This is a genomic window from Ideonella sp., from assembly GCF_036277275.1.
GTDB lineage: Bacteria > Pseudomonadota > Gammaproteobacteria > Burkholderiales > Burkholderiaceae_C > Ideonella.
In genome coordinates, this window is sequence record NZ_DASUNH010000106.1 from 1 (window position 1) to 55,506 (window position 55,506).

57 protein-coding genes and 1 tRNA gene (1 of these 58 only partly in view) are annotated in these 55,506 nt (G+C 65.9%); 38 read left to right on the top strand and 20 right to left on the bottom strand.

Annotated features, from left to right (window positions below):
* Positions 1-98: 98 nt before the first annotated feature.
* From nth to VFY73_RS18120, 9 genes are all read right to left on the bottom strand, one after another.
* A complete protein-coding gene (nth, locus tag VFY73_RS18080; protein WP_329721307.1) occupies positions 99-737 on the bottom strand; it encodes an endonuclease III in 639 nt (212 codons plus the stop codon).
* Positions 734-1,546, bottom strand: a complete 813-nt coding sequence (locus VFY73_RS18085) for an RnfABCDGE type electron transport complex subunit B (protein ID WP_329721309.1) — start codon at positions 1,544-1,546, stop codon at positions 734-736. The genes nth and VFY73_RS18085 overlap by 4 nt, the downstream gene beginning before the upstream one ends.
* A gap of 331 nt (positions 1,547-1,877) precedes the next feature.
* Positions 1,878-2,636: a transporter substrate-binding domain-containing protein gene (locus VFY73_RS18090; RefSeq protein ID WP_329721311.1), complete on the bottom strand. Its 759-nt coding sequence runs from the start codon at positions 2,634-2,636 to the stop codon at positions 1,878-1,880.
* A gap of 26 nt (positions 2,637-2,662) precedes the next feature.
* Entirely contained in the window at positions 2,663-4,018 is a 1,356-nt protein-coding gene (locus tag VFY73_RS18095) for a diguanylate cyclase (protein ID WP_329721313.1), read from the bottom strand.
* A 21-nt stretch (positions 4,019-4,039) separates the two neighbouring features.
* Positions 4,040-4,813 (bottom strand): substrate-binding periplasmic protein, encoded by a 774-nt coding sequence (locus VFY73_RS18100; protein ID WP_329721315.1) that lies wholly within the window; start codon positions 4,811-4,813, stop codon positions 4,040-4,042.
* A 166-nt stretch (positions 4,814-4,979) separates the two neighbouring features.
* On the bottom strand, positions 4,980-6,344 hold the full coding sequence (locus VFY73_RS18105; protein WP_329721317.1) for a polyhydroxyalkanoate depolymerase: 1,365 nt from the start codon (positions 6,342-6,344) through the stop codon (positions 4,980-4,982).
* 237 nt (positions 6,345-6,581) lie between these two features.
* Entirely contained in the window at positions 6,582-7,205 is a 624-nt protein-coding gene (locus tag VFY73_RS18110) for a MarR family transcriptional regulator (RefSeq protein WP_329721319.1), read from the bottom strand.
* A gap of 8 nt (positions 7,206-7,213) precedes the next feature.
* Positions 7,214-8,461, bottom strand: a complete 1,248-nt coding sequence (locus VFY73_RS18115; protein WP_329721321.1) for an MFS transporter — start codon at positions 8,459-8,461, stop codon at positions 7,214-7,216.
* Positions 8,458-9,465, bottom strand: coding sequence for a questin oxidase family protein (locus VFY73_RS18120; RefSeq protein ID WP_329721323.1), 1,008 nt, complete (start codon positions 9,463-9,465; stop codon positions 8,458-8,460). Before VFY73_RS18120 ends, VFY73_RS18115 begins: the two co-directional genes overlap by 4 nt.
* Positions 9,466-9,756: 291 nt before the next feature.
* On the opposite strand from VFY73_RS18120, the gene VFY73_RS18125 reads away from it, so the two are divergent.
* Complete coding sequence (locus VFY73_RS18125) at positions 9,757-11,223, top strand: glycosyl hydrolase (RefSeq protein ID WP_329721325.1); 1,467 nt, start codon at positions 9,757-9,759, stop codon at positions 11,221-11,223.
* Positions 11,224-11,283: 60 nt separating this feature from the next.
* On the opposite strand, the gene VFY73_RS18130 is transcribed toward VFY73_RS18125, so the two are convergent.
* Positions 11,284-11,694 (bottom strand): VOC family protein, encoded by a 411-nt coding sequence (locus VFY73_RS18130; protein ID WP_329721327.1) that lies wholly within the window; start codon positions 11,692-11,694, stop codon positions 11,284-11,286.
* Positions 11,695-11,815: 121 nt separating this feature from the next.
* The gene (locus VFY73_RS18135; RefSeq protein ID WP_329721329.1) at positions 11,816-13,012 is read right to left on the bottom strand and encodes an amino acid aminotransferase; all 1,197 of its coding nucleotides are present in this window, start codon (positions 13,010-13,012) and stop codon (positions 11,816-11,818) included.
* 149 nt (positions 13,013-13,161) lie between these two features.
* Here VFY73_RS18135 and uvrB point away from each other — a divergent pair, with 149 nt between their 5' ends.
* Entirely contained in the window at positions 13,162-15,279 is a 2,118-nt protein-coding gene (gene uvrB, locus VFY73_RS18140) for an excinuclease ABC subunit UvrB (protein ID WP_329721331.1), read from the top strand.
* Between the two features lie 7 nt (positions 15,280-15,286).
* On the opposite strand, the gene VFY73_RS18145 is transcribed toward uvrB, so the two are convergent.
* Positions 15,287-16,063, bottom strand: a complete 777-nt coding sequence (locus tag VFY73_RS18145; RefSeq protein ID WP_329721333.1) for a substrate-binding periplasmic protein — start codon at positions 16,061-16,063, stop codon at positions 15,287-15,289.
* 148 nt (positions 16,064-16,211) lie between these two features.
* On the opposite strand from VFY73_RS18145, the gene VFY73_RS18150 reads away from it, so the two are divergent.
* From VFY73_RS18150 to fdx, 9 genes are all read left to right on the top strand, one after another.
* Positions 16,212-16,709: a low molecular weight protein-tyrosine-phosphatase gene (locus VFY73_RS18150; RefSeq protein WP_329721335.1), complete on the top strand. Its 498-nt coding sequence runs from the start codon at positions 16,212-16,214 to the stop codon at positions 16,707-16,709.
* Between the two features lie 240 nt (positions 16,710-16,949).
* Entirely contained in the window at positions 16,950-17,483 is a 534-nt protein-coding gene (gene iscR / locus VFY73_RS18155; protein ID WP_329721337.1) for a Fe-S cluster assembly transcriptional regulator IscR, read from the top strand.
* 28 nt (positions 17,484-17,511) lie between these two features.
* A complete protein-coding gene (locus tag VFY73_RS18160; protein WP_329721339.1) occupies positions 17,512-18,735 on the top strand; it encodes an IscS subfamily cysteine desulfurase in 1,224 nt (407 codons plus the stop codon).
* Between the two features lie 41 nt (positions 18,736-18,776).
* Positions 18,777-19,193: a Fe-S cluster assembly scaffold IscU gene (gene iscU / locus VFY73_RS18165; RefSeq protein WP_329721341.1), complete on the top strand. Its 417-nt coding sequence runs from the start codon at positions 18,777-18,779 to the stop codon at positions 19,191-19,193.
* 4 nt (positions 19,194-19,197) lie between these two features.
* Positions 19,198-19,521 (top strand): iron-sulfur cluster assembly protein IscA, encoded by a 324-nt coding sequence (iscA, locus tag VFY73_RS18170; RefSeq protein WP_329721343.1) that lies wholly within the window; start codon positions 19,198-19,200, stop codon positions 19,519-19,521.
* Positions 19,522-19,610: 89 nt separating this feature from the next.
* Positions 19,611-20,096: a GNAT family N-acetyltransferase gene (locus tag VFY73_RS18175; protein ID WP_329721345.1), complete on the top strand. Its 486-nt coding sequence runs from the start codon at positions 19,611-19,613 to the stop codon at positions 20,094-20,096.
* Between the two features lie 26 nt (positions 20,097-20,122).
* A complete protein-coding gene (gene hscB, locus VFY73_RS18180; protein WP_329721347.1) occupies positions 20,123-20,641 on the top strand; it encodes a Fe-S protein assembly co-chaperone HscB in 519 nt (172 codons plus the stop codon).
* 3 nt (positions 20,642-20,644) lie between these two features.
* Positions 20,645-22,501 (top strand): Fe-S protein assembly chaperone HscA, encoded by a 1,857-nt coding sequence (hscA, locus tag VFY73_RS18185; RefSeq protein WP_329721349.1) that lies wholly within the window; start codon positions 20,645-20,647, stop codon positions 22,499-22,501.
* Positions 22,502-22,504: 3 nt separating this feature from the next.
* The gene (gene fdx, locus VFY73_RS18190; RefSeq protein WP_329721351.1) at positions 22,505-22,843 is read left to right on the top strand and encodes an ISC system 2Fe-2S type ferredoxin; all 339 of its coding nucleotides are present in this window, start codon (positions 22,505-22,507) and stop codon (positions 22,841-22,843) included.
* Between the two features lie 83 nt (positions 22,844-22,926).
* Here the strand turns inward: fdx and VFY73_RS18195 are convergent, their stop codons facing one another.
* On the bottom strand, positions 22,927-23,241 hold the full coding sequence (locus VFY73_RS18195; protein ID WP_329721353.1) for a hypothetical protein: 315 nt from the start codon (positions 23,239-23,241) through the stop codon (positions 22,927-22,929).
* A gap of 108 nt (positions 23,242-23,349) precedes the next feature.
* Here VFY73_RS18195 and tsaD point away from each other — a divergent pair, with 108 nt between their 5' ends.
* Positions 23,350-24,390, top strand: a complete 1,041-nt coding sequence (gene tsaD / locus VFY73_RS18200; RefSeq protein WP_329721355.1) for a tRNA (adenosine(37)-N6)-threonylcarbamoyltransferase complex transferase subunit TsaD — start codon at positions 23,350-23,352, stop codon at positions 24,388-24,390.
* Positions 24,391-24,463: 73 nt separating this feature from the next.
* Here tsaD and VFY73_RS18205 read toward each other — a convergent pair whose 3' ends face one another.
* Positions 24,464-25,336: a zinc metalloprotease gene (locus tag VFY73_RS18205; protein ID WP_329721357.1), complete on the bottom strand. Its 873-nt coding sequence runs from the start codon at positions 25,334-25,336 to the stop codon at positions 24,464-24,466.
* Between the two features lie 409 nt (positions 25,337-25,745).
* Between VFY73_RS18205 and rpsO the strand changes: the two genes are divergently transcribed.
* The 23 genes from rpsO (at position 25,746) to VFY73_RS18320 (ending at position 47,676) form a co-directional block, all read left to right on the top strand.
* A complete protein-coding gene (gene rpsO, locus VFY73_RS18210) occupies positions 25,746-26,015 on the top strand; it encodes a 30S ribosomal protein S15 (RefSeq protein ID WP_324154658.1) in 270 nt (89 codons plus the stop codon).
* 295 nt (positions 26,016-26,310) lie between these two features.
* Positions 26,311-28,626, top strand: a complete 2,316-nt coding sequence (pnp, locus tag VFY73_RS18215) for a polyribonucleotide nucleotidyltransferase (RefSeq protein ID WP_329721359.1) — start codon at positions 26,311-26,313, stop codon at positions 28,624-28,626.
* 20 nt (positions 28,627-28,646) lie between these two features.
* Positions 28,647-29,642: an NAD(P)H-quinone oxidoreductase gene (locus tag VFY73_RS18220; protein WP_329721361.1), complete on the top strand. Its 996-nt coding sequence runs from the start codon at positions 28,647-28,649 to the stop codon at positions 29,640-29,642.
* 23 nt (positions 29,643-29,665) lie between these two features.
* The gene (gene tpiA / locus VFY73_RS18225) at positions 29,666-30,406 is read left to right on the top strand and encodes a triose-phosphate isomerase (RefSeq protein ID WP_329721363.1); all 741 of its coding nucleotides are present in this window, start codon (positions 29,666-29,668) and stop codon (positions 30,404-30,406) included.
* Between the two features lie 45 nt (positions 30,407-30,451).
* Entirely contained in the window at positions 30,452-30,826 is a 375-nt protein-coding gene (gene secG, locus VFY73_RS18230; protein ID WP_329721365.1) for a preprotein translocase subunit SecG, read from the top strand.
* 193 nt (positions 30,827-31,019) lie between these two features.
* A tRNA-Leu gene (locus tag VFY73_RS18235) sits at positions 31,020-31,104 on the top strand.
* 176 nt (positions 31,105-31,280) lie between these two features.
* Positions 31,281-31,640: an NADH-quinone oxidoreductase subunit A gene (locus VFY73_RS18240; RefSeq protein ID WP_329721367.1), complete on the top strand. Its 360-nt coding sequence runs from the start codon at positions 31,281-31,283 to the stop codon at positions 31,638-31,640.
* Between the two features lie 111 nt (positions 31,641-31,751).
* Positions 31,752-32,228 (top strand): NuoB/complex I 20 kDa subunit family protein, encoded by a 477-nt coding sequence (locus VFY73_RS18245; protein WP_328577948.1) that lies wholly within the window; start codon positions 31,752-31,754, stop codon positions 32,226-32,228.
* Between the two features lie 24 nt (positions 32,229-32,252).
* Entirely contained in the window at positions 32,253-32,852 is a 600-nt protein-coding gene (locus VFY73_RS18250) for an NADH-quinone oxidoreductase subunit C (RefSeq protein WP_329721368.1), read from the top strand.
* A gap of 138 nt (positions 32,853-32,990) precedes the next feature.
* Positions 32,991-34,244, top strand: a complete 1,254-nt coding sequence (locus tag VFY73_RS18255; protein WP_329721370.1) for an NADH-quinone oxidoreductase subunit D — start codon at positions 32,991-32,993, stop codon at positions 34,242-34,244.
* Positions 34,241-34,771, top strand: coding sequence for an NAD(P)H-dependent oxidoreductase subunit E (nuoE, locus tag VFY73_RS18260; protein WP_329721372.1), 531 nt, complete (start codon positions 34,241-34,243; stop codon positions 34,769-34,771). Before VFY73_RS18255 ends, nuoE begins: the two co-directional genes overlap by 4 nt.
* 4 nt (positions 34,772-34,775) lie before the next feature.
* Positions 34,776-36,158 carry an NADH-quinone oxidoreductase subunit NuoF gene (gene nuoF, locus VFY73_RS18265; RefSeq protein WP_329721374.1) on the top strand — a complete coding sequence of 461 codons (1,383 nt, stop codon included), beginning with the start codon at positions 34,776-34,778 and terminating at the stop codon, positions 36,156-36,158.
* A 12-nt stretch (positions 36,159-36,170) separates the two neighbouring features.
* Positions 36,171-38,483 carry an NADH-quinone oxidoreductase subunit NuoG gene (gene nuoG, locus VFY73_RS18270; RefSeq protein WP_329721376.1) on the top strand — a complete coding sequence of 771 codons (2,313 nt, stop codon included), beginning with the start codon at positions 36,171-36,173 and terminating at the stop codon, positions 38,481-38,483.
* 26 nt (positions 38,484-38,509) lie between these two features.
* The gene (gene nuoH / locus VFY73_RS18275; RefSeq protein ID WP_329721378.1) at positions 38,510-39,571 is read left to right on the top strand and encodes an NADH-quinone oxidoreductase subunit NuoH; all 1,062 of its coding nucleotides are present in this window, start codon (positions 38,510-38,512) and stop codon (positions 39,569-39,571) included.
* A gap of 18 nt (positions 39,572-39,589) precedes the next feature.
* Complete coding sequence (gene nuoI / locus VFY73_RS18280) at positions 39,590-40,087, top strand: NADH-quinone oxidoreductase subunit NuoI (protein WP_329721380.1); 498 nt, start codon at positions 39,590-39,592, stop codon at positions 40,085-40,087.
* Positions 40,088-40,111: 24 nt separating this feature from the next.
* Entirely contained in the window at positions 40,112-40,750 is a 639-nt protein-coding gene (locus tag VFY73_RS18285) for an NADH-quinone oxidoreductase subunit J (protein ID WP_329721382.1), read from the top strand.
* Between the two features lie 67 nt (positions 40,751-40,817).
* A complete protein-coding gene (nuoK, locus tag VFY73_RS18290) occupies positions 40,818-41,135 on the top strand; it encodes an NADH-quinone oxidoreductase subunit NuoK (protein ID WP_329721384.1) in 318 nt (105 codons plus the stop codon).
* A gap of 28 nt (positions 41,136-41,163) precedes the next feature.
* Positions 41,164-43,206 (top strand): NADH-quinone oxidoreductase subunit L, encoded by a 2,043-nt coding sequence (nuoL, locus tag VFY73_RS18295; RefSeq protein ID WP_329721386.1) that lies wholly within the window; start codon positions 41,164-41,166, stop codon positions 43,204-43,206.
* A 22-nt stretch (positions 43,207-43,228) separates the two neighbouring features.
* Entirely contained in the window at positions 43,229-44,713 is a 1,485-nt protein-coding gene (locus tag VFY73_RS18300; protein WP_329721388.1) for an NADH-quinone oxidoreductase subunit M, read from the top strand.
* 22 nt (positions 44,714-44,735) lie between these two features.
* A complete protein-coding gene (gene nuoN, locus VFY73_RS18305; RefSeq protein WP_329721390.1) occupies positions 44,736-46,241 on the top strand; it encodes an NADH-quinone oxidoreductase subunit NuoN in 1,506 nt (501 codons plus the stop codon).
* A gap of 29 nt (positions 46,242-46,270) precedes the next feature.
* Positions 46,271-46,591, top strand: coding sequence for a DUF2818 family protein (locus VFY73_RS18310; protein WP_329721392.1), 321 nt, complete (start codon positions 46,271-46,273; stop codon positions 46,589-46,591).
* Positions 46,584-47,210 carry an NUDIX hydrolase gene (locus VFY73_RS18315; protein ID WP_329721394.1) on the top strand — a complete coding sequence of 209 codons (627 nt, stop codon included), beginning with the start codon at positions 46,584-46,586 and terminating at the stop codon, positions 47,208-47,210. Before VFY73_RS18310 ends, VFY73_RS18315 begins: the two co-directional genes overlap by 8 nt.
* Before the next feature lie 7 nt (positions 47,211-47,217).
* On the top strand, positions 47,218-47,676 hold the full coding sequence (locus VFY73_RS18320) for a DUF1178 family protein (protein ID WP_329721396.1): 459 nt from the start codon (positions 47,218-47,220) through the stop codon (positions 47,674-47,676).
* Positions 47,677-47,700: 24 nt separating this feature from the next.
* Here the strand turns inward: VFY73_RS18320 and VFY73_RS18325 are convergent, their stop codons facing one another.
* Both VFY73_RS18325 and VFY73_RS18330 read right to left on the bottom strand, forming a co-directional pair.
* On the bottom strand, positions 47,701-49,107 hold the full coding sequence (locus tag VFY73_RS18325; RefSeq protein WP_329721398.1) for an FAD-binding oxidoreductase: 1,407 nt from the start codon (positions 49,105-49,107) through the stop codon (positions 47,701-47,703).
* Entirely contained in the window at positions 49,104-49,520 is a 417-nt protein-coding gene (locus tag VFY73_RS18330) for a DUF2069 domain-containing protein (protein ID WP_414654488.1), read from the bottom strand. Before VFY73_RS18330 ends, VFY73_RS18325 begins: the two co-directional genes overlap by 4 nt.
* Before the next feature lie 10 nt (positions 49,521-49,530).
* Here VFY73_RS18330 and VFY73_RS18335 point away from each other — a divergent pair, with 10 nt between their 5' ends.
* Positions 49,531-50,763, top strand: coding sequence for a YihY family inner membrane protein (locus VFY73_RS18335; RefSeq protein WP_329721402.1), 1,233 nt, complete (start codon positions 49,531-49,533; stop codon positions 50,761-50,763).
* 13 nt (positions 50,764-50,776) lie between these two features.
* On the opposite strand, the gene VFY73_RS18340 is transcribed toward VFY73_RS18335, so the two are convergent.
* Positions 50,777-51,352, bottom strand: a complete 576-nt coding sequence (locus tag VFY73_RS18340) for an XRE family transcriptional regulator (RefSeq protein ID WP_329721404.1) — start codon at positions 51,350-51,352, stop codon at positions 50,777-50,779.
* 138 nt (positions 51,353-51,490) lie between these two features.
* On the opposite strand from VFY73_RS18340, the gene kbl reads away from it, so the two are divergent.
* Both kbl and VFY73_RS18350 read left to right on the top strand, forming a co-directional pair.
* Positions 51,491-52,693: a glycine C-acetyltransferase gene (gene kbl, locus VFY73_RS18345; RefSeq protein WP_329721406.1), complete on the top strand. Its 1,203-nt coding sequence runs from the start codon at positions 51,491-51,493 to the stop codon at positions 52,691-52,693.
* On the top strand, positions 52,690-53,646 hold the full coding sequence (locus VFY73_RS18350) for an NAD-dependent epimerase/dehydratase family protein (protein ID WP_329721409.1): 957 nt from the start codon (positions 52,690-52,692) through the stop codon (positions 53,644-53,646). The genes kbl and VFY73_RS18350 overlap by 4 nt, the downstream gene beginning before the upstream one ends.
* 430 nt (positions 53,647-54,076) lie before the next feature.
* Here the strand turns inward: VFY73_RS18350 and VFY73_RS18355 are convergent, their stop codons facing one another.
* The 3 genes in view from VFY73_RS18355 to VFY73_RS18365 are tightly spaced (at most 27 nt apart) and all read right to left on the bottom strand, a layout consistent with a single transcriptional unit that may run on beyond the window.
* Positions 54,077-54,409 carry an Mpo1-like protein gene (locus VFY73_RS18355; protein ID WP_329721411.1) on the bottom strand — a complete coding sequence of 111 codons (333 nt, stop codon included), beginning with the start codon at positions 54,407-54,409 and terminating at the stop codon, positions 54,077-54,079.
* Positions 54,410-54,436: 27 nt separating this feature from the next.
* Positions 54,437-55,237 carry an alpha/beta hydrolase gene (locus VFY73_RS18360; protein WP_329721413.1) on the bottom strand — a complete coding sequence of 267 codons (801 nt, stop codon included), beginning with the start codon at positions 55,235-55,237 and terminating at the stop codon, positions 54,437-54,439.
* A protein-coding gene (locus tag VFY73_RS18365) for an O-acetylhomoserine aminocarboxypropyltransferase (RefSeq protein WP_329721415.1) crosses the window boundary here: on the bottom strand, positions 55,234-55,506 show its end. It continues 1,026 nt past the right edge of the window; 273 of the gene's 1,299 nt are visible here — the last part of the coding sequence; its start codon lies beyond the right edge, outside the window; it ends in the stop codon at positions 55,234-55,236. The genes VFY73_RS18360 and VFY73_RS18365 overlap by 4 nt, the downstream gene beginning before the upstream one ends.

Consider the following 55,506-nt stretch of genomic DNA (forward strand, 5'->3'; position numbering starts at 1 on the left):
GGGCAGGCTGATGGTGTGGCCGCTGTCGTCGACCACGCTGATCGGCTGCGCTTGGACGCCCGCAGCCAGCAGGAAGAGCAGGGCGGCGAACTGGCGCATCACACCGCGGCCGTCTTCGGCTCGAACTCGCAGTACGCCCGCACCTGGCAGGCGCCGCAGCGCGGCAGCCGTGCCTGGCAGACGTAGCGCCCGTGCAGGATCAGCCAGTGATGGGCATCGACGCGATAGGCCTCGGGCACACGCTTGAGCAACGCCTGTTCGACCGCCAGCGGGTTCTTGCCGGGTGCCAGCCCGGTGCGGTTGCTGACGCGGAAGATGTGCGTATCGACGGCCATCGTCGGCTCGCCGAATGCGACGTTCAGCACCACGTTGGCGGTCTTGCGGCCGACGCCGGGCAGCGCCTCCAGCGCTTCGCGATCGGGCGGCACCTTGCCGCCGTGCTGCTCGACCAGGATGCGGCAGGTCTCGATCAGATGGCGCGCCTTGGTGCGGTACAGGCCGATCGTCTTGATGTACGGCTCGACACCTTCTACGCCGAGCGCCAGCATCTTGGCCGGCGTGGGGGTCGCGGCGAACAGCGCCCGGCTGGCCTTGTTGACGCTGACATCCGTGGCCTGGGCCGACAGCAGCACGGCAGCCAGCAGCTCGAACACGTTGGTGAACTCCAGCTCGGTCTCGGGCTGCGGGTTGGCCGCCTTCAGTGTGGCGAAGAAGCGTTCGATCGTGGCCGGGTTCATTCTTGCGGTTCGTCGTCGCTGGGGGCGGGTGAGGGGGCCGGTGCCGCAGTACGCTGCGCACGCGCCCGCGCGAGTGCGGCCTCGATGACCGCGCGCTTGCGATCGATCACCTCGGGCTCGGTGTGCAGGGTCTGGTTCGGCAGGTCGGCCAGCTTGTGGGTGGCCTTGGCGGCCAGGCGTTCGTCGTTCTCGCGCCTGTCGCGCGCCACGCGCATCTGGCGGAAGGCGTACTGCTCGCGTGCTCGCGTCGCCTGCTCGACGCTCCACGCGGCCCAGCCGGTGAGGGCGCGAGTCGGCGAAGGGCCGCCCCCGAGTCGACTCACCTCCTCGGGGGGCGGGGCGGGCAATGCCCGGCCCTGGGGGTCCTGGTTCACGGGCTCCATCGAGATGCAGTCGACCGGGCAGGCAGGGATGCACAGCTCGCAGCCGGTGCAATCGGCCTCGACGATGGTGTGCATCTTCTTCGGCGCCCCGACGATGCAGTCGACCGGGCAGGCCTTGATGCACAAGGTGCAGCCGATGCACCAGTTCTCGTCGATCACCGCCACACCGCGTGGGCCTTCGTGGCCGTTGTCGGGGTTCAGCGCGATGAGGGGCTGACCGGTCAGCGCGGCCAGGCGGGCGATGCCTTCGGCGCCGCCTGGCGGACACTGGTTGATCGCCGCTTCGCCGACAGCGATGGCGGCGGCGTAGCCATGGCAGTCGGGATAGCTGCAGCGGGTGCACTGCGTCTGCGGCAGCGCGTCGTTGATGCGCTCGGCCAGGGCGGCCTGCGCTGGGGTCAGTTGGGTCGGCGCGGGGTGGATCACCGGCGGATTATCCCCAGCGGGTGAGCGCCGAGCGTCAGGGGGCGTTGCTGAAGGTCGCGCCATTCCACCTGCAAAGGGTTGAGCGTGGCGGGTAGCCCGGGGGTGCGTTCTCCGGCCCACGCTCGCGGGGTGACGTGCTCGGCGTGCAGCGGGCTCTCGGTCAGCACTGTTCTGCGCTTGCCGGTGTTGGGGCGACCGCGAATGGGGCCCGTGCCCGCACCCCCGAGCCACCCACCATGGAATCGTGGAGGCGTGCCTGCGCGTGGCACGCCGTCGCCCTGCCGCCACGACCATGGCATGAGAATGCCGATCAGGTCGTCGGCGCCTCAGCTCACGGCTTGGCGCGCATCAACCGCGCCACCGTACCCTCGGCCTTGATGAGGTCGAACGCGTTGCGGGTGCGGGAGACGGTGTCGTCCGGCGTGTGGCGGCTGTAGGCCATGTAGATGCCGGTGGTCATCTCGTTGAGCGTCAGCACCTTCTCCAGTGCCGCGGGATCGACATTCGCTTCCTTGCAGAAGCGGATCACGTCGTTGTCGGGCAGCGGCAGCAGATGCACCTTGCGGTCCAGCAGCATGCGCAGGCTGTCGGTGTTGCGGGCCGAGACGACGAGTTTGTCGAAGCCGCGTGATTGCAGGTACTGCTGCCGCACGTCGTCGCGCATGACGCCCACCGCGTAGGCCTTGGCGTCTTGCAGGTTGCGCACCACCACGTCGTTGCGGCCGCGCAGCTTGTACAGGTGGTACTCGATGCGCATGAACTCGCCCGCCCATTTGAACTGGGCTTCGCGAGCCTCGGTGCGGGCGATCAGGAAGATCAGCACGTTCGGTTCTTGCAGCGCCAGGTCGTAGGCGCGGGCCCAGGGGTAGAGCGCGATCTTGTAGTCGGTCAGGCCGGCGCGCTTCATCGTCGCCTCGACGATCTCGGTCGCCGGGCCGGCGACCTTCCCGTCATGCAGGTAGGTGTACGACGAGTCTTCGGTGACGATGCGGATGCCGTCGGCGCGAGCGCTGGTGCTGGCGCTCGCGCAGGTCAGGGCGATCAGCATGGCCAGCAGGAAGGTGAACGAGGCGGGGAGGCGGAACTGCATGGACACCTCAGGTGGTCGTCGGCGGGTCACTCGGAAATCTGGTCACGGCCCTGGCTCTTGGCACGGTAGAGCGCCTGGTCTGCCTGGTGCAGCAAAAGGTCGAAGTGGTCCATCGTCGCCGGGTCGAACTGCGCCAGGCCGATGCTCAGCGTGATGAAGCCGCTGACTGCCGAGTCGCGGTGCTCTATGGCCAGGGATTCGATGCGGCGGCGCAGGCGCTCGGCCGCGGTGCGGGCCTGCGCTGCGTCGATGCCAGGCAGCAGCACGGCGAATTCCTCGCCGCCGATGCGGGCCACGACCTCGCCGGCGCGGGCGAAGTTGTCTTTCAGCGCCCCGGCCACCAGCTGCAGGCAGCGATCACCCTGGGCGTGACCGTAGGCATCGTTGTAGCGCTTGAAGAAGTCGACGTCGCACATCAGCACGGTCAGCGGCTGGCTCAGGCGCTGGGCACGGCGGAATTCGATGTCCTTCAACTCGTCGAAGTGGCGGCGGTTGGCCAGGCCGGTCAGCGGGTCGGCGCGTGACTGCTCTTCGAGCCGCTTGTTGGCAGCGCGCAGTTCGGTGGTCTGTTCGTCGACCAGCTCGGCCAGTCGGTCGCGGTGGGCGGCCAGGTCACGCTCGTCCTGCTTCTGCCGTTCGAGGTAGGTGGAGAGCTTGTGCTGCAGGTCGTTGACGCCGGTTTCGAGCAGGGTGAGCTCGTCGCCACGCCGCGATTGGCGGTCCAGTCGCAGCGCGCGGCCGAGCGTCGCCGGCGTCAATTCTTCGAGATGGCGCGCGATGTAGCGCACATGCACCGTGACCGAGCTGTTGAACAGCCACATGATCAGACCGGCCAGCAACAGGGACTGCACCAGCTGGGTCAACACGATGTCCAGCACCTCGCCGCGCAGGCGATCCCGCAGCACACGTTCATCCCCGACGAGCGTCAGCTGGCCCACCACTTCGCTGGCGCCCGCGTAGGGCTCGTAGGTCAGCTCGCGGGTGATGATCGGCGTCATCGACGACACCGATTGACCCGGCCGGCGTGATTCGATCACCTCGGGGGCACGGCCGGATTGCTGGACGCGCAGCTCGACCCGACCGACCGAGGCGACTTGCGCCGCGCTGTCGAGTTGGGTGCGCAGTGCGTCACGATCCATCTCCCAGATGGCCTTGGACAATGTGCGCTGGAAGACCTGGTCGATCAACGTCAGCTCGGCGGTCATCGACGCGAGGTTGGCCTGCCAGGCCTGCCAGGTTCGCAAGGCTGCGGCCGCCATCGTGAACACGATGCCGAAGGCCAGCGTCGCGATCACCAGCCGACGGCCCAGCGAGCCGGCGCGTGGTGTCGGCGAGGTCAGGGTCGGCGGGCTGCTGAGGCCGGCTTCGAGCGGGGTGGACACGAGCTCAGGGGGCGTGAGGCTTCACAGCCACTTTTTCTTGATGGCGTCGTAGGTGCCGTTGCGGCGGATGGTTTCCAGCCCTTTTCGGAAGCGCTCGACGGTGGCGTCGGGGGTCTTCGAGCTGAAGGCCATGTTCAGGCCGTCGTCGTTGGCCAGATCGGGCAGCGACAGCACCCGCACCAGGTGGGTTTCGGGGTTGTCACCGGCCTGGCGGGTCAGGTACAGCGCGTTCAGCTCGTTCGAAATCCACAGGTCGACGCGGCCGAGCTTGAGCTTTTCGTAGTTGAACTCGTACTTGTTGCTGGACTGCAGGTTCTTGCCCAGCACGAAGCCCTTGCTGACCAGGTACTGCTCGCCGGCGTCTTCGTTGACGGTGGCGATCTGGAACTTGCGGGCGTCGTCGAGCTGCCTGATGACCAGGTTGCGGCCGGGGCGCGAATACAGGGCCCAATGCGTCGGCGCGATCACGCCGACCCATTTGAAGAGCTTTTCGCGCTGGGGCGTGCGGGTGATCGAATAGATCAGCACGTTCTCTTCGTTCAGCGCAATGTCGTAGGCCCGGGCCCAGGGCATGCTCTTGATCGGCGCCTGCACGCCGACTTCCTTCAGCACCGCCTGGACCACCTCGGTGCTCAGGCCGGTGATCTGGCCACCCTGCGTCATGTTGTAGGGCGGCAGCTCTTCGGTGACGATGCGCAGGTCGGCATTGCCGGCGTGGGCGGCCAGCGTGCACAAGGCCAGCACCGCCAGGCCAAGCTGGCGGAGGTGTCGGGCGGCGATCGAGAACGGGCGCATGCGGAGGTGACCTGATGAAGGCGCCGCTCCGTGACAGGAGAAAGCGCCACACCGGCTCGGGTGAGCCGGGCATACGTCAGGTATCGACCGCTGCGACGGGGACTTGAGTGGTCAGTCCGCGTATCGATGCAGCATCAGCGTGCACCGGTTGGCAGGAAGCCGCCGATCATCCGTTCTTGCGGGCCCGCCTGGACGTGGTCTTGGCCGCCGCCTTGCCGGCGGGCTTGCCGGCCGCCTTGGCCGCGCGGGGCTTGCGGGCCGTCGTCCCGGGCGTGGCAATGATCTCGCCAGGCTCGTTGAAACGCTGGATGAAGGCGCGCACCTCGGGGTAGACCTTCTCGCGCCAACGGCGGCCCGAGAAGATGCCGTAGTGGCCGGCACCCGCCACGTCGTAGTGGAACTGGCGCGTCTTCGGGATGCCGGTGCACAACTCGTGCGCGGCACGCGTCTGGCCGGCGCCGGAGATGTCGTCCAGCTCGCCCTCGACCGTCAGCAGCGCGCTGGTGGTGATGTCTTGCGGGCGTACGAAGGCGTCGCCGACCTGCCAGGTGCCGTTGACCAGCGCGAAGTCCTGGAACACCGTCTTGATGGTGTCCAGGTAGTACTCGGCCGGCATGTCCAGCACGGCGTTGTACTCGTCGTAGAACTGCCGATGGCCTTCGGCGCTGTCATCGTCGCCTCGGACCAGGTCCAGGAAGTAGTCGTAGTGCGAGCTGAGATGGCGGTCGGGGTTCATCGCCACGAAGCCGGTGTGCTGCAGGAAGCCGGGGTAGACCTGGCGGCCCGCGCCGGGGAAGTGCGGCGGCACGCGGTAGATGACGTTGTTCTCGAACCAGGAGTAGCTCTTGTTCATCGCCAGGTTGTTCACCGCGGTCGGCGAGCGGCGGGCGTCGATCGGGCCGCCCATCATCGTCAACGTGCGCGGCGTGAACTCGCCGGCGCTGGCCAGCAGCGAAACGGCGGCCAGCACCGGCACGGTGGGCTGGCAGACCGAGATCACGTGCACTTCAGGGCCGATATGGCGGATGAACTCCTGCACGTAGTTGACGTAGTCGTCGAGGTGGAACGGGCCGGCTTCGGTGGGCACCATGCGAGCGTCGGTCCAGTCGGTGATGTAGACCTTGTGGTGCTGCAGCAGGCTCTTGACGGTGTCGCGCAGCAGCGTGCTGTGATGGCCCGACAGCGGGGCGACGACCAGCACGGTGGGCTGGGCCTTCATGTCCATCAGCGCGGTCGGGTCGTCGGAGAAACGCTTGAAGCGGATCAGCCGGCAGAACGGCTTCTCGATCGCGACCTGTTCCTGCACGGCGACATCGACGTTGTCGACGTTCACCGTCTTGATGCCGAACTCGGGCTTTTCGTAGTCCTTGGCCAGCCGGTGCATCAGGTCGAGGCCGGCGGCCACGCGCTGCGACATCGGCAGGTGCGTGAATGGCGACAGCGGATGGCTGTAGAGCTTGGCCGAGGCGCTGGCGAACTCTGAGAACGGCGCCATCAGCGCGCGTTGGGTTTCATACAGCTGATACAGCATGGGCAAGGCTCCGATGGGGATTCAGATCAGTGTCAAACATCAGGACACATCGTGTGCTGTCAACGTTCAACCCAGGCTGACAAAACGTTTACACCGCTATTGTGCATCGCAACATCTACACTTGCCTACGTGGATACACGATCGGCATTCACCCGCATTGAACGCCTTGTGCGGGTGCAGCAAGCGCAGGAAAAGCGCGGTCCGCGCGATCCAGTTCTCGCCGAACTGCGCCCGTGATCAGCCGACCGGCCGGATGCGGTAGGCGCAGCGCCGGCCGCCGGCCAACACGTGTTCGGTGCGCCGCACCTCGACGCCGGGCCCGAGGCAACGCTGGAACAGCGCCAGCTCGGAGCGGCAGAAGCCCTGGCATTGCGTGGCCGCCGCGCAGATCGGGCAGTGGTCTTCGACCAGCAGCCAGTCATCGCCGTCGGCCTGCGCGGTGGCCATGTAGCCTTCTTCGCTGCGGGCCTGGGCAAGCGCCTGTACGCGCTCACCCAGCTCGTCGAGCCCGCCCAGGCGGCGCTGGTACGACGACTCCGACTCGGCTTCGCGCGCGGCGATCAAGGTTTCCAGCGCTTGTGGGCCGAGGTGCTCAGCGGCATGGCGCAGCAGCTGCACGGCGAGGTCGCCGTGGCGGTCCGGGAAGCGGCCGTGGCCAGCGCCGGTCAGGCACCAGATGCGGCGGGGGCGGCCCACGCCCTGCGGCTCGTCGTGAAAGCTCACCAGCCCCTGTGCGGCCAGCGCCTGCAGCTGCTTGTGCGCGCCCATCGGCGTGATGGCGCAGGCGGCGGCCAGTGTCGCGGCGGTTTGCGGGCCGCGGCTCTTGAGCTGGAACAGCAGTCGGTCGGGGGTGTTGGCCATGGGCGAGGTCAGGCGGTGGCAGCGGCGGCCGCGAGTTTGCCTTGTGTGGCCTCTCGCCGGGCCCAATGCCACAACGCCCAGGCGGCGCAGCCGGCGCACAACGCGCCCAGCGCCATCACGCCGCGGACCGTCCACAGCGACAAGACGCCGCCGGCCAGCGCGACCGCCACGTTGGCAAAGCAGAAGATCGTCGTCAGCAGCCCCATCACCCGGCCCTGGCCGTGGTGGGCGAAGCGCGACGACACCCACGCCGGCATGAAGGCGTTGTAGACCGCCAGCGGCAGGCCGAGCGCGGCGATCAGCGCCAGGCCCGGCGTGGCCGGCGCAACGACCAGCAAGGCCAGACCCGCTGCGGTGGCCAGTGCTGCCAGCGCAGTGGTGCGCAGCGGGTGATCGAGCGCGGGCAGGCGTCCGGCGAGCCAGGTGCCGACCAGCATCGCGGCGCATTGCACGGCGGTGATCCAGGCGATGCCGGTGCTGGTGAAGCCGGCCTCGGTGACACACCACAGCGGCGCATAGTCGTACAGCGCCGTCACGCCGCACATGTAGGCCATCTGCAGCAGGAACAGGCGGCGCAAGGCGGCGTCGTGGATCAGCGGTGCCAGCGTCGAGCCGGCCATCGCGCCCTTCGACTCGGCCGTCGTGGCCGTCGCAGGGGCTTGCCCCCCCGGCACACCGACCCATACCAGCCCGATGCAGCCCAGCATCGCGACGGCCGCCAGCGCGAACGGCACGGCGTCGCCCCAGCGCAGCAGGAACCCGCCGAACAACGGGCCGAGCAGCCAGCCGCCGTACTGGAACGCGTTGAGCCACGCGAAGGCCTTGACCCGGGTGGCCTCGCCGTGGTGATCGGCCAGCAGCGCCCGGGCCACGGCGATGTTGCCTTCCGTCAGGCCGGTGGCAAAACGCGCGATCACGAACAGCACGTACAGCCGCGACTCCAGCGCGCCGGCCGTCAACAGATTGGTCAGTGCGCCGACGGCCAGGGTGGTCACCAGCACACGCCGACGCCCGAGGCGATCCGACAAGGGCCCCAGCACCAGGCTGCCGAGCAGGATGCCGGCCGGGTTGGCCGCCAGCGCGACGCCCAGCAGCCACTCGGGGGGCATGCCGGCGAAGTGGGTGAAGTCATCGATCGGCCCATCGACGAAGATCGGCGCGAGGATCGGGTAGGGCATCGCCATGCCGATCGTGCACAGCAGCGTGACGGCACAGACCGCGACCAATAGGCGCACGGAAGCTCGGTCCAGGCTCATGACTGCACCTGCACGGTGGGCAGCACGCGGGCGTAGCCCGGCCAGCCGCGGTGGCGCCATTCGTCCAGTGCCGTCCAGGCGAGCTTGATGCCGTGATCGTTGGCGGCCGCGAGCAATGCGGGCAGCGCCGCTTGCCAGTCCGATTCACTGGCCGGGCCTCCGAGGTAGACAGCCAACCAGTCCGGCGCAGGCCGGCCGATGGAGATCCACGCTGCGAGCCAGGCCCGCCAGACGCCGCGCAACACGATCTGGCTCCGCGCGGCGTCGAGGCGCGCATGCGGCAAAACGAGACGCAGCGCATGGCAGCCGGTGACCAGGTGCAGCGCCGTGAAATCGCGGCTGGCGAGGTAGACCGCGAGCGAGGCTTCCGCCAGCGCGTCGAGCGTCAGTGCCGCGTCCGCGGGCGCGCGAGGTCCGCTGACCCAATCGTCGAAGCCGGGCAGGGCCGTGCTGCGACGCATGTCCTCCACGATGGTCGTGTGGTGCTGCGGGGCGCTGGCCAGCGTGGGGGCTTCGGACGCGGCTTGCAGGACATCGGCCAGCTTCTCGTTGGGGCCCCCGGTTGCCGGGGGTGGCGGGCCGAGCGCTTCGAGGCACGCTTTCCAGCCGGCCAGGGCCTGCGCGAGTTCAGCCGTGTGATCGGTGTCCAGCGCGAAGGCGAGGCGGATCAGGCCGTGAAAACCTGCGGTTTCGCTGGCAGCCAGCAAGCTGGGCAGGTGTCGCGCCAAGACGGCGGCGCGGCCGTCGCGTTCCAGCTCGCCGGCAAAATCACGGCCAAGCCGGGCGTCGTCGCTGTCGGGCGCTAGCGGCGCAAGCTTCTGGGCCATGCGCTGCAGGTGAGTCTGGAGTGCGTCGGCCGGTGCATGCAGCCGATACAGCGAGGTCAGCACCATCGGCAGATGGTTTGACAGGCGCAGGCGGCCAGCCGGGTAGGTGGCGGCATAGGCCAGGCTGGCATCCAGGGCCTGACGGAGTTCGAGGCGGGTGGTGGGTGTGGCGGGCATGGTGTCGGCTTCCGAGATGGATGAGATCATGCCCGGCCTCGGTCAATAAATAAACATTATGTTTATAAACTGGGATGCAGAGAGGGATTTGGGCCGCCATGGCAGCGCTTGCACACCTGCTGCGGCCGACCGGTAACCAGACCAGTTTCGACCACTTTTAGCGCCTCACGCGACCACAGGATTCTTCAAAACCCGAGGAAACGGGTGTGTCCACCGGTGTCCGCGCGATGGCGTCGGCGGCTTGCGGGTGTACATACCGGTCTCACATTGGTATTAAGAGGAGACGTGGACATGCTGACTCGCCGTTTCATCCTGGCGCTCGCCGCCGTCTGCCTCGGGGGCGTACTGGCCGGGCCGGTGCACGCCAAATCCATGCCGTATGGGGGCAAACCGGTGCTGGTGCCGGGCATCGTGCAGGCCGAGAACTTCGACCTCGGGGGCGACAACGTCGGTTATCACACCCTCGACAACATCAACCACCTCGGCCAGTACCGCCTGGCCGAAGGCGTCAGCCTCGAAAAGAGCACCGACACCGGCGGTGGCTACAACGTCGGCTGGGCACGCGCCGGTGATTGGCTCAACTACACGATCAAGGTGGAGAAGGCCGGCAACTACACGATCCACACCCGGGTGGCTTGCCTGGGGCGCGGCGGCAGTTTTCACTACAAACTCAACTTCGTCGACGCCACACCGCAGCAGACCATTCCCGACACGGGGGGCTGGCAGAACTGGGTCACGTTGACGACGACGATCCACCTGCCGGTGGGCCGTCATGTGTTGCAACTGCATGAAGACACGCCGGGGGCCGGCTTCAACGGCGACGTCGGCAACTTCAACTGGATCAAGATCAAGAAGGGCGGCGCATCCGGCGGCCGCCAGAAGATCCTGAACTTCCTGAACAACACATCCGGCGTGGCCACCGTGGTGGGCATGCACAACAAGTACTCGAACACGCCGCACAGCTACACCGATGAGAACGATGCAATCGCCGGACGGCCATCCGGCCTGTGGGGTGGCGATTTCCTGTTCGGGGATCAGGTGCAGCACCGCTGGACGATGATCGGGGAGGCCAAGGCGCAGTACGCCAAGGGGGCGCTGGTCGCGCTGACCTACCACGCGTGTTCGCCCAAGCGGGACGAAAGCTGCACCTTCGATGACCTGAAGGTCGACAAGCTGACCGACGAGGAATTTCGCCAACTGACGACGCCTGGCCACTGGCTCTACGACCAATGGATCGGCCGGCTCGAGACACTGTCCCCGTTCTTCCAGGACCTGAAGGACCACGGTGTGGCGGTGATCTTCCGCCCCTTGCACGAGATGAACCAGTGCATGTTCTGGTGGGCCTGCCACCAGGGGCCGAACGGCAGTGCACGGCTCTACCAGATCACCCACGACTACCTGGTCCACACCAAGGGCTTCACCAACATCGTCTGGGCCTGGAACGTGCAGGACTTCGACGACATGCCCAACGACCTGTACCGGTACGACCCTGGCGCGGACTACTACGACGTGGTCACGCTGGACATCTACGGCTGGTACCGGCAGGACTTCTACGACGCGATGGTCAACTTCGCCAAGGGCAAGCCGGTCGCCATCGGCGAGGTGCAATACATGCCCACGGCCGACCTGCTGCGCCAGCAGCCGAAGTGGACGTGGGTGATGCAGTGGTCGGATTTCATCTACGACAACGACCACATGATTCGCGACCTCTACGCGGCTCCGAACGTGACCACGCTGGACGAAATGCCGGGCTGGTGAGCGCCGCGCGCCGGGGCCTGCTTCAAGCAGGCTCGCTGCATGCGGAGAGCCGAGCCCGTCTCAGCCGGGCTCGGCGTTGTGCCAACCGGCGTTCTGCAGCACCACGCGGTAGCCGTCGGGGTCGACGAACGTGCGGCCCCGTTCGTCCCAGTACGGGTTGAACGAGGGGACGGGCAAGAACCCGACGGCCTGCATGCGTTCGCAGGCCATCCGCCATTCGGCCGCGTCCGGCAGGTAAAGCACCACCAGGTCCTCGGGGGTCGGGGTGGGTGGTACCGGGTGGTTGCGGGAGCAGGTGAACTCGAAGTGATGGCCGGCGCCAGGCTGGCCCAGCATCACGCCGTCGAAGCCTTCATGGTCCTCGAAGCTGCCCAGCACGTTCAAGCCCAGTCCGTCGCGGTAGAGCGCGACGCTGCGGGCCAGGTGGGTGACGGGGCGGGCGAGACGAAGGTGCGGGAGGTGCGAGGACATGGCGGCATCGTGTGAGGCACAGAGGCGCCAATCATGCCGCGTCACCGGCAATTTGAAAACAATATGTTTATAAACAAAGCCGGAAAAAGGGCCTTGATGGCCCTTTGCAGTCGCGTCACGTTCAGATGACCTTGGCGATGCACTCGGCGACGTAGCCAATGTTCTTGTCGTTCAGCGCGGCCACGCAGATGCGGCCCGAGTCGACGCCGTAGACGCCGAACTCGCTGCGCAGGCGTTCCATCTGCGGCTTGGTCAGGCCCGAATAGCTGAACATGCCGCGCTGCGTGGTGATGAACGAGACGTCCTGCTTGACGCCGGCAGCCTTGAGTTTCTCGACCAGCGCGCCGCGCATCGACTTGATGCGGTTGCGCATGCCGGCCAGCTCGTCTTCCCACTGCTTGCGCAGCGCGGGGGTGGTCAGCACGGTGGCGACGACCTGCGCGCCGTGCGTAGGCGGGTTCGAGTAGTTGGTGCGGATGACGATCTTCAGTTGCGACAGCACGCGCGAGGCTTCTTCCTTGCTCTCGCAGACCACCGACAGCGCGCCGACGCGCTCGCCATAGAGCGAGAAGCTCTTCGAGAACGAGGTCGAGACGAAGAAGTCGATGCCCGACTGCACGAAGCGACCGATGACGGCACCGTCTTCGGCAATGCCGTCGCCGAAGCCCTGGTAGGCCATGTCGAGGAAGGGAACCAGCTTGCGGGCCTTGACCGTTTCGATCACGGCGTCCCATTGGGCTTCGCTGATGTCATAGCCGGTCGGGTTGTGGCAGCAGGCGTGCAGCACGACGATGGTGCCGGCGGCGGCACTGTTCAGCGCGGCCAGCATGCCTTCGAAGTTGACGCCAAGCTTCGCAGCGTCATAGTACGGGTAGCTCTCGACCGTGAAGCCGGCGTTGGTGAACAGCGCGCGGTGGTTCTCCCAGCTCGGGTCGCTGATCAGCACCTTCGCGCCCGGATTGACCTTCTTCAGGAAATCGGCGCCGACCTTCAGGCTGCCGGTGCCGCCCAACGCCTGCACCGTGGCCACGCGGCCGGCGGCGACCAGCGGGCTGCCTTCGCCGAAGACCAGGCCCTGCACGGCCTTGTCGTAGGCGGCGATGCCGTCGATCGGCAGGTAGCCGCGGGCGCTAGCGGCTTCGGCCATCTGCGCTTCGGCGGCCTTCACGCAGGCCAGCAGCGGCAGCTTGCCGTTTTCGTCGGTGTACACGCCGACGCCGAGGTTGACCTTGGCGGGGTTGGGGTCGGCATTGAACTGTTCGTTCAGGCCCAGGATCGGATCACGGGGGGCCATTTCGACGGCGGCAAACAAGGACATCGCAAAACTTCCTGAAAGGACGGTGTCAGTAGGGTGCGCAGCTTGCTCCGGCAGAAGCCCCGCGGCTGCGCTACGCTGCAAGGTTCGGCGCGTTGAGGCAAGGCCCTTGCAGCGGCGCCGATTTTAATGGTTGATTCAGGGATAACCCCATGCCGGAAATTTCTGAGGTGATGCCGCAAACCGAGGGTCACGACATACCCGAAGGCGAGTTCATCGACTTTCCAGATTCGCCTTTTCAGCTCTTCCAGCCGTATCCGCCCGCTGGCGACCAGCCGACCGCCATCAACCAGCTCGTCGAAGGCGTCAACGACGGCTTGGCTTACCAGACGCTTTTGGGCGTAACGGGTTCGGGCAAGACCTTCACGATGGCCAACGTGATCGCGCGGCTGGGCCGGCCGGCGATCGTCTTCGCGCCGAACAAGACGCTGGCGGCGCAGCTGTATGCCGAGTTCCGCGAGTTCTTCCCGAAGAACGCGGTCGAGTATTTCGTCAGCTATTACGACTACTACCAGCCCGAGGCCTATGTGCCGCAGCGCGACCTGTTCATCGAGAAGGACTCGTCGATCAACGAGCACATCGAGCAGATGCGCTTGAGCGCTACGAAGAGCGTGCTGGAGCGGCGCGACACCATCATCGTGGCCTCGGTCAGCGCGATCTACGGCATCGGCAAGCCCGAGGACTACACGCAGATGCGCTTCATCGTGCGGGTGGGCGACAAGATCGGCCAGCGTGACGTGATCGCGCAGCTGATCCGCATGCAGTACACCCGAAACGAGACTGATTTTTCGCGCGGCACGTTCCGCGTGCGCGGCGACACGATCGACATCTTCCCGGCCGAGCACTCCGAGCTCGCGGTGCGCATCGAGCTGTTCGACGACGAGGTGGAGGCGCTCAGCCTGATGGACCCGCTGACCGGGCGCATCCGGCAGAAGGTGCCCCGCTTCACGATCTACCCATCGAGCCACTACGTGACGCCGCGTGACCGCGTGCTGGCGGCGATCGACACGATCAAGGCCGAACTGCGCGAGCGGCTCGATTTTTTCATCAAGGAAGGCAAGCTGGTCGAGGCGCAGCGGCTGGAGCAGCGCACCCGTTTCGACCTCGAAATGCTGCAGGAGGTGGGCCACTGCAAGGGCATCGAGAACTACACGCGGCATTTGTCTGGCGCAGCGCCGGGGGATCCGCCGCCGACGATGGTCGACTACCTGCCGAAGGACGCGCTGATGTTCCTGGACGAAAGCCACGTGCTGATCGGCCAGTTCGGCGGCATGTTCAACGGCGACCGGGCGCGCAAGAGCGTGCTGGTCGACTATGGCTTCCGCCTGCCGAGCGCGCTGGACAACCGGCCGCTGAAGTTCGACGAGTTCGAGGGCAAGATGCGCCAGGCGATCTTCGTCTCGGCGACGCCCGCGGCCTACGAGCAGCAGCATGCCGGCCAGGTGGTCGAGCAATTGGTGCGGCCGACCGGCCTGGTCGACCCGATCGTCGAAGTGCGGCCTGCGACGCACCAGGTCGACGACGTGCTGCAGGAGATCCGCACCACCGTCGAGGCTGGCGAGCGTGTGTTGATCACCACGCTGACCAAGCGCATGGCCGAGCAACTGACCGACTACTTGAGCGACAACGGCGTCAAGGTGCGCTACCTGCACTCGGACATCGACACGGTCGAGCGGGTCGAGATCCTGCGCGACCTGCGGCTGGGCACCTTCGACGTGCTGGTCGGCATCAACCTGCTGCGCGAGGGCTTGGACATCCCCGAGGTGTCGCTGGTGGCGATCCTGGACGCCGACAAGGAAGGCTTCCTGCGTGCCGAGCGCAGCCTGGTGCAGACGATTGGCCGCGCGGCGCGCAACGTCAACGGTCGCGCGATCCTCTACGCCGACAAGATCACCGAATCGATGCGCAAGGCGATGGACGAGACCGAGCGCCGACGCAACAAGCAGATCGCCTTCAACGCCGAAATGGGCATCGTGCCGCGAGGCATCCGCAAGCACGTGAAGGAGCTGATCGACGGTGTCGTGGCCGAGAAGTCCGGCAAGGACGACCTGCGCTTGGCGCAGCAGGCCGCCGAGGTCGAGGCCTTGAGCGAGAAGGACCTGGGCAAGCGCATCAAGGCGCTGGAGAAGCAGATGCTCGAGTTCGCGAAAAACCTGGAGTTCGAGAAGGCTGCACGCGTGCGCGACCAGCTGGCGCTGCTGCGCGAGCAGGCCTTCGGCGCCGGCGGCGCGCACGACTCCAACGTGGTGCCGCTGGTCAGCGGACGCTAGGGGGGCGTCAGCGGGCGAGCTGCGGGCAGCCGCGTGCCCAGCCCTTGCAGCCGGGCAGGTACCGCTCGAGCAGGCGCTGTGGCTGGCCCTTGTCCCTGACCTCGGCAAAGGCTTTGCGCACCGCTGCCACCAGGGCCGGATCGGCGCCTTTGCCGAAAGCGAAGTAGTAGCCGCCGTTGTCGACCAGCATCACCGTGCGTTCGACCTCGACCCCGGACAGACCATGCAGCTTCATGCGCCAGGCGATGCCGATCTCGTTGGCGATGACCAGGTCGACCCGCCCGGCCAGCAACAGGCGGATCGTCGTGTCGCCATCGCTGACCAGCTGGAGCAGGTCGCGGTCGACGATGTCGAGCTTGAGCATCAGGTCGGTTTGGGCGTCGCCACGCACGGTGGCGACGCGGTACTTGCGAACATCCCTCAGGTTGGCGAGCCGGATGTCGGTGCGACTGCTGAGCTTGTAGAAAAAGCCCTGGTGCAGCGCGAACGGGCCGATCCATTCAAACTGCGCCTCCCGCTCGGGCGTGCGCGAGATCGTGTAGATCAGCGTGTTCGGTTCCTGCTTCACGGTCAGCAGGGCGCGGGGCCAGGGCAGGAGCCGGATGTGATGGTCCAGCCCGGCTTGTTGCAGCACTTCGAGCAGGATGTCGGTGGCAAAGCCCGAAGGGGTGTCGCCTTCGAGCATGTTGAAGGGCGGGGCGTCGGTCGTGACAACCTCGACGCGCGTGGCCTGTACAGGGCCGCACAACACCAGGAACAGCAGACAGGCGAGTGTGCGCATCATTCGTGAACAGCAGGGCCCCTGACGCGATGCCTGGGCCACGGGAGTTTAGGGCGACCGAGCCGGTCGACAATGGCTGGGTGGGCCCGCATCCCTTGAATCGCAGAAGATGGCGGGCAACCCGGATGGACGTCGATCAGGAGCGCAGTGCATGACGCCCGCCAAGCCGATCCACGTGGTGATGGTTTGCACCGGCAACATTTGCCGGTCGCCCACGGCTGAAGCGGTGCTGCGCGCGCTCGCTGACCAACGTGGTCTTGGCGACAGGCTGGTCATCGACTCGGCTGGCATCGAGGCCTATCACATCGGTGCGCCACCTGACACCCGCTCGCAAGATCACGCCCGCAGACGAGGCTATGAACTGGGCGCATTGCGGGCGCGCCAGGTCGGTGTGGGAGATTTCGACGGCAGCGTCGACTGGCTGCTGGCGATGGACCGCTGGCACTTGGCCGCGCTCAAGCGCCGCTGCCCACCGGCCCGCCACGGCTCGCTTCGGCTGTTGATGGACTTCTCGGGCAAGCCGGGAATCGAGGTCCCGGACCCCTACTACGGCGGCCCGGCAGACTTCGAACGGGTGCTGGACCTCGTCGAGAGCGGTTGCAAAGGTTTGCTTGAGGCCTTGTTCAAGCAACAAGCCGGCCCCATTTGAGCCTTTCGGGCAGCTTCATGCTGTCAACGCCGCCAACACTGTGTTTACGCGACGGCGCTCAATCGAATCTCGACAAAAACCCTAGGCCTCGGCTATAATTGAGCAAAACAGTCGGACTCTGCCGCGGGTAAACCCGGACTGTCCGTTACGGTTCCAACCCATTTGGCCAATTTGGCCGCAAAGAGCTTCGAGGTCGTCGCGCGAGGGTGGCGATTGAGGAGCTCTCAGCAGGAGAACCCTATGCGATTGACCACCAAGGGCCGCTTTGCGGTCACCGCCATGATTGATCTGGCGCTGCGCTCGAACAACGGGCCCGTGGCGCTGGCGGCGATCAGCCAGCGTCAGCAAATTTCCCTCTCCTACCTGGAGCAGCTGTTTGGCAAGCTGCGCCGGCACGAGCTGGTGGAAAGCACCCGCGGCCCCGGCGGCGGCTACTCGCTCGGCCGCAAGGCCGAGGAAATCAGCGTTGCCGACATCATCGTCGCCGTCGATGAGCCGATCGACGCGACCGGCTGCGCCGGCAAAGAGAATTGCATGGGCGACGACGCCGGTCGCTGCATGACGCACGAGCTGTGGGCCAGTCTGAACACCAAGATGATCGAATTCCTCGACTCGATCACCTTGCGCAAGCTGGTCGACGATCAACTCGCCAAGGGCGTGTCGATCGAAGAGGCGCCGATCAAGCGCGCGATCTCGAGCCAGCCTGTCGTCAAGCCGATCAAGATCACTGCACCGAACTCGGTGTTTGCGCTCGGGAATGCGTTCTCGAAGTAAGCAGTAAGGAAACCCAGAAGCCGTTGCCATGGACATGACCCCGCATTTCCCGATCTACATGGACTACGGCGCCACCACGCCGGTCGACAACCGCGTGGTGGACGCGATGGTGCCTTGGTTGCGCGAGCACTTCGGCAACCCGGCGTCTCGCAGCCACGCATGGGGCTGGGAAGCGGAAGAAGCCGTGGAAAAGGCCCGCGGCGAGGTGGCGGCGCTGATTGGCGCCGACCCGCGCGAGATCGTCTGGACCTCCGGTGCGACCGAGTCCAACAACCTGGCGATCAAGGGCGCCGCGCATTTCTACGCCCAGACCAAGGGCAAGCACATCATCACCGTGAAGACCGAGCACAAGGCCGTGCTCGACACGGTGCGTGAGCTCGAGCGCCAGGGCTTCGAGGCGACTTACCTCGATGTCCAGCCCGACGGCCTGGTCGATTTCGAAGCCTTCAAGGCTGCGATCCGGCCGGACACGGTGCTGGCCTCGGTGATGTTCGTCAACAACGAGATCGGCGTCATCCAGGACGTGGTGGCGCTCGGTAAGCTGTGCCGCGAAAAGGGCGTGATCTTCCATGTCGACGCGGCGCAAGCCACCGGCAAGGTCGAGATCGACATGACCAAGCTGCCGATCGACCTGATGAGTCTGGCCTCGCACAAGTCCTACGGCCCGAAAGGCATCGGCGCGCTGTACGTGCGTCGCAAGCCGCGTGTGCGCCTCGAAGCGCAAATGCACGGTGGCGGCCACGAGCGGGGGCTGCGCTCGGGCACGCTGCCCACGCACCAGATCGTCGGCATGGGCGAGGCCTTCCGCATCGCCCGCGAAGAGATGGCTGCCGAGCTGCCCCGCATCCGTGCGCTGCATCAGCGCCTGATCGACGGCCTGTCGGGCATCGAGCAGACGTTCATCAACGGCCACCTCGAACAGCGGGTGCCGCACAACCTGAACATCTCGTTCAACTATGTGGAAGGCGAATCGCTGATCATGGGCGTGAAGGGCATCGCGGTGTCCTCCGGCTCGGCCTGCACGTCAGCCAGCCTGGAGCCCAGCTACGTGCTGCGCGCACTGGGCCGCAGCGACGAGCTGGCGCATTCGAGCCTGCGCATCACGATTGGCCGCTTCACGACCGAAGAAGAGATCGACTACGCCGTGTCGACGCTGAAAGAGCGCGTCGCCAAGCTGCGCGAGCTGTCCCCGCTGTGGGACATGTACCGCGACGGCGTGGACATCTCAGCCATTCAATGGGCCGCGCATTGAGGGAAAGCGCGCCCCGCGACTAATGATCCAGGAGTACCACGATGTCTTACAGCCAAAAGGTCATTGACCACTACGAAAACCCCCGCAACGTTGGCAACTTCGACAAGGGCGACGAAACGGTTGGCACCGGCATGGTCGGCGCGCCGGCCTGCGGTGACGTGATGAAGCTGCAGATCAAGGTCAACCCGACCACGGGTCTGATCGAAGACGCGCGCTTCAAGACCTACGGTTGCGGCTCGGCCATCGCGTCGAGTTCGCTGGTCACCGAATGGGTCAAGGGCAAGACGCTGGATCAGGCGTTGACGATCAAGAACACGCACATCGCCGAAGAGCTGGCGCTGCCGCCGGTGAAGATCCACTGCTCGATCCTGGCCGAAGACGCGATCAAGGCGGCGGTGGACGACTACCGCTCGCGCCACGAGGAAGCTGCAGCGGCCGTCAGCGAACAGGCGAGCTGAGCCGATGGCGGTCACCCTGACTGAAGCGGCGGCCCGTCACGTCACGCGCTACCTGAGCCGCCGCGGCAAAGGTGTGGGCGTACGCCTGGGCGTGAAGACGACTGGTTGCTCCGGCCTGGCCTACAAGCTGGAGTATGCCGACGACGTGGCGCCCGAAGACGTGGTCTTCGAAGGCCATGGCGTGAAGGTGCTGGTCGATCCGAAGAGCCTGCCCTACATCGACGGCACCGAGCTCGACTTCGTGCGCGAAGGCCTCAACGAAGGCTTCAAGTTCCACAACCCGCGCGAGAAAGACCGCTGCGGGTGTGGTGAGTCGTTCCGCGTCTGAGCGGAGTTGCGTAGCGCTTCGTCGACAATGGCCCCCACTGACCGGGCGCGGTGCTGAACAGGCCGCGCCTTTTTCATGTTCCGAACATCATGTCTTTCGGCGACATCCTGATCCGCCCCGAGCGGCCCGACCATCCGCAGGTGGTGGCGATGCTGGCCGAGCTTGACGCCTATCTGGCCGCGCTCTACGACCCTGAGGACAACCACATCCTCGACGTGCAGGCATTGCTGGCGCCCGAGATCGACTTCCTCGTCGCCGAGGGGCAGGGCGTGTTGGTCGGCTGCGGCGCCACCCGCCGCATGCCGGGCGAGCCTGACACGGCCGACCAGCGCTACGGTGAGATCAAGCGCATGTTCGTGCACCCCGCAGCGCGCGGCCAGCGCATCGCGCAGCGCTTGCTGGGGCAGTTGGAAGAGCGGTTGAAGGGCGATGGCGTGTCGCTGGCTTTGCTCGAGACAGGTCGTGATCAGCTGGAGGCCGTGCGCCTGTACGAGCGTAGCGGCTATGTGCCGCGAGGCGCCTTTGGCGGCTACCCTGACAACGGCCTGTCGTTGTTTTACGAGAAGCGCCTGTGAACGCCACAGAATCAACCCGGCCGGCCATGAAGCTCGACGACGACGACTTCACGCTGTTCGGTTTGCCGCAGCGTTTCACGCTCGACCGCGCGGAAATCGACCAGCGCTGGCGCTCCCTGCAAGCCCAGGTCCACCCCGATCGCTTCAGTGCCGAAGGTGCTGCGTCCCAACGCCTGGCCATGCAATGGGCCGTGCGCGTGAACCAGGCGCACCAGCGGCTGAAAGATCCGCTGGCCCGTGCCGCCTATCTGTGCGAGTTGCGTGGGGCGCCGATCAACGCCGAGCGCAATACCGCGATGCCGGCGAGCTTCCTGGCCCAGCAGATGCACTGGCGCGAAGCGCTCGACGAGGCAGAAGACGAGCCGGCCATCCAGGCGCTGGACGACACCGTGGCCGCGCGCGAAACCGAACTGCTGGATGACGTCGCCCGCGCGCTGGATGAGCGCCACGACGCGGCGGCGGCTGCCGACAAGGTGCGCGCGCTGATGTTCGTCCATCGCTTTCGCGCCGACGTGAGTCGCCGGCTCGAACAATTCGATCTTTGAACCATGGCATTGCTGCAGATTTCCGAACCCGGCCAGTCGCCAGACCCGCACCAGCGGCGCATCGCGGTCGGCATCGACCTGGGCACCACCAATTCGCTGGTCGCGGCCGTGCGCCACGGCGTGGTCGAGTGCTTGCCCGATGCGCACGGTCGCACGATGCTGCCGTCCATCGTTCGCTACCTCGAGGGCGGTAAGCGCCAGATCGGCCATGATGCCGCGGCGGCGCAGGCAGACGACCCCGAGCACACCATCGTCTCCGTCAAGCGATTGATGGGCCGCGGCCTGGCCGATGTGACCGGTCGCGCCAAGCTGCCGTACCGTTTCGTCGACCACCCGGGTATGGTGGCGATCGACACCCGCCAGGGTGTGAAGACGCCGGTCGAGGTGTCGGCCGAGATCCTGGCCACGCTGCGCCAGCGCGCCGAAGACAGCTTCGACGACGACCTGTTCGGCGCCGTGATCACCGTGCCGGCCTACTTCGACGACGCACAGCGCCAGGCCACCAAGGACGCGGCGCAACTGGCCGGCATCAACGTGCTGCGCCTGATCAACGAGCCGACCGCGGCGGCAGTGGCCTACGGGCTGGAAAACGGCAGCGAGGGGCTGTACGCGGTCTACGACCTCGGCGGCGGCACCTTCGACATCTCGCTGCTGCGCCTGCAGCGCGGCGTGTTCGAGGTGGTGGCGACCGGCGGCGACGCAGCGCTCGGTGGTGACGATTTCGACCATGCGTTGGCCGACTGGGTGGCGGCGCAAGCGGCCGTGGAGCCGCAAACGCCGCACGAACAGCGGGCCTTGCTGGTCGCTGCACGGGCCACCAAGGAAGCGCTGACCGACGCGCCGCAGGCGACGCTGCACTGCACCGTGGCCGGCCGCGCGCTGGCCCAGGTCGTGACGCGCGAGCAGTTCGATGCGGCAACGCAAGGGCTGCTGCAGCGCACGCTGGTGGCGGTTCGAAAGGTGCTGCGCGACGCGAAGGTCAAGAAGGATGACGTGAAGGGTGTCGTGCTGGTCGGCGGTTCGACCCGCATGCCGTCGGTGCGTCGTGCAGTTGGCGAGTTGTTCGGCCACGAACCGCTGATCAACCTGAATCCCGACGAGGTCGTGGCGATCGGCGCCGCCGTCCAGGCGAACGCGCTGGCGGGCAACGCCAAAGACGGCGAGTTGCTGCTGCTGGACGTGATCCCGCTGTCACTCGGCCTGGAGACGATGGGTGGCCTGGTCGAGCGGGTGATCGAGCGCAACGCGACGATCCCGGTCGCGAAGGCACAAGACTTCACCACCTTCAAGGACGGCCAGACCGCGATGGCCATCCACGTGCTGCAAGGCGAGCGCGAGTTGGTGAGCGACTGCCGCTCGCTGGCGCGCTTCGAGCTGCGGGGCATTCCGCCGATGGTCGCGGGCGCGGCGCGCATCCGCGTCAGCTTCCAGGTCGACGCCGACGGCCTGCTGAGCGTGAGCGCCCGCGAGCTGATCTCGGGTGTTGAGGCGGCCGTGCAGGTCAAGCCCAGCTATGGCTTGGCCGACGACGACATCGCCCGCATGCTGAAGGAAAGTTTCTCCAGCGCCGAGGCCGACATGCAGGCGCGAGCGCTGCGCGAAGCCCGTGTCGAAGCCGAGCGCATGGACCTGGCGACGCAAGCGGCGCTGGCCGCCGATGGTGACCTGCTGGACGACGCCGAACGCAGGCAGATCGCGGCATTGCTGGAGCGCGTGCGCGAAGCCGCCAAGGGCAGCGAGCCCGATGCCATCACCCAGGCCGTCGAGGCGCTCGCCGACGGTACCGAACCTTTTGCCGCGGCGCGCATGAACCGCGGTATTCGCACCGCGCTCACCGGGCGCGGGCTGGACGAGATCTGACCGATGCCTGTGATTCGAATCCTTCCCCATGCCCAGCTGTGCCCGCAGGGCGCCGAGATCCAGGCCGAGCCCGGCGTGTCGGTGTGCGAGGCGCTGCTTGAAAACGGCATCGCGATCGAGCATGCCTGCGAGATGAGCTGCGCCTGCACGACCTGCCATGTGATCGTCAAGAAGGGCTTTGACTCGCTCGGCGAGCTCGACGAGATCGAGGAGGACCTGCTGGACAAGGCCTGGGGCCTGACGCCGACTTCGCGCCTGTCCTGCCAGGCGATCGTGTCCGACGAGGACGTGACGATCGAGCTGCCGAAGTACACGATCAACCACGCCCGCGAGAACCACTGAGGCGTCTCGGCCCGGGCCGGAGCCCGGAAGCGACTGAGCCAGGCAGTGCCTGGCTCAGTGCGTGGGATGATGCGGTGTTCGCGTCAGGCCGTCAGCCGGCGGAACCAGCCGGCGAAGTCGGGCCGCCAACGGCCGGTGGCGGGCGCGGCGGTGCGCACGTCCAGCACATTGCGGGTGGCCAGGAACTGCAGCAGCGCGCGCACTTCCGCGGGTTTGACGCCATCACGCTTGAGCAGCGACGCTTCGCTGATATGGCGCTGGGACAGGTCGCTCAGCAACCGGCGGAAGCCGGTGCGGCGAAATTCGGCAGGAAGGTCCGGCCAGGAAAGCAGTTTGTATTCTTTCATACCCAACGTTCGCTCAAATTTTTTGCCCAGCATCGCGAGGCTTTTGGCCACGTTAGCACGCTATTCTCCGCCTTTGACATTGTCCTGGCTCCGATTCAAATCCGGGTTGGCAAAGCAAGGGAAGTCGTGTAGCAAGCCACGGACCAGACCTACACCATCATGAACATTCTGGGGTTCGAATCGTCCTGCGACGAAACCGGCGTCGCCGTGGTCTCCTTCGAGGGCGGTGAGATGCCGCGCCTTCGCGGCCAGGCCTTGCATAGTCAAGTGCAGATGCACGAGGCCTACGGCGGCGTGGTGCCGGAACTGGCTTCGCGCGACCATGTCCGCCGCGCACTGCCGCTCGCCGAAGCGGCGCTCGCCGAAGCGGGGTTGCGCGTGCAGGACATCGATCTTGTCGCCTTCACGCGCGGCCCTGGCCTGGCCGGGGCGCTGCTGGTGGGGGCTGGTGTGGCTTGCGGGCTGGCGGCGGCGTTGTGCCGTCCCACGCTTGGCATCCACCATCTGGAAGGGCACCTGCTGTCGCCGTTCCTGTCTGCCGATCCGCCGCAGTTTCCGTTCGTTGCGCTGCTCGTCTCCGGTGGGCACACCCAGCTGATGCGGGTCGACGGGGTGGGGCGCTATGAGTTGCTGGGCGAAACCATCGACGACGCAGCGGGCGAGGCTTTCGACAAGTCGGCCAAGCTGCTGGGCCTGGGTTACCCCGGTGGGCCTGCGCTGGCCCGCTTGGCCGAGCTCGGCAACGGCCACGCGTTCGAGTTGCCACGCCCGCTGCTGCACCAGCCGAACCTCGATTTTTCGTTTGCTGGCCTGAAGACCGCGGTGATGACGACACTCAAGCGCCTGGGGCCCGAGGTGTCGCCCGAGCAGCGTGCCAACCTGGCCGCGAGCACGCAGGCGGCGATCATCGAGGTGCTGGTGCGGAAGTCGATGCGTGCCTTGCGCGAGACGGGGCTGCGCCGCCTGGTGGTCGCTGGCGGCGTCGGGGCGAACGCGATGCTCAGAAGTGAACTCGGTGCGGCCTGCACCAGGATGGGAGTGGAAGTGCACTACCCCGAACTTCATCTGTGCACTGACAACGGCGCCATGATCGCATTGGCGGCGGCCATGCGGTGTCAGGCGGGGCTGGCTGTCTTGAGCGACGAGCATCGGTTTTCCGTCCGGCCGCGTTGGGACCTGGCCGAGGCGGGCCAGAGCTGAAGATCCTCGAAGAAAAAAGCCGGCCACGAGGGGCCGGCTTTCAAGCATCCGGCAAGAACCGGGCGGGCCCTTGTCAGGGCGTGCGATATTGAGCGTGCATCTGGTCCATGCGGGTCGATTGGCCTGCGGTGAACTTGTTCATGCAGCTGTCGTCGGTGTAGTCCATGAAGTTGGTGATCGGGTCCAGGCCAGCCTTCGAGCTGCAGCTGTCGCGGCCGGTCGGGCAACCAAAGGCGGCAGACTTCTCAGCCGGCGTGTCCTTGACCGAGTCGCCCGGCTTCTGGCAACCGCCCTGGAAGGTGTGGTACAGGCCCAGCCAGTGGCCGACTTCGTGCGTGCCGGTGTCGCCTTCGTTGTAGGGAGCAGCATTGCCGCCCGGGACGCTGGAGTACAGAACCACGACGCCGTCCTGCTTCGGCTGCGCCTGGTAGTTGCTCGGGAACGTGGCCCAGCCCAGCAGGCCGCCGCTCGGGTTGGCGCTGTAGAAGTTCAGCGCGTCGGCGCCGCCCTTGCGCAGCGCCGCCTTGGCGTTCTTCTCGGCGGTGGAGCCCGGCGACATGGCGTACCAGGTGGCGTTGGTCGTGCGGTCAACGCCTGCCAGCGTGAACTTGAACGGGGTGCTGGCGTAGGCAGCGTTCAGGACGTCCATCTGGGCGTCGATTTGCGACTGGGGGATGTCGCCGTTCGACAGGCCGGTGCCCTTGTTGATGACGTGGAACCAGACCGGGACCGTCACGCTGCCGATGGCGCGGTGCGCATCGCCGCCACGCGCGGTCTTCATGCGCAGGAAGGCGGTCAGGTTGTCGTCGATGCGGGCGCGCTCGCTGGCTTCGGGCGCCACGGTGTAGCAGCGGTGGCTCAGGTGGTCGTCCTTCGCAGCGAAAGCCAGGTTGGCGGTCGCCAGCGCCGCGATCGCGGCCAGCAGGGCAGTGGTCTTCAGTCGCATGGAAATCCTTCGTTGAAATCAAAGGGTTGGGCAGGTCCTTCGAACGCATGGATGGGTGAGATCCAGCGCCCGCTCCTCGTTACGGGCCTGCTTGAGCGGCGCAGTATCCGAGCCGAATCCGAGCCGATCAAGGCGTTTAGCCCTCGGTCGGCGCGGTTGGCGACCTTTCGATGAAGCTTCATGATCATCGAGCGGGCGGGTGTGTCGGGCCGTAACCGATTCAGGGTCTGAATGGGCTGATCAGCTATACTCCGCAGGTTTTGCGTTCTGGCGCCTTGGCGCTTGAAGGCGAAGCAGGCACGACACGGGTCGGTTTCACCCGTGATCGCAAGTGAAAACCGGAAACCGTTCGGCCAACCTGCACCGTGCAGGGCGTCGGCGGCTTCCATATATCCATAAGGAAATCGCCATGTCTGTGGCTGACATCAACAAGGCCGACATCGTCAAGGCCCACGCCCGCGGCGCCGCCGATACCGGGTCCCCCGAAGTCCAGGTCGCCCTGCTGACGGCTCGCATCAACGAGCTGACCCCGCACTTCAAGGCCCACCTGAAGGACCACCACGGCCGTCGCGGCCTGCTGAAGATGGTCAACCAGCGCAAGCGCCTGCTGTCCTACCTGAAGGACAAGGACGCCGACCGCTACACCGCGCTGATCCAGAAGCTGGGCCTGCGCAAGTAAATCGCCGCCGAATGATCCCGACCGCCTCCAGGTCACCACAAGCGATGTCCGTCCCCCGTGGGGGAGGGTGTCTCTTGGGGCGACCGGGCGGTCGATCCAAGAGCCTGTCCGGGGTTTGCTCCGGCACAGGCTTTTTGTTTTTCGGTTTGTAGGAGCAGGCTGCCACGGTTGTTGCTGTGTCATTCCAGGAGGCTGTTTTGCCGCCTGCTGGAATGGCATACGACCCGCCGCCGTCTTGCTCCCGGTTCTTCCGGGTGCCACCGCAAGTGCGCCGCAAAATCACCGGAGACTATCCATGAGTATGTTCAACAAGGTCACCAAGACCTTCCAATGGGGCTCGCACCAGGTCGTGATGGAAACGGGCGAAGTGGCCCGCCAATCCAGCGGCGCCGTCATCGTCAACATCGAAGACACCGTGGTGCTGGCCACCGTGGTGGCCAAGAAGGAGGCCAAGCCCGGCCAGGACTTCTTCCCGCTGACCGTCGACTACATCGAGAAGACCTACGCCGCCGGCAAGATCCCCGGCAGCTTCTTCAAGCGTGAGGGCCGCCCCAGCGAGCTGGAGACGCTGACCAGCCGCCTGATCGACCGTCCGATCCGCCCGCTGTTCCCGGATGGCTTCTTCAACGAAGTCCAGGTCGTCGTGCATGTGCTGAGCCTGAACCCTGAAATTCAGGCTGACATCGCCGCGATGATCGCCTCCAGCGCTGCGCTGGCTGTGTCCGGCATCCCGTTCAATGGCCCGATCGGTGCCGCCCGCGTGGGCTACATCAACGGCGAATACGTGCTGAACCCGGGCAAGACCCAGCTGGCCGATTCGAAGATGGATCTGGTCGTCGCCGGTACCGAAGCGGCCGTGCTGATGGTCGAGTCCGAGGCTGATCAGCTCCCGGAAGACATCATGCTCGGCGCCGTGGTCTATGGCCACGACCAGGGCAAGATCGCGATCAACGCGATCCACGAGCTGGTGCGTGACGCCGGCAAGCCGGTGTGGGAATGGCAGGCGCCCGCGAAGGACGAAGCCTTCATCGCCAAGGTCACCGAACTGGCCGAAGGCCCGCTGCGTGCCGCCTACCAGATCCGTTCGAAACAAGCCCGCACGCAAGCCTGCCGCGAAGCCACCGCCAACGTGATGGCCTCGCTGAAGGCCGAAGGCATCGAGTTCGACAGCGTGGCTGTCGAGGGCCTGCTGTTCGAGATCGAAGCCCGCATCGTGCGCGGCCAGATCCTCGCTGGCGAGCCGCGCATCGATGGCCGCGATACCCGCACCGTGCGTGCCATCGAGATCCGCAACGGCGTGCTGCCGCGCGTGCATGGCTCGGCCTTGTTCACCCGCGGTGAAACGCAGGCGCTGGTCGCCGCCACGCTGGGCACCGAGCGCGACGCGCAGATGATCGACGCCCTGGCCGGCACGTACGACGAGCGCTTCATGCTGCACTACAACATGCCCCCGTTCGCTACTGGCGAAACCGGTCGCGTGGGCAGCCCGAAGCGCCGCGAAATCGGCCACGGCCGCCTGGCCAAGCGTGCGCTGGTCGCCGCGCTGCCGAGCAAGGAGGACTTCCCGTACACGATCCGCATCGTCTCGGAAATCACCGAGTCGAATGGTTCGTCGTCGATGGCCTCGGTGTGCGGCGGCTGCCTCGCGTTGATGGACGCCGGCGTGCCGATGAAGGCCCACGTGGCTGGCATCGCGATGGGCCTGATCAAGGAAGCCAATCGCTTCGCCGTGTTGACCGACATCCTCGGCGACGAAGATCACCTGGGCGACATGGACTTCAAGGTGGCCGGCACGACCGCCGGCATCACTGCCTTGCAGATGGACATCAAGATCCAGGGCATCACCAAGGAAATCATGCAGGTCGCGCTGGCGCAAGCCAAGGAAGCGCGGATGCACATCCTGGGCAAGATGGTCGAGGCCATGGGCGTCGCGAAGACGGAAGTCAGCCAGTTCGCCCCGCGCCTGTACACGATGAAGATCAACCCGGAGAAGATCCGCGACGTGATCGGCAAGGGCGGCGCCACCATCCGCGCGCTGACCGAAGAAACCGGAACGACGATCGACATCGGCGAAGACGGCACCATCACGATCGCCTCGACCGACGCCGACAAGGCCGAGTTCGCCAAGAAGCGCATCGAGGAAATCACCGCCGAAGCCGAAGTGGGCAAGGTCTACGAGGGCCCGGTCACCAAGATCCTGGACTTCGGTGCCCTGGTCAACATCCTGCCCGGCAAGGACGGCCTGCTGCACATCAGCCAGATCGCGCACCAGCGCGTCGAGAAGGTCGAGGACTTCCTGAAGGAAGGCCAGATGGTCAAGGTCAAGGTGCTCGAGACCGACGAGAAGGGCCGCATCAAGCTGTCGATGAAGGCCTTGCTGGAGCGCCCTGAAGGCATGGAAGAAGAGCCGCGCTTCGAGCGTCCGCGCCGTGAATACGGTGACCGGGGTGATCGTGGCGGCGACCGTGGTGGCCGGGGCGGCGACCGTGGCGACCGGGGTGACCGCCCCCGCCGCGAGCGTGCCGAGCAGCGCCCGGAAGGTTCTGCCGCTGATGCGCCGGCCGAAGAAGGCCAGGCTCAGCAACAGCAGCAAGACCAGCAACAGCAGTAAAGCCTGGCTGAGCGACGCCCATGCGAGCCATCACGATCCGCGAGTTCGGTGCCCCCGAGGTGCTGGTCGAGGCCGAGCGCCCCGACCCGCAGCCCGCGGCCGGCGAGCTGCTGATCCGCGTGGCCGCATCTGGCGTCAACCGGCCGGACGTGCTGCAGCGCAAGGGTGCCTATGCGCCACCGCCGGGCGCGTCGGACCTGCCGGGCCTGGAGATCGCGGGCACCATCATCGGTGGTGATGTCGTCGAGTTGGCGGCCGCGGGCTTCAAGCTCGGTGACCATGTCTGCGCGCTGGTCGCTGGTGGTGGCTATGCGGCGCTGTGCGCAGCGCCGATCGCGCAGTGCCTGCCCGTGCCGGCGGGCTGGAGCGACACCGAGGCTGCGACGCTGCCCGAGACCTTCTTCACCGTCTGGTCGAACGTGTTCGATCGCGGTGGCCTGAAGGCCGGCGAGACACTGCTGGTGCAGGGCGGATCGTCCGGCATCGGCGTGACGGCGATCCAGCTGGGCAAGGCAATGGGCGCGACGGTGATCGTCACCGCCGGCAGCGACGAGAAGTGCGCCGCATGCGTGGCGCTCGGTGCGGACCACGCGATCAATTACCGCGCCGTCGATTTCGCTGCCGAAGTGAAGCGGTTGACCGATGGTCGCGGCGCTGACGTGGTGCTCGATATGGTGGCCGGCGAATACGTGGCCCGCGAGCTGAGTTGCCTGGCCGACGACGGCCGGCTGGTCATCATCGCAGTGCAGGGTGGCGTGAAGAGCGAAATCAACGCCGGCGAAGTGCTGCGCCGGCGGCTGACGATCAGCGGCTCGACGCTGCGGCCGCGGCCGGTGGCCTTCAAGGCCGCGATCGCGGCGTCATTGCGCGACAAGGTATGGCCGCTGATCGAAGCGGGTCGAATCAAACCGGTGATCGAGCGAGTGTTCGATGCTGCCGATGCCGCTGCGGCCCATGCGCTGATGGAGTCGAGCCAGCATGTCGGCAAGATCGTGCTGCGCTGGCCCGGCGCCTGATCAACTAACAAAGAGTCAAGAAGATGAGACGCAAACTGGTGGCTGGCAACTGGAAGATGCATGGCAACCACTCGGCCAATGCCGAGTTGCTGGCCGGCATCGTCGCGGCGCGGCCTTTTGTCTGCGACGTGGCGGTCTGCGTGCCTTTCCCCTATCTGTCTGAAACGGCCGTGGCGCTCGCCGGCAGCGATATCCGCTGGGGTGCGCAAGACTGCTCGGTGCACGAGCAGGGTGCGTACACCGGTGAGGTGTCGGCCGGCATGCTGCACGAGTTCGGTTGCCGCTACGTGATCGTTGGTCACTCCGAGCGGCGCGCCTACCACGCTGAAGGCGACCAGCTCGTGGCGGACAAAGCCAAGGTGGCCTTGGCGCGCGGCGTGACGCCGATCGTCTGCGTTGGCGAAACGTTGGCGCAGCGCGAGGCTGGCGAAACCGATGCGGTCGTCAAGCGCCAACTGTCGGCAGTGATCCACACGCTGGGCCACTGTGTCGGGGAGATGGTCGTGGCCTACGAGCCGGTCTGGGCCATTGGCACCGGTCGCACCGCGACGCCCGAGCAGGCGCAGGCCGTGCATGCACTGCTGCGCGCGCAGCTGCACGCGGCGACGCCGCACGCGGACGTGATGCCCATCCTCTACGGCGGCAGCGTCAAGCCCGACAACGCCGCCACGCTGTTCGCCCAGGCCGACATCGACGGCGGCCTGATCGGTGGTGCTTCCTTGAAGGCGGCGGATTTCGTCGCCATCTGCCGCTCGGCGGGCTGAGAGCCCATCGCGTCGGCGCATTGAGTTTTTCGGAGTCTTCACAACATGCAAATCTGGTTGAACCTGCTGGTCGTCGTGCAAATGCTGTCCGCGATCGCAATGATTGGCCTGGTGCTGGTGCAGCACGGCAAGGGCGCCGACATGGGCGCTTCCTTCGGCAGCGGCGCATCGGGCAGCCTGTTCGGTGCCACCGGCAGTGCGAACTTCCTGTCGCGCTCGACGGCGGTCTGCGCCGCGGTCTTCTTCCTGGCCACCCTCGGCCTGGCCTTGCTGTCGAGCGGTGTGTCGAGCGAGGATGCTGGCGGCAGCGTGTTGGACCGCGCGGCCCCCGCCGCGGTGGCGGCTTCGGATGCTGCTTCGGCGGCGGCCTCTTCGCCTGCGCCCGCGGCTTCTTCGGCACCGGCCATCCCGACGCAGTGATCATGGGATTTGCGCCGCATCAGGAACGCATAAGTCTGCTGTTGTGATGCGGCAAAACCCTGGGAACAGCCTGACAATCAGGCTAGAATCCGAGGCTGTTCAGCGAGCCATCCTCAAGCAAGCTGAGCAGCAACGCGAATGTGTTTGTGATGCGCGCATGATGGCGCTCAAAGCAGCTTCGCAAGGTGCACGTGCCGACGTGGTGAAATTGGTAGACACGCTATCTTGAGGGGGTAGTGGCGAAAGCTGTGCGAGTTCGAGTCTCGCCGTCGGCACCAGAGTTCAATCGTCCAGGCCCTCATCCGGCGTCTGGGCGGGCGCCCTGAATCGATACAGGGAAAGAGCTGGGCGCGCTGGGTTCGTCGAGCGATCGGCCAGTAGCCGGCGTTCGCCGGGCGGCGCGCCTTTTTCGTGGCCGGATGGGACAACAGACGCGACTGCTGGACACCCGACCATGGACCTGCAACCCTACCTCCCCGTCATCCTCTTCATCCTGGTCGGTGCGGCGGTCGGTGTGCTGCCCCAGATCATCGGCTTCATCTTCGGCCCGAACCGGCCCGATGCCGAAAAGAACTCCCCCTACGAATGCGGCTTCGAGGCCTTCGAAGACGCACGCATGAAGTTCGACGTTCGCTACTACCTGGTGGCGATCCTGTTCATCCTGTTCGATCTCGAAATCGCCTTTCTCTTTCCATGGGCGGTTGCGCTGAAAGACATCGGCGTGGCGGGGTTCTGGGCCATGATGGTTTTCCTGACCATCCTGGTGGTGGGCTTCGTCTACGAATGGAAGAAGGGCGCTCTCGACTGGGAGTAGTGGAGCCCCCCTCGAACGAGACGGGTACGCCGGCCGATCCTTGAAAGGGTGTGGGCCGGCAGGCAGACGCCCGCGGCTCGGTCCGCTCTGCTTCGACGCACTGGAAACACAATGGGTATCGAAGGCGTTCTGAAAGAAGGCTTTGTCACCACCTCGGTCGACAAGCTGGTGAACTGGTCCAAGACCGGTTCGTTGTGGCCGATGACGTTCGGTCTGGCCTGCTGTGCGGTCGAGATGATGCACGCCGGTGCGGCGCGCTATGACATCGACCGCTTCGGCATGCTGTTCCGGCCCAGCCCGCGGCAAAGCGATCTGATGATCGTCGCCGGCACGCTGTGCAACAAGATGGCGCCGGCGCTGCGCAAGGTCTACGACCAGATGGCTGAGCCACGTTGGGTGCTGTCGATGGGTTCCTGCGCCAACGGCGGCGGCTACTACCACTACAGCTACTCGGTGGTGCGCGGTTGCGACCGCATCGTGCCGGTCGACGTCTACGTGCCCGGCTGTCCGCCGACGGCCGAAGCGCTGCTCTACGGCATCCTGCAGTTGCAGGCCAAGATCCGCCGCGAAAACACGATCGCCCGCTAAATCGCCCTCAGGTCTTAGGCAAGCATGACGCAGAAACTCGACAACCTGCAGGCGGCGCTCGAAGCCGTGCTCGGCGGGCGCATCAAGCAATTCAAGCGCGATCGCGGCGAGATCGCCATCACGGTGGCCGCGGCCGATTGGGCCGAGGTAGCCACCCAACTGCGCGACGATTCGCGCCTGCGCTTCGAGCAATTGATCGACCTGTGCGGCATGGACATGTCGGCCTACAAGGATGAGCCGAACGACCGCGCGCGGTACGTGGTCGTGTCGCACCTGCTGTCGGTCAGCCTGAACTGGCGCCTGCGCGTCAAGGTCTTCGCGCCTGACGACGATCTTCCGGTGGTTCCCTCGGTGACGCCGATCTGGAGCTCGGCCAACTGGTTCGAGCGCGAAGCGTTCGACCTGTACGGCATCATCTTCGAAGGCCACGCGGACCTGCGCCGCATCCTGACCGACTACGGCTTCATCGGCCACCCCATGCGCAAGGATTTCCCGGTCTCGGGCCACGTCGAGATGCGCTACGACGCCGAAACGCGCCGAGTGGTCTACCAGCCGGTGACCATCGAGCCGCGCGAGATCACGCCGCGCGTGATCCGCGAAGACAACTACGGCGGCCTCCAATGAAGCCCCCACGCTCCCTTCCGGTCGCTGCCCCCCAGAGGGGCTTTTGCAGCGGCCCGGCAAAGCCGGATCCGCGCAAACCCCTTGGCTTGGTTGGCTTGCTGAGTCGCTGGCCACGCAACGGGCAGCGGAGCAACTGATATGGCTGAGATCAAGAACTACACGCTGAACTTTGGCCCCCAGCACCCGGCTGCGCACGGTGTGCTGCGCCTGGTGCTCGAGCTCGATGGCGAGGTCATCCAGCGCGCCGACCCGCACATCGGCCTGCTGCACCGCGCGACCGAGAAACTGGCCGAGAGCAAGACTTTCATCCAGTCGCTGCCCTACATGGATCGCCTCGACTACGTGTCGATGATGTCCAACGAGCATGCGTACTGCCTGGCGATCGAGAAGCTGCTCGGCATCGACGTGCCGCTGCGCGCGCAGTACATCCGCGTGATGTTCGACGAGATCACCCGGCTGCTGAACCATCTGCTGTGGCTTGGCGCGCACGGGCTCGACTGCGGCGCGATGAACATCCTGATCTACTGCTTCCGCGAGCGGGAAGATTTGTTCGACATGTACGAGGCGGTGTCGGGCGCGCGCATGCACGCGGCCTACTACCGCCCGGGTGGTGTCTACCGCGATCTGCCGGACGCGATGCCGCAGTACAAGGTCAGCAAGATCAAGAACGAGCGCGCGATCAAGAAGCTCAACGAGAACCGCCAGGGTTCCCTGCTGGACTTCATCGACGACTTCTGCGCCCGCTTCCCGAAGAACGTCGACGACTACGAGACGCTGCTGACCGACAACCGCATCTGGAAACAGCGCACCGTCGGCATCGGCGTCGTGTCGCCCGAGCGTGCGCTGAACCTGGGTTTCAGCGGCCCGATGCTGCGCGGCTCCGGCATCGCGTGGGATCTGCGCAAGACGCAGCCCTACGAGGTCTACGCCAACATGGACTTCGACGTGCCCGTCGGCGTGAACGGCGACACCTATGACCGCTACCTGGTCCGCATCGAAGAGCTGCGCCAGTCCAACCGCATCATCAAGCAGTGCGTCGACTGGCTGCGCAAGAACCCCGGCCCGGTCATCACCGACAACCACAAGGTGGCGCCGCCTTCGCGCGTGGACATGAAGTCCAGCATGGAAGAGCTGATCCACCACTTCAAGCTCTTCACCGAAGGTTTCCACGTGCCCGAAGGCGAGGCCTACGCGGCGGTGGAACACCCGAAGGGCGAGTTCGGCATCTACCTGGTCAGCGACGGTGCCAACAAGCCATACCGCCTGAAGATTCGCGCCCCCGGCTTCCCGCACCTGGCGGCGCTGGACGAAATGGCGCGTGGCCACATGATCGCCGACGCTGTCGCGGTCATCGGCACCATGGACATCGTGTTTGGCGAGATTGATCGATGAGCTTGAGTGAACCCACCAAGGCGTCCGTGACGCCACTGCCAGCGGCGACGCTGGAGCGTTTCGCGAAGGAAGTCGCCAAGTACCCCGCCGACCAGAAGCAGTCGGCGGTGATGGCTTGTCTGTCGATCGTCCAGCAGGAACAGGGTTGGGTGTCGATGCAGGCCGAGGCCGAGATCGCTGCGTACCTGGGCATGGCGCCGATCGCCGTGCACGAGGTCACCACCTTCTACAACATGTACAACCAGCAGCCGGTCGGCAAGTACAAGCTGAACGTCTGCACCAACCTGCCTTGCCAATTGCGCAATGGGCAGACGGCGCTCGAGCACCTGTGCAGCAAGCTCGGTGTCGAAGACGGCGGCACGACGGCCGATGGCCTGTTCACCGTCGCCAAGTGCGAGTGCCTGGGTGCCTGTGCTGATGCCCCGGTGATGCTGGTCAATGACCGGCAGATGCTCAGCTACATGCAGCCCGAGAAGCTCGACGATTTGGTCGCACTGATTCGCGCTGAAGCTGGAAAGGCTGCCTGACGCCATGGCTCTCGATCTCTCGCGCTTCCAGGCCAGCGGCCTCGAAACCTGTTTTCACGATCGCCACATCGGCGCCCAGATCTACGCCGGCCTGAACGGCAAGAACTGGCGCCTGGCCGACTATCAGGCCCGCGGCGGCTACCAGGCCCTGCGCAAGGTGCTGGGCCAGGGCGGCGGCGAGCCGATGACCCCCGACCAGGTGATCGCCGAGGTCAAGGGCTCGGGCCTGCGCGGCCGCGGCGGCGCAGGCTTCCCGACTGGCCTGAAGTGGAGCTTCATGCCGCGCGCGTTCCCGGGCCAGAAGTACCTGGTCTGCAACTCCGACGAAGGCGAGCCCGGCACCTGCAAGGACCGCGACATCCTGCAGTACAACCCGCACATCGTCATCGAAGGCATGGCCATCGCTGCCTACGCGATGGGCATTTCGGTCGGCTACAACTACATCCACGGCGAGATCTTCGGCACCTACGAGCGCTTCGAAGCCGCTCTGGAAGAAGCCCGTGCCGCCGGCCTGCTGGGCGACAAGATCCTCGGCAGCAACTTCAGCTTCCAGCTGCACGCCTTCCATGGTTTCGGCGCCTACATCTGCGGCGAAGAAACCGCGCTGCTCGAATCGCTCGAAGGCAAGAAGGGGCAGCCGCGCTTCAAGCCGCCGTTCCCGGCCAGCTTCGGCCTGTACGGCAAGCCGACCACGATCAACAACACCGAGACCTTCGCGGCGGTGCCCTGGATCATCCGCAACGGCGGCCAGGCCTACCTCGACTGCGGCAAGCCGAACAACGGCGGCACCAAGATCTTCTCGATGGTCGGTGACGTCGAGCGCCCCGGCAATTACGAGATCCCGATGGGCACGCCGTTCTCGAAGCTGCTGGAGCTTGCCGGTGGCGTGAAGGGTGGCAAGAAGCTGAAGGCGGTGATCCCCGGTGGCTCATCGGCCCCGGTGCTGCCGGCCCACACGATGATGGACTGCACGATGGACTATGACTCCATCGCCAAGGCCGGCTCGATGCTGGGCTCGGGCGCGGTCATCGTGATGGATGACACCCGCTGCATGGTGAACAGCCTGCTGCGCCTGTCGTACTTCTACATGCACGAATCCTGCGGCCAATGCACGCCGTGCCGCGAAGGCACCGGCTGGCTGTGGCGCGTGGTCAACCGCATCGAGCATGGCGAAGGCCGCGCCGACGACCTGACCCTGCTCGACAACGTGGCCGAGAACATCATGGGCCGCACGATCTGCGCGCTGGGCGACGCAGCGGCCATGCCGGTTCGCGGCATGCTCAAGCACTTCCGCGACGAGTTTGCCTACCACGTCGAGCACAAGACCTGCATGGTCGGTGGGGGTGCACACAAGCACGCCCACGCTCACGCCACCGCCACGGCCTGACGACGAAACAACATGGTTGAAATCGAACTCGACGGCAAGAAGGTCAGCGTCATCGAAGGCAGCATGGTGATGCATGCGGCCGACGCCGCCGGCACCTACATCCCGCACTTCTGCTACCACAAGAAGCTCTCGATCGCGGCCAACTGCCGCATGTGCCTGGTCGAGGTGGAAAAGGCACCCAAGCCGATGCCGGCCTGTGCCACGCCGGTGACGCAGGGCATGATCGTGCGCACCAAGAGCGAGAAGGCGCTCAAGGCCCAGCAGTCGGTGATGGAGTTCCTGCTCATCAACCACCCGCTGGACTGCCCGATCTGCGACCAGGGCGGCGAGTGCCAGCTGCAGGACTTGGCCGTCGGCTATGGCGGCTCGGCCTCGCGCTACCAGGAAGAAAAGCGCGTCGTGTTCCACAAGAACGTCGGCCCGCTGATCTCGATGGAAGAGATGACGCGCTGCATCCACTGCACCCGCTGCGTGCGCTTCGGCCAGGAAGTGGCCGGCGTGATGGAGCTGGGCATGATTCACCGCGGCGAGCACTCCGAGATCACCACGGTGGTCGGTGAGACGGTCGACTCCGAGCTGTCGGGCAACATGATCGACATTTGCCCCGTCGGTGCGTTGACGAGCAAGCCTTTCCGCTACTCGGCCCGCACGTGGGAGCTGTCGCGCCGCAAGAGCGTCAGCCCGCATGATTCGACCGGCGCGAACCTGATCGTCCAGGTCAAGAACCAACAGGTGATGCGTGTCGTTCCGCTCGAGAACGAAGACGTCAACGAATGCTGGATCGCCGACCGCGACCGCTTCAGCTACGAGGCCGTCAGCAGTCCGCAGCGACTGACGCAGCCGATGATCAAGCAAGGCGGCCAGTGGCAAGTGGTGGACTGGAACACTGCGCTCGGCTACGTCGCCGATGGCTTGAAGCGTGTGAAGGTCGAGTTCGGTGCGGAATCGATCGGCGCGCTTGGCAGCGTCAGCAGCACCGTCGAAGAGCTGCACCTGTTGGCCAAGCTGGTGCGTGGCCTGGGCAGCGACAACGTCGACCACCGCCTGCGCCATGCCGATTTCACGGCAGGCGAGGGCGTTCAATGGTTGGGCATGCCGATCGCAGCGTTGTCCAAGCTGGACCGCGTGTTCGTCGTCGGCTCGTTCCTGCGCAAGGACCATCCGCTGTTCGCGCAGCGCATCCGCCAGGCCGCGCGCCATGGCGCAAAGGTGCTGAGCTTGAATGCGGCGCACGACGACTGGGCCATGTCCGTCGCCGCGCAGCTGACGGCCGCCCCAGGCTATTGGGCCCAGGCGCTGGCAGACGTCGCCGGCTACATTGCCACCGCCCGCGGCGTCAATGCACCGGTGCAGGCGATGGTGTCGCCGCAAGCCGAGGTGTTGGCCAACGCGCTGCTGACCGGTGAGCGCAAGGCCATCCTGCTCGGCAACGCTGCCGCGCAGCACCCGCAAGCCTCGACGCTGCTGGCGTTGGCCAACTGGATCGGCGAGCAGACCGGCGCGACCGTCGGCTTCCTGACCGATGGCGGCAACCGTGTCGGTGCGCAGCTCGTCGGCGCGCAGCCTGCCAACGGTGGTTTGAACGCCGGCCAGATGCTGACCCAGCCGATGAAGGGCCTGCTGCTGCTGAACGTCGAGCCCACGCTCGACGCCGCCAACGCTGCGGCCGCGCGCACTGCGCTGCAGGGCTCTGGTCTGGTCGTTGTGCTGACGGCGTTCAAGGACGCCGCGGTCGACAACGCCGACGTGCTGCTGCCGATCGCGCCGTTCACCGAAACCGGCGGCAGCTTCGTCAACGCCGAAGGTCGCCTGCAAAGCTTCCACGGTGTCGTGCGTGCGCTGGGCGACAGCCGGCCGGCCTGGAAGGTGCTCCGTGTACTTGGTAACCTGCTGGGCCTGCCGGGCTTCAGCCAGGAGTCGGTTGAAGAGGTGCGGGCCGAAGCACTCGGTGATGCCAGCACGCTGGCGCAACGCCTGTCGAACGCGACCAAGGCGGGTTTCCAGCCACCGGCGCCCGTGCAAGGTCTGCAGCGTCTGGCCGACGTGCCGATCTACGCCACTGACAGCCTGGTGCGCCGTGCGGTCTCGCTGCAGCTGACCGCCGACGCCAAGGCGCCGGTGGTTCGCCTGCCGCAGGCTGTGTGGGCCCAACTGGGCCTGCAAGACGGCACCAAGGTGCGCGTGTCGCAGGGCAGCGCCAGCGCCGTGCTGCCGGCCCACCTGGACAACAGCCTCGCCGCGAACGTGGTGCGTGTGCCCGCCGGGCACGCGGACACGGCCTCGCTGGGTGCGATGTTCGGCCCCATCACCGTGGAAGTGGCCTGAGGCCCGAGCAGGACGCAGGAATCCTCATGATCGATAGCTTCAATCAAGCTGGCCTCGAGCTGATGGGCGGCGTGCTGTGGCCGGTGGTCTGGTCGCTGATCAAGATCGTCGTCGTGGTCGCCCCGCTGATGGGCTGCGTGGCCTACCTGACGTTGTGGGAACGCAAGGCCATCGGCTGGTCGCAGATCCGTCCCGGTCCGAACCGTGTCGGCCCGTTCGGCCTGCTGACGCCGATCGCCGACGCGGTCAAGCTGGTCTTCAAGGAAATCATCCGCCCGACCGCGGCGAACAAGGGTTTGTTCTTCCTCGGCCCGGTGATGACCATCATGCCGGCGCTGGCCGCCTGGGCAGTGATCCCCTTCGGCCCCGAGGTCGCGCTGGCCAACGTGAACGCGGGCCTGCTGTTCCTGATGGCGATCACCTCGATGGAGGTCTACGGCGTCATCATCGCGGGCTGGGCGTCAAACTCGAAGTACGCGTTTCTCGGTGCGTTGCGTGCCTCGGCGCAGATGGTCTCTTACGAGATCGCGATGGGCTTTGCGTTGGTCGTCGTGCTGATGGTGTCGGGCAGCCTGAACATGACCGACATCGTGATGGTGCAGGGCCAGGGCCGCATGGCCGACATGGGCCTGGGCGTGCTGTCGTGGAACTGGCTGCCGCTGCTGCCGATCTTCGTCGTCTACTTCATCTCGGGTCTGGCCGAGACCAACCGGCACCCGTTCGACGTGGTCGAAGGCGAGTCGGAGATCGTTGCCGGCCACATGATCGAGTACTCGGGCATGGCGTTCGCGATGTTCTTCCTCGCCGAATACGCCAACATGATCCTGGTGTCGACACTGTGCGTGTTGATGTTCCTGGGCGGCTGGCTGAGCCCGTTCGCTTTCCTGAGCTTCATTCCCGGCTGGATCTGGCTCGGCATCAAGGTCTTCGTGGTCGTCACGATGTTCCTGTGGGTGCGCGCCACGTTCCCGCGCTTCCGCTATGACCAGATCATGCGTCTGGGTTGGAAGATCTTCATCCCCGTCACGCTGGTGTGGCTGGTCGTCGTGGGTCTGTGGATCCAGTCGCCGTTCAACATCTGGCCCTAAGGCGAGGTCGCACAAGCTATGTCTACCGTCGCTTCCCTCAAAGACCTTTTCTCCAGCTTCCTGCTGACGGAGTTGTGGAAGGGCCTGATGCTCACCGGCCGTCACTTCCTGTCGCCGACCATCACGGTGCAGTTTCCGGAAGAGAAAACGCCGCTGTCACCGCGCTTTCGTGGCCTGCATGCGTTGCGCCGCTATGAAAACGGCGAAGAGCGCTGCATCGCCTGCAAGCTGTGCGAGGCGGTCTGCCCGGCGCTGGCGATCACGATCGAATCGGACGTGCGTGCCGACGGCTCGCGTCGCACCACGCGCTACGACATCGACCTGACCAAGTGCATCTTCTGCGGCTTCTGCGAAGAGAGCTGCCCGGTCGACTCGATCGTCGAAACCCACATCTTCGAGTACCACGGCGAAAAGCGCGGCGACCTGTACTTCACGAAGGACATGCTGCTGGCCGTCGGCGACCGCTACGAAAAAGAGATCGCCGCCAACAAGGAGGCCGACGCGAAGTACCGCTGACCAGCGGCTTCTCGCGAGACAACGATGAATACGACCTCCGCTTTGTTCTATCTGTTTTCGGCCGTGCTGCTGGTGTCGGCCTTCCGGGTCATCACCGCCCGCAGCACGGTGCACGCCGCGCTGTTCCTGGTGCTGGCCTTCTTCAATGCCGCCTGCGTGTGGATGCTGCTGAAGGCCGAGTTCCTGGCGATTGCGCTGGTGCTCGTCTACGTCGGCGCGGTGATGGTGCTGTTCCTCTTCGTGGTGATGATGCTGGACATCAACACCGACAGCCTGAGAGAAGGCTTCTGGTCGAACTTTCCGCTCGCTGCGTTCATCGGCGTGCTGATCGCGCTCGAGATGGCGCTGGTGCTCAAGGGCGGCTTCCGCTTGACCGACGCGGCGCCGATGCCGGAAGACCTGGCCAAGCTGGGCAATACACGCGCACTGGGCAAGATCGTCTACACCCAGTACCTCTACCCGTTGCAGGTGGCGGCAGTGCTGTTGCTGGTGGCCATCATCGCGGCGATCGCGTTGACGCTGCGCAAGCGCAAGGACAGTCGCTATCAGAACCCGTCCGAGCAGGTGCGGGCCAAGAAGGCCGACCGCGTCCGTCTGGTCAAGATGGATGCGGTGATCGAGAAGCCGTCCGCGCCCGCCACGCCGGAAGGAGGCAAAGCATGAGCCCGCAGAGCCGCCTCAAGGGCGAATTCCCCCTCGGGGGGACGGCGCGTAGCGCCAAGGGGGCCGCATGACCGCCACTGGCATCACCCTGGGCCACTACCTCTCGCTCGGCGGCATCCTGTTCGCCTTGTCGGTGGTCGGCATCTTCATGAACCGGCGCAACCTGATCGTGCTGTTGATGGCGATCGAGTTGATGCTGCTCGCCGTCAACATGAACTTCGTCGCCTTCTCGCACTACCTGGGCGACATGGACGGACAGGTGTTCGTGTTCTTCATCCTCACCGTGGCGGCCGCCGAATCGGCAATCGGCCTGGCGATCCTCGTCGTGCTGTTCCGCAACCGGGCCACCATCGCCGTGGACGAGCTGGACTCCCTCAAGGGCTGACGGCGCACCCCAACGCCCCAAGAAGAACATGTCTGCACAACTCTCCCAGAACCTGCTCCTGACGGTGCCGTTGGCGCCGCTGGCCGGCTCCGTGATCGCCGGTCTGTTCGGCAAGGCGGTGGGCCGGCGCGGCGCGCACCTGATCACCATCCTCGGCGTGCTGATCGCCTTCATCGTCTCGGTGATGGTGTTGAAGTCCGTCGCGCTCGAAGGCGCGCGCTACAACGCCACGGTCTACGAGTGGATGAACCTCGGCGGCCTGAAGATGGAGGTCGGCTTCCTCATCGACGGCCTGACAGCGATGATGATGTGCGTGGTGACCTTCGTGTCGCTGATGGTGCACATCTACACCATCGGCTACATGGAAGAAGACCCCGGCTACCAGCGCTTCTTCTCGTACATCTCGTTGTTCACCTTCTCGATGCTCATGCTGGTCATGAGCAACAACTTCCTGCAGCTGTTCTTCGGCTGGGAAGCAGTGGGCCTGGTGTCGTACCTGCTGATCGGCTTCTGGTACAAGAAGCCGACCGCGATCTTCGCCAACATGAAGGCCTTCCTGGTCAACCGGGTCGGCGACTTCGGCTTCATCCTCGGCATCGGCCTGATCGTCGCCTACACCGGCTCGCTGAGCTATGCCGAGGTGTTCGGCAAGGCCGAAGAGTTCGCCAAGCTGACGTTCCCGATGCCGCTGTGGGGCGACCAGTGGATGCTGATCACGGTCACCTGCATCTGCCTGTTCATCGGCGCGATGGGCAAGAGCGCGCAGTTCCCGCTGCATGTGTGGCTGCCCGATTCGATGGAAGGCCCGACCCCGATCTCGGCGCTGATCCACGCGGCAACGATGGTGACGGCCGGCATCTTCATGGTGACGCGCATGTCGCCGCTGTTCGAGTTGTCGGACACCGCGTTGAGCTTCGTCATGGTGATCGGCGCCATCACCGCGTTGTTCATGGGCTTCCTGGGCATCATCCAGAACGACATCAAGCGTGTCGTTGCCTACTCGACGCTGTCGCAGCTGGGCTACATGACGGTGGCGCTGGGTGTCTCGGCCTACTCGGTCGCGGTGTTCCACCTGATGACCCACGCGTTCTTCAAGGCGCTGCTGTTCCTCGGCGCGGGCTCGGTGATCATCGGCATGCACCACGACCAGGACATCCGCAACATGGGCGGCCTGCGCAAGTACATGCCCATCACCTGGATCACCTCGCTGCTGGGTTCGCTGGCGCTGATCGGCACACCGCTGTTCTCGGGCTTCTACTCGAAGGACTCGATCATCGAAGCCGTGCACGCCAGCCACCTGCCGGGCTCGGGCTTCGCCTACTTCGCGGTCGTGGCCGGCGTGTTCGTGACCGCCTTCTATTCGTTCCGGATGTACTTCCTCGTCTTCCACGGCAAGGAACACTTCCATCACAAGCCGTTCCCGCCGGAAGACCACGGTGCGCACGAAGAGCCGGGCGACCACAGCGAAGTGCACGTGCCGCATGAGTCGCCGTGGGTCGTGACCGCGCCGCTGATCCTGCTGGCGCTTCCCTCGGTCTTCATTGGTTTCCTGACGATCGGGCCGATGCTCTACGGTGACTTCCTGAAGGATGCGATCACCGTCGACGCCGCTGCCCATCCCGCCATGGCGGAAATGGCCGCAGCGTTCCACGGCGCATGGGGCATGGCGGTTCACGGCCTGACCACGCTGCCGTTCTGGCTGGCGCTCGCCGGTGTCGTCGTCTCGTACTTTTTCTACATGGTCAAGCCGGGCATCCCGGCGGCGATCGCGCGCACCTTCGCGCCGATCGTCCGGATCCTGGAGAACAAGTACTACATGGACTGGATCAACGAGAACATCCTCGCCGCCGCGGCGCGCTCTCTCGGGCGCGGGCTGTGGAAGGGCGGTGATGTCGCGGTGATCGACGGCCTCGTGAACGGCACGGCCAGCACGGTCGGCGCCTTCTCGCGCGTCGTGCGCACGGTGCAGACCGGCTACCTCTCGTGGTACGCGCTGGTCATGGTGCTGGGCGTGTTCGGGTTGTTGACATGGCAACTGTGGCCTTACCTGCTGGGCCTGATCGCTCACTGACGAACAAGAGCGGAGAACAAGAATGGGTCTTTTGAGCGTTGCCATCTGGCTGCCGATCGCCTTTGGCGCGGTGCTGCTGGCTCTTGGCCGTGACAGCAATCCCGGCGCGACGCGCTGGCTGGCGTTGGTCGGGGCCATCGTGAGCTTCCTGGTCACGCTGCCGCTGATCTCGGGGTTCGACCCCGGCACTGCCGCGATGCAGTTCCAGGAGAACATGGTCTGGATCGAGCGCTTCAACGTGCGCTACCACCTGGGCGTGGACGGCATCTCGGTCTGGTTTGTGCTGCTGACTGCTTTCATCACCGTCATCGTCGTGATTGCCGGCTGGGAGGTGATCACCGATCGTGCCCACCAGTACATGGGGGCGTTCCTGATCCTGTCGGGCCTGATGGTCGGCGTGTTCTCGGCCTGCGACGGGCTGCTGTTCTATGTCTTCTTCGAGGCCACGCTGATCCCGATGTACATCATCATCGGCGTCTGGGGCGGGCCGCGGCGCGTCTACGCGGCGTTCAAGTTCTTCCTTTACACCCTGCTCGGCTCGCTGCTGATGCTGGTGGCGCTGATCTACCTGTACTACAAGTCCGGCGGCAGCTTCGACATCGCGGCCTGGCACAAGCTGCCACTGCCGATGTCGGCGCAGGCCTTGTTGTTCTTTGCCTTTTTCGCGGCGTTCTCGGTCAAGGTGCCGATGTGGCCGGTGCACACCTGGTTGCCGGACGCCCACGTCGAAGCGCCGACCGGCGGGTCGGTGGTGCTGGCGGCGATCATGCTGAAGCTGGGCGCCTACGGCTTCTTGCGCTTCTCGATGCCGATCGCGCCGGACGCCAGCCGCGAGTACGCGTGGTTCATCATCGCGCTCAGCCTGATCGCGGTGATCTACATCGGCCTCGTCGCGCTGGTGCAGCAGGACATGAAGAAGCTGGTGGCCTATTCATCGATCGCTCACATGGGCTTCGTGACGCTGGGCTTCTTCATCTTCAACGAGCTTGGCGTGTCGGGCGGCCTGGTGCAGATGATCTCGCACGGCTTCGTGTCGGGCGCGATGTTCCTGTGCATCGGCGTGCTGTACGACCGGGTGCATTCGCGTGAGATCGCCAGCTACGGTGGCGTGGTCAACACGATGCCGAAGTTCGCCGCCTTCGCACTGCTGTTCGCGATGGCCAACTGCGGCCTGCCGGGCACCGCCGGTTTCATCGGCGAGTGGATGGTGATCCTCGGTACCGTCAAGGCCAACTTCTGGCTCGGGGCGCTGGCCGCCACGGCGCTGATCTTCGGCGCGGCCTATACGCTGTGGATGTACAAGCGCGTCTTCTTCGGCGACGTCGCCAACGACGACGTGAAGGCGCTGGAAGACCTGAATGCCCGCGAGTTCCTGATGATGGCGATGCTCGCCGTTGCGGTGCTGGCCATGGGCCTGTACCCGAAACCCTTCACCGATGTGATGCACGTGTCCGTGAACGAGCTGCTGCAGCACGTGGCCAACTCCAAACTGCCCAAGCTGCCCTGAGGCCGACGCCGGAGTGCTCCCCATGACCCAAATGAACTGGCTCGTCGCCTACCCCGAGATCCTGCTGCTGGTGGCCGCCTGCGTGGTGGCGCTGGTCGACCTGCAGGTCACCGACCCCAAGCGCCGCGTCACCTTCTGGTTGACGCAAATCTCCCTGGCCGCCGTTGCGCTGATGCACGGTTTTGCGCTGCAAACCGGCCTGAGTGCCGAAGGTGCCGCCGCGTCGGTCTACGGCATGCAGGGGTTGGTGGTGTCCGACCCGATGGGACACATGCTCGCCCTGTGCGCCGCATTGGCGATGATGTTGACGCTGGCCTACTCGGGCCCGTACATCGGCGATCGTGAGCTGCTGAAAGGCGAGTTCTTCACACTGGCGATGTTCGTGCTGCTGGGCATCTCGGTGATGATCTCGGCCACCAACTTCCTGGTCATCTACGTCGGGCTGGAGCTGATGAGCCTGTCGCTGTATGCGCTGGTGGCGCTCAGGCGCGATCACGCACTGGCGACCGAAGCGGCGATGAAGTATTTCGTGCTGGGCGCGTTGGCCAGCGGCTTCTTGCTCTACGGCATGTCGATGATGTACGGCGCGACCGGCTCGCTCGACCTGTCCGAGGTGCTGTCGGCCATCGCCAAGGGCCAGATCAACACCACGGTGCTGACCTTCGGTGTCGTCTTCATCGTTGCCGGCCTGGGCTTCAAGCTGGGCGTGGTGCCGTTCCACATGTGGGTGCCCGATGTCTACCAGGGCGCGCCGACGGCGGTCACGCTGATGATCGCCGGTGCGCCGAAGCTGGCCGCGTTCGCGATCGCGATCCGCCTGCTGGTCGAAGGCCTGTCCGGCCTGGCTCACGACTGGCAGCAGATGCTGATCGTGTTGTCGGTGATGTCGATGGTGATCGGCAACCTGGCCGCGATCGCGCAGACCAACCTGAAGCGTCTGCTGGCCTTCTCTGCGATCGCACAGCTCGGCTTCATGCTGCTGGGCCTGACGCCCACCGTCATCGATGCGAACACCTTGTCGGCGGCCAACGGCTACAGCTCGGCGATGTTCTATGTCGTCACCTACGTGCTGACGACGCTCGGCACCTTCGGCCTGGTGATGTACCTGTCTCGCGCCGGCTTCGAATGCGACGAGATCTCGGACCTGTCCGGCCTGGCCAAGCGCAGCCCTTGGCTCGCTGGTGTGATGACCGTCTTCATGTTCTCGCTGGCCGGTGTGCCGCCGATGGTCGGCTTCTACGCCAAGTTCGCCGTGCTGCAGGCCCTGGTCGTCACCAACGACACCGGCTACATCGTGCTCGCCGTCATCGCGGTGTTGCTGTCGATGATCGGTGCCTACTACTACCTGCGCCTGGTCAAGGTGATGTACTTCGACGAGCCGCCGGCTGGGGCCGTGCAGGTGGAGTCACGCGGTGGCGTGGGTGCCTTGCTGGCCTGTAACGGCGCCGCGGCGCTGGTGCTGGGAGTGCTGCCGGACGGGCTGATGGCGCTGTGCCGCGACGTTGTCGTGCGCGCGCTCGCCGGTTGAGCGCCCAGTCGCGCGTCGGGCGGTAGTTCATGTCGCAGACCGCGTCGGTCTGGCTGGTGCTGGTGGTGGCGGTGGTCGCCGCCAACCTGCCGTTCGTCAACGAGCGCCTGTTTGCCGTCGGGCCGCGCCTGCGGCCGGCCAAGGTCTTTGGCTGGCGGTTGCTGGAACTGGTGGTCTTCGCCACGCTGACCTGGGGCCTGGGCAGCGCACTCGAAGCTTCGATCGGCCAGCGGGCCCCGCAGGGCTGGGAGTTCTACGCCGCCGGTGCCTGCCTGTTCGTCACGCTGGCGTCGCCGGGCTTCGTCTGGCGCTACCTGCGCCGCGGCAAGCCTGAAGCGCACCATGGCTGATCGCGACTCCCCGGCGGGCGCGGCGGGCGAAGAGGGCCACCTGATCGAGGTCGCCACCGAACGCCGGCAACTGCTGCGCGGGAACTTTCTCGACGTGCGTGGCGACATCGTGCGCCTGCCCGATGGTGACCTGGCCAGCCGCGAGTATGTGATGCATCCGGGTGCGGTGGTGGTCGTGCCCATCCTCGACGACGGCCGGCTGGTGCTGGAACGCCAGTACCGCTATCCGTTGTCCCAGGTGCTCTTGGAGTTTCCCGCCGGCAAGATCGACCCGGACGAACCGAGCAGCCGCTGCGCGATGCGCGAGCTGGCGGAGGAAACTGGCTACCGCGCCACCGAATGGGCCTTCGCGGCGCGCTTGCACAACGCCGCGGCGTACTCGACCGAATTCATCGAGATCTGGTTCGCGCGCGGCCTCACGCTGGGTGAGCGCCAGCTGGACCACGGCGAGCTGATCGACGTCTGCTTGATGGAAGAGGCCGAGCTGGAAGCGCTGGCGTCTCGTGGCGAGTTGACCGATGCGAAAACGCTGATTTCGCTCATGTGGTTACAAAAGTGGCGCTCCGGCGTCTGGGCGTTGGATTGGCGGCCTGCAGAAGCCTGGGGCCCGAGCCGATAATCTCGCCATGAAGGTGCTCGATCTGCGCTGTGCGCATGGACACGGTTTCGAAGGCTGGTTTGCCTCCGAAGACGAATTCGTGCACCAGCATGGTCGCGGTTTGGTCGAATGCCCGCTGTGCGGCGACAAGTCGGTCAACCGGTTGCCGAGCGCGCCGCGCCTGAACTTCGGCGCCAGCCCACCGGTCGAGCGCAGCAAGCCCGCGGCGGCGCCGCCACCCACACCCAGTCCCGAAGCGGTAACGCTGCAGAACCTCTGGGTCGAAGCGGTCAAGCACGTGATGGAACGCACCGAGGACGTCGGTGAGCGCTTTTCCGAAGAGGCTCGCCGCATCCACTACGGCGAGGCCGAATCGCGCGGTATCCGTGGTCAGGCCACGCCAGAGCAACGGGCCGAGCTGGCCGACGAGGGCATCGAGGTGGTTTCCTTGCCAGTGCCGCCGGCGCTCAAGGGCCCGGCCCACTGAACCGGGGCTGGGGCCCCGGTCTTTTCAGACCACCCGCCCCGGGTTCAACAGCCCCGCGGGATCGAGCGCTGCCTTGATGGCGCGCATCATGCCCAGCGCCACCGGTGAGCTGCGCTGCGCCAGTTCTTCGCGCTTCAGCGCGCCGATGCCGTGTTCGGCCGAGAACGAGCCGCCCAGGCGCAGCACCTCGTCGTAGACCAGTTCATTGACATGCCCTTCATGGGCCGCGAGGAACTCGTCCGCCACGATGCCTTCAGGGGCCTGCAGGTTGTAGTGAAGGTTGCCGTCGCCCAGGTGGCCAAAGCACACCACACGGGCACCGGGCGCGGCCTGCTGCAGCTGCGCCGCCATGCGTGTCACGAAGCCCGGAATGGCCGATACCGGCAATGCGATGTCGTGCTTGATATTCAGGCCTTCCTCGCTCTGCGCGAGCGGAATCGACTCTCGCAGATGCCACAGCGCACGTGACTGCGAGATGCTCGCGGCGATCACTGCGTCGCTGACCATCTCACGCTCCACGGCGAGTTCGAGCAGTGCTGACAAGCGCTCGCGCTCCACTTCTTCGGTCTCGGTGCCGGCCAGCTCCAGCAACACCGTCCAGGCCGCGCCGGGCAGCGGCTTCGGCAGCTGCGGAAAGTGACGCTCGACCAGCGACATGGCAAAGGCCTGCATCAGCTCGAAGCCAGTCAGGCCCGGCCCCAGTCGCGCGCGCGCCAGGTTCAGCAGGCCGACGGCGGCCTCGACCGAGTCGCACGCGGCCAGCGCGGTGACCGTCGCGGCCGGTTTGGGGAACAGCTTGAGCGTGGCCGCCGTGATGATGCCCAGCGTGCCCTCGCTGCCGATGAACAGATCGCGCAGGTCGTAGCCGGTGTTGTTCTTGCGCAGGCCGCTCAGGCCTGCCCACAGTTCGCCCTTGGGTGTCACCACCTCCAGGCCCAGGCACAGCTCGCGTGCATTGCCATAACGCAGCACCTGGGTGCCGCCGGCGTTGCTGGCCAGGTTGCCTCCGATCGTGCAACTGCCTTCGGCGGCGAGGCTCAGGGGAAACAACAGCCCACCTTCATCGGCGGCCTGTTGCACGGCTTGCAGCACGCAGCCCGCCTCGGCGGTGAGGGTCAGGTTGTCGGTGTCGATCTCGCGGATGCGGTTCAGGCGGGCCAGGCTCAGCAGCACCTGCTGGCCGCTGCCGTCCGGCACACCCCCGCCGACCAGGCCGGTGTTGCCGCCTTGCGGCACGATGGCCACGCCAGCGGCCACGCAGGCCCGCACGACCGCTGCCACCTCGGCCGCATCGGCCGGCCGCACCACCGCCAAGGCACGGCCACGGTAACGCTTGCGCCAGTCGATCTCATAGGCGTCGAGCCCTTCGCCCTGCAATACCTGCGCGGCGCCGACCAGCGCGCGCAGTGTGTCGATCAGCGAGGCGTTCATGCGATGTCGGCGGCTCGCGCGCCGCGCTTCAAACGCCAGCGCACATGCGCGGCACAGGCCACGAACAGCGCGATCGACAACAGCACCTCGCCCAGTGCAAGCCATTGACCGACACCTTGTTCACTGCCGACGCGCACCAGGCCTTCGGTGGCATACAGCCACACCAGCAGGCTCAACCAGCGGTAGGTGTACATGCGCATGCGCAGCAGGCCGGGCAGGGCGGGCAGCAACGGCACGACCTTGATCGCCAAGGTGCCGCGGCCGGTGGGCGCGAGCCAGAGCTCCCAGGCCAGGCAGAGCACGATCAAGGCCAGCCACAGGGCGATGGCAACCGCGCGGGTGGCCTGCGTCGGCCCGTCCGGCGCGAGCGAAGCCGGCGCAGCGAGAGGGGTCGGTGCGGACATGGATGGCATGATATCCGCCATGATTTCGACTCACGCCCTGCGCAAGGGCTGGCAGCAGATGGTGGCCGAAGCGCTGGACACGCTGCGCAACTGGCCCTGGTTCGACACCATGCGCACGCTGCGGCTGCGCTTTCGCGAAGACAGCCTCGGCCAGGCGGCCGGCAGCCTGACCTTCACCACGCTGATTGCGTTGGTGCCGCTGTTGACGGTGATGCTGGCGATCTTCAGCGCGTTCCCGATGTTCTCTAGCTTCCAGGACGCGCTGCAGAAGTACTTCCTGCAAAGCCTGGTGCCTGACACCATCGCCAAGCCGGTGCTGGGCGCGTTGACGCAGTTCTCGAACAAGGCGCACAAGCTGGGCAGTGCCGGCCTGGTCGCCCTGGTCATCAGCGCCTTGGCCTTGATGCTGACGATCGACCGTGCGCTCAACGCGATCTGGCGTGTGCGCAAGCCGCGGCCGATCGCGCAGCGTGTGCTGGTCTACTGGGCGGCGATCACACTCGGCCCGCTGGTGCTCGGTGTGTCACTGAGCCTGAGCAGTTATGCGATCTCGGCCTCACGCGGGCTGGTGGGCGACATGCCGGGCGGAGTTCGCTTCGTGCTCGACGTGCTCGAGTTCAGCATGCTGGCTGCGACGATGGCGGGCCTGTTTCACTACGTGCCCAATACCCATGTGCGCTGGCGCCATGCGCTGGCCGGCGCGGTGTTTGTCGCGGCCGGCTTCGAGATCGCGAAGAAGGTGCTGGGCTGGTATGTGTCGTCGGTGGTCCAGTTTTCGGCCGTCTACGGCGCCTTTGCCACCGCGCCGATCTTCCTGCTGTGGATGTACACGGGTTGGGTCATCGTGCTGATGGGTGCGGTGATCGCGGCCTACGCACCCAGCCTGCAGATGCGCGTGGTGCGCCATGGCAATACGCCAGGCTATCGCTTCAGCCTGGCATTGGCCGTGTTGCGCGCGCTCGCCGAGGCGCGGGCGAGCGAAAAGCGTGGCCTCGACGCCGGCCAGATCGCCGCCCAGTTGCGCATCGACCCGCTGCAGATCGAGCCGATCCTCGAAACGCTGACCCAGCGCGACTGGCTCGCGCGGCTGGACGAGGAGGGGGTGCAACGCCACGTGCTGTTGTGCGACCCGGCGACGACACCCGCGGCGCCGTTGATCGACGCGCTGCTGCTGCACCCCGACGCGCGCACCGAGGTCTTGCGCGCCCGCATGCGGCTGGACGAGCTGACGCTGGCCGACGTGCTGGCCTGATCGGCGCCCGCGTTCAGGCCGGGTGCACCACCACCAGCAGCGCCTGGGCCGGCGATTTGGCCGGATTGCGGATCGCGTGCGGCTGGTCGACCGCGTAGCGCGCCGTTTCGCCCGCCTTCAACCGCGTGACGGCTTCGGCCGATTGCACTTCCAGCGTACCGCTGAGCACGCTCAGGTGCTCGCGCGAGCCCGGTTCGTGCGGCTCTGATTCGAGCGCCCCTCCGGGCTGGATCGTCAGCTCGTACCACTCGAACTGCCCGGCCAGCTCGATCGGGCCGAGGATGCGCAGCTCGCAGTGCCCGTCCGGGCTGCGCAGCGACGGCGTGGCGTGCGAGGGCACGGTCGCAATCTGCGGTTGCGACGGCTTGTCGGCCCCCAGCAGCTCGGCCATCGGCACGCCCAGCGCATTGGCCAGTCGCCAGACCACGGCGACGGTGGGGTTGGCCTGGTTGCGCTCTATTTGCGAAAGCATCGACTTCGACACGCCCGCCTGGCGCGACAGCTCGTCCAGCGACAACGCGCGGTCCTGCCGCAGGGCGGCCAGGGTTTCGCCGACGCGGGGTGGTTCGTGAGCGGCAGGGCGGTTCATCGTAAAAGTTGGCGTGGGGGTCTTGACCGGCTGAGGCTTGTTTACGATACTGCACGAAATTTCGATATATCGAACTTCGGAAAAAGCATCGAACATCGATTGTGCCCGAAGACGTCGCCACAAAAGGACTTTTCACCAATGGCCAGCACCGACGATTTCTACGCCCACCTGCGCACTGAGCTGGACGGCATCCGCGAAGCGGGCCTGTACAAGTCCGAGCGGATCATTGCCACGCCGCAGGGCGCGCACGTGCGCACGGCTGATGGCCGCGAGGTGATCAACCTGTGCGCCAACAACTACCTGGGCTTGTCCAGCCACCCGGCCGTGATCGAGGCCGCGCATGAGGCGCTGCGGACGCATGGTTACGGCCTGAGCTCGGTGCGTTTCATCTGCGGCACGCAAGACATCCACAAGACGCTCGAAGCGCGCATCGCCAAGTTTCTGGGCACTGAAGACGCGATCCTGTACGCCGCGGCGTTCGACGCCAACGGCGGCCTGTTCGAGCCGTTGCTGGGCGAGGCCGACGCGATCATCAGCGACGAGCTGAACCACGCCTCGATCATCGACGGCATTCGCCTGTGCAAGGCGCAACGTTGGCGCTACAAGCACAACGATCTGGCCGATCTGGAGCGCTGCCTGAAGGAAGCCGAAGAGAAGGGCACGCGCTTCAAGATGGTCTTCACCGACGGCGTTTTCTCGATGGACGGCACCATCGCCCAGCTCGACAAGATCCGTGAGATCTGTGACCGTTTCGGCGCCCTGCTGGGCATCGACGAGTGCCACGCCAGCGGCTTCATGGGTCAACGTGGCCGTGGCACCCACGAGTACCGCGGTGTGTTCGGCAAGATCGACATCATCACCGGCACGCTGGGTAAGGCGCTGGGTGGCGCCTCGGGGGGCTTCACCGCCGCGCGCAAGGAAGTGATCGAGCTGCTGCGCCAGCGCTCACGACCGTATCTCTTCTCGAACACCGTCGCGCCCAGCATCGTGGGCGCATCGATTGCGGTGTTGGACTTGCTGGAAGGCTCGACCGCGCTGCGCGACAAGCTGGAAGCCAACACCAAGTATTTCCGCAAGGCCATCACCGAAGCCGGTTTCGAGATCAAGCCGGGCGAGCACCCGATCGTGCCGATCATGGTCTACGACGCGGTCAAGGCGCAGCAACTGGCGGCGCGGCTGCTGGAACTGGGCGTCTACGTGGTGGGCTTCTTCTTCCCGGTGGTGCCCAAGGGCCAGGCGCGCATTCGGGTGCAGATGAGCGCCGGCCATGACCAGGCCGATCTGGAACGTGCGGTGGCGGCCTTCCGTCAAGCGGGCGTGGAATTGGGACTGGTGAAATGACGACCACACCGAAGATCCTCATCATCGGGGCCAACGGCCAGATCGGCACCGAATTGGCCGAAGAGCTGGCCCGCCGTCACGGCAACAGCGCGGTCGTGACCAGCGACCTGGCGCCCAAGGGCCGCGTGCCCGGGCTTACGCATGAAGCGCTGGACGTGACCGACGCCTCCGCGCTGATCGCCGTGGCCGAGCGCCATGGCATCACCCAGATCTACCACCTCGCGGCGGCCTTGTCGGCGCGTGGCGAGCAGCATCCGATGTGGGCCTGGGACCTGAACATGAAGGGCCTGTTGAACGTGCTGGAACTGGCCCGCACGCACAAGCTGGACAAGGTGTTCTGGCCCAGCTCGATCGCTGCTTTCGGCCCGACCACGCCACGCGACCACACACCGCAGAAGACGGTGATGGAGCCCACCACGGTCTACGGCATCTCGAAGCTGGCCGGGGAAGGCTGGTGCACCTGGTACCACCGGATGCATGGCGTCGACGTGCGCAGCATCCGCTACCCGGGCCTGATCAGCTGGAAGACGCCGCCGGGTGGTGGCACCACCGACTACGCGGTCGAGATCTTCCACGAGGCGCTCAAAGCCCGCCGCTACACCAGCTTCCTGGGCCCGCAGTCGGCGCTGCCGATGATGTACATGCCCGATGCGATCCGCGCGACGCTGGAATTGATGGACGCACCTGCCGACAAGATTCGCGAGCGCCATGGCTACAACCTGGCGGGTGTGAGCTTCACGCCTGCTGAGATTGCCGCGGCGATTGCCGAGGAGATTCCAGGCTTCTCGATCGACTACGCACCCGACTTCCGCCAGGCCATCGCCGACTCGTGGCCGCGCTCGATCGACGATTCGGCCGCGCGTGCCGACTGGGGCTGGAAGCTCGAGTACGACCTGCGGGCGATGGTGCGGGACATGCTGGCGAATCTGGCGCCGGCGTTGGCTGCGGCTTAGGGCGCTCAAATGCGGGTGCCCTACAAGGGGCATCGCGAGGGGCGGGAGGCCCGGGGCGTTTTCTGCGGCCGGCTCGCGGGGAGCCGTTTCTGGCGTGCGGGCCTCGTCTCGGTCGGCCCCGTCTTCTCGGACGAAGGTTGGGGCGACCGCGAATGAGGCCTCCGAAAACGCCCCAAACCTCCCACCCCAAGCACGACCGCGGCATGCGAAGGCGTGCCACGCAGCGGCCGGTGCCTGCAGGGCGGTGGTGGTGTCTCCGGGCGGAGGCCTTATTCGCGGTCGCCCCAACGACTCTAGGGCACACACGGTGTTGATGCGACTTCGGGTGGCGTACCTCGACAGTCGTCCGCGAGCGGCCGCAGAACGGGGACACCGCCGCCGCCCTGCCGCCACAACCTCAGCAGGCGGTAGCGCAGATCGACTCAGCCGATCAAAACGGAACCTTCCCTCGCCAGATCTGGCTGTACATCAGCCAGTCGCCCATGAAGCTGTAGAGCGGGCGCTTGAAGCTGGCGGGCTTGTTCTTCTCGAAGCCGAAGTGGCCGATCCACGCGAAGCCGTAGCCGCACAGCAGGCCGTAGAGCAGGTACTGCCACTGGCCCGTGTACAGCAGCAGCCCCAGGCACACCAGCGCCAGCGTCGAGCCGACGAAGTGCAGCCGCCGGCAGGTGCGGTTCCTGTGCTCGCCCAGGTAGAACGGGTAGAACTCGGCAAAGCTGTGAAAGCTCTTCGGGTCGACGGCTGGCGCGGTGGCGGTGTTCATCGGTGACGGCTCCTTCGTGAGGCCCGATCAGACGAGAGCCTTTCTCAACGCATTCAACACTTCGTCGGGCGCTTCGGCCATCAGCACATGCCCGGCGTCCACCGTTTCGAGGCGGGCTTTCAGCGCGGTGCCGATCTCGGCCGCGGCCTTCGGCGGGGTCATCTGATCGCGTCGGCCACAGATCAGCGTCGCTGGTGCGGTGACCTTCGCTGCGGCGTCGAGTGCGCCGGCATAGCCATTGCACGCGACGAAATCCTGGTGGTAGAGCAGGGCGTTGCCTTGCTTGGCCAGCACCATCCGACCGAGCGCCTTGCCGCCACCGCGCACCCACACGCCGGGGCCGGGGTAGCCGGGCTTCTGGGCAATCGACGAATACGACAAGGTGGTGACCAGGTCGATGGCGGCCAGCGGGTCGTTCTTCGACATTTCCAGCAGCGCCGGCGACACCTTCATCGGATAGGCGGTGCCGATCATCACCAGCTTGCTCACCCGGTCTGGCGCGCGGCCGGCCGCCTCCAGCGCCACCAGCGAACCCATGCTGTGGCCGACGAGGGCGGCCTGCTTCACCTCGGCCGCGTCCAGCAGCGCCAAGACCCATTCGGCCATCGCCTCGACGCTCTCCAGCGCCGGCCCGGCGCTCTTCATATGGCCCGGCAGGTCGACCGCCAGCACGCCGAAGCCGTGGTGAGCGCACCAGCGCGCCAGCAGCGTCCAGACCGTGTGGTCGTGCAGCGCGCCGTGGATGAAGACGACGCAGGGCAGGGTGGGGTCGAACGCCTTGCCGCCGGTGTATGTATAGGCCTCGCGGCCGTTGACCAGCCACTTCATGCTGCCTTCTCCGCGGCGCGCAACGCGCGCTTCAAGTCGTCGATCAGATCGTCGGCGTCTTCCAGCCCGATCGACAGCCGGATCGTGCCGGGGGTGATGCCGGCGTGGGCCAGCGCGGCATCATCCATCCGGAAATGGGTGGTCGATGCCGGGTGGATCACCAACGAACGGCAGTCGCCCACGTTGGCCAAGTGCGAGAAGATCTTCAGCGCCTCGATGAACACCTGGCCCTGCTGGCGCGAGCCCTTCAGGTCGAAGCTGAAGACCGA

Bases quoted from the DNA above. Each gene is read 5' to 3' on its own strand.
- nth (WP_329721307.1), bottom strand. From the start codon at position 737: ATGAACCCGGCCACGATCGAACGCTTCTTCGCCACACTGAAGGCGGCC.
- VFY73_RS18090 (WP_329721311.1), bottom strand. From the start codon at position 2,636: ATGCAGTTCCGCCTCCCCGCCTCGTTCACCTTCCTGCTGGCCATGCTG.
- VFY73_RS18100 (WP_329721315.1), bottom strand. From the start codon at position 4,813: ATGCGCCCGTTCTCGATCGCCGCCCGACACCTCCGCCAGCTTGGCCTG.
- VFY73_RS18105 (WP_329721317.1), bottom strand. From the start codon at position 6,344: ATGCTGTATCAGCTGTATGAAACCCAACGCGCGCTGATGGCGCCGTTC.
- VFY73_RS18110 (WP_329721319.1), bottom strand. From the start codon at position 7,205: ATGGCCAACACCCCCGACCGACTGCTGTTCCAGCTCAAGAGCCGCGGC.
- VFY73_RS18115 (WP_329721321.1), bottom strand. From the start codon at position 8,461: ATGAGCCTGGACCGAGCTTCCGTGCGCCTATTGGTCGCGGTCTGTGCC.
- VFY73_RS18120 (WP_329721323.1), bottom strand. From the start codon at position 9,465: ATGCCCGCCACACCCACCACCCGCCTCGAACTCCGTCAGGCCCTGGAT.
- VFY73_RS18125 (WP_329721325.1), top strand. From the start codon at position 9,757: ATGCTGACTCGCCGTTTCATCCTGGCGCTCGCCGCCGTCTGCCTCGGG.
- VFY73_RS18130 (WP_329721327.1), bottom strand. From the start codon at position 11,694: ATGTCCTCGCACCTCCCGCACCTTCGTCTCGCCCGCCCCGTCACCCAC.
- VFY73_RS18135 (WP_329721329.1), bottom strand. From the start codon at position 13,012: ATGTCCTTGTTTGCCGCCGTCGAAATGGCCCCCCGTGATCCGATCCTG.
- uvrB (WP_329721331.1), top strand. From the start codon at position 13,162: ATGCCGGAAATTTCTGAGGTGATGCCGCAAACCGAGGGTCACGACATA.
- VFY73_RS18145 (WP_329721333.1), bottom strand. From the start codon at position 16,063: ATGATGCGCACACTCGCCTGTCTGCTGTTCCTGGTGTTGTGCGGCCCT.
- VFY73_RS18150 (WP_329721335.1), top strand. From the start codon at position 16,212: ATGACGCCCGCCAAGCCGATCCACGTGGTGATGGTTTGCACCGGCAAC.
- iscR (WP_329721337.1), top strand. From the start codon at position 16,950: ATGCGATTGACCACCAAGGGCCGCTTTGCGGTCACCGCCATGATTGAT.
- VFY73_RS18160 (WP_329721339.1), top strand. From the start codon at position 17,512: ATGGACATGACCCCGCATTTCCCGATCTACATGGACTACGGCGCCACC.
- iscU (WP_329721341.1), top strand. From the start codon at position 18,777: ATGTCTTACAGCCAAAAGGTCATTGACCACTACGAAAACCCCCGCAAC.
- iscA (WP_329721343.1), top strand. From the start codon at position 19,198: ATGGCGGTCACCCTGACTGAAGCGGCGGCCCGTCACGTCACGCGCTAC.
- VFY73_RS18175 (WP_329721345.1), top strand. From the start codon at position 19,611: ATGTCTTTCGGCGACATCCTGATCCGCCCCGAGCGGCCCGACCATCCG.
- hscB (WP_329721347.1), top strand. From the start codon at position 20,123: ATGAAGCTCGACGACGACGACTTCACGCTGTTCGGTTTGCCGCAGCGT.
- hscA (WP_329721349.1), top strand. From the start codon at position 20,645: ATGGCATTGCTGCAGATTTCCGAACCCGGCCAGTCGCCAGACCCGCAC.
- fdx (WP_329721351.1), top strand. From the start codon at position 22,505: ATGCCTGTGATTCGAATCCTTCCCCATGCCCAGCTGTGCCCGCAGGGC.
- tsaD (WP_329721355.1), top strand. From the start codon at position 23,350: ATGAACATTCTGGGGTTCGAATCGTCCTGCGACGAAACCGGCGTCGCC.
- VFY73_RS18205 (WP_329721357.1), bottom strand. From the start codon at position 25,336: ATGCGACTGAAGACCACTGCCCTGCTGGCCGCGATCGCGGCGCTGGCG.
- rpsO (WP_324154658.1), top strand. From the start codon at position 25,746: ATGTCTGTGGCTGACATCAACAAGGCCGACATCGTCAAGGCCCACGCC.
- pnp (WP_329721359.1), top strand. From the start codon at position 26,311: ATGAGTATGTTCAACAAGGTCACCAAGACCTTCCAATGGGGCTCGCAC.
- VFY73_RS18220 (WP_329721361.1), top strand. From the start codon at position 28,647: ATGCGAGCCATCACGATCCGCGAGTTCGGTGCCCCCGAGGTGCTGGTC.
- tpiA (WP_329721363.1), top strand. From the start codon at position 29,666: ATGAGACGCAAACTGGTGGCTGGCAACTGGAAGATGCATGGCAACCAC.
- secG (WP_329721365.1), top strand. From the start codon at position 30,452: ATGCAAATCTGGTTGAACCTGCTGGTCGTCGTGCAAATGCTGTCCGCG.
- VFY73_RS18240 (WP_329721367.1), top strand. From the start codon at position 31,281: ATGGACCTGCAACCCTACCTCCCCGTCATCCTCTTCATCCTGGTCGGT.
- VFY73_RS18245 (WP_328577948.1), top strand. From the start codon at position 31,752: ATGGGTATCGAAGGCGTTCTGAAAGAAGGCTTTGTCACCACCTCGGTC.
- VFY73_RS18250 (WP_329721368.1), top strand. From the start codon at position 32,253: ATGACGCAGAAACTCGACAACCTGCAGGCGGCGCTCGAAGCCGTGCTC.
- VFY73_RS18255 (WP_329721370.1), top strand. From the start codon at position 32,991: ATGGCTGAGATCAAGAACTACACGCTGAACTTTGGCCCCCAGCACCCG.
- nuoE (WP_329721372.1), top strand. From the start codon at position 34,241: ATGAGCTTGAGTGAACCCACCAAGGCGTCCGTGACGCCACTGCCAGCG.
- nuoF (WP_329721374.1), top strand. From the start codon at position 34,776: ATGGCTCTCGATCTCTCGCGCTTCCAGGCCAGCGGCCTCGAAACCTGT.
- nuoG (WP_329721376.1), top strand. From the start codon at position 36,171: ATGGTTGAAATCGAACTCGACGGCAAGAAGGTCAGCGTCATCGAAGGC.
- nuoH (WP_329721378.1), top strand. From the start codon at position 38,510: ATGATCGATAGCTTCAATCAAGCTGGCCTCGAGCTGATGGGCGGCGTG.
- nuoI (WP_329721380.1), top strand. From the start codon at position 39,590: ATGTCTACCGTCGCTTCCCTCAAAGACCTTTTCTCCAGCTTCCTGCTG.
- VFY73_RS18285 (WP_329721382.1), top strand. From the start codon at position 40,112: ATGAATACGACCTCCGCTTTGTTCTATCTGTTTTCGGCCGTGCTGCTG.
- nuoK (WP_329721384.1), top strand. From the start codon at position 40,818: ATGACCGCCACTGGCATCACCCTGGGCCACTACCTCTCGCTCGGCGGC.
- nuoL (WP_329721386.1), top strand. From the start codon at position 41,164: ATGTCTGCACAACTCTCCCAGAACCTGCTCCTGACGGTGCCGTTGGCG.
- VFY73_RS18300 (WP_329721388.1), top strand. From the start codon at position 43,229: ATGGGTCTTTTGAGCGTTGCCATCTGGCTGCCGATCGCCTTTGGCGCG.
- nuoN (WP_329721390.1), top strand. From the start codon at position 44,736: ATGACCCAAATGAACTGGCTCGTCGCCTACCCCGAGATCCTGCTGCTG.
- VFY73_RS18310 (WP_329721392.1), top strand. From the start codon at position 46,271: ATGTCGCAGACCGCGTCGGTCTGGCTGGTGCTGGTGGTGGCGGTGGTC.
- VFY73_RS18315 (WP_329721394.1), top strand. From the start codon at position 46,584: ATGGCTGATCGCGACTCCCCGGCGGGCGCGGCGGGCGAAGAGGGCCAC.
- VFY73_RS18320 (WP_329721396.1), top strand. From the start codon at position 47,218: ATGAAGGTGCTCGATCTGCGCTGTGCGCATGGACACGGTTTCGAAGGC.
- VFY73_RS18325 (WP_329721398.1), bottom strand. From the start codon at position 49,107: ATGAACGCCTCGCTGATCGACACACTGCGCGCGCTGGTCGGCGCCGCG.
- VFY73_RS18330 (WP_414654488.1), bottom strand. From the start codon at position 49,520: ATGCCATCCATGTCCGCACCGACCCCTCTCGCTGCGCCGGCTTCGCTC.
- VFY73_RS18335 (WP_329721402.1), top strand. From the start codon at position 49,531: ATGATTTCGACTCACGCCCTGCGCAAGGGCTGGCAGCAGATGGTGGCC.
- VFY73_RS18340 (WP_329721404.1), bottom strand. From the start codon at position 51,352: ATGAACCGCCCTGCCGCTCACGAACCACCCCGCGTCGGCGAAACCCTG.
- kbl (WP_329721406.1), top strand. From the start codon at position 51,491: ATGGCCAGCACCGACGATTTCTACGCCCACCTGCGCACTGAGCTGGAC.
- VFY73_RS18350 (WP_329721409.1), top strand. From the start codon at position 52,690: ATGACGACCACACCGAAGATCCTCATCATCGGGGCCAACGGCCAGATC.
- VFY73_RS18355 (WP_329721411.1), bottom strand. From the start codon at position 54,409: ATGAACACCGCCACCGCGCCAGCCGTCGACCCGAAGAGCTTTCACAGC.
- VFY73_RS18360 (WP_329721413.1), bottom strand. From the start codon at position 55,237: ATGAAGTGGCTGGTCAACGGCCGCGAGGCCTATACATACACCGGCGGC.